The sequence below is a fragment of the Agrobacterium sp. A3-95 genome (genome assembly GCF_053521785.1).
Genome location: NZ_JBNWDR010000005.1, coordinates 288,358 through 346,028 on the forward strand (window position 1 = coordinate 288,358; position 57,671 = coordinate 346,028).

General features: G+C 58.2%; 48 protein-coding genes (2 of these 48 only partly in view). 25 read left to right on the plus strand and 23 right to left on the minus strand.

Annotation, left to right across the window (positions count from 1 at the left end):
- The 8 genes from ACQZ5Y_RS15905 to fdhD all read left to right on the plus strand — a co-directional run.
- Window positions 1–373 carry the 3' end of a primosomal protein N' gene (locus ACQZ5Y_RS15905; protein WP_113556190.1) on the plus strand. The gene continues 1,844 nt to the left of window position 1, outside the view, so 373 of the gene's 2,217 nt are visible here — the last part of the coding sequence; its start codon lies off the left edge, out of view; its stop codon occupies window positions 371–373.
- A gap of 77 nt (window positions 374–450) precedes the next feature.
- Window positions 451–837 (plus strand): AGROH133_08824 family phage infection protein, encoded by a 387-nt coding sequence (locus ACQZ5Y_RS15910; RefSeq protein WP_019566060.1) that lies wholly within the window; start codon window positions 451–453, stop codon window positions 835–837.
- A 261-nt stretch (window positions 838–1,098) separates the two neighbouring features.
- Window positions 1,099–1,665: a F0F1 ATP synthase subunit delta gene (locus tag ACQZ5Y_RS15915; RefSeq protein WP_173739219.1), complete on the plus strand. Its 567-nt coding sequence runs from the start codon at window positions 1,099–1,101 to the stop codon at window positions 1,663–1,665.
- Entirely contained in the window at window positions 1,665–3,194 is a 1,530-nt protein-coding gene (atpA, locus tag ACQZ5Y_RS15920; RefSeq protein ID WP_003516747.1) for a F0F1 ATP synthase subunit alpha, read from the plus strand. Before ACQZ5Y_RS15915 ends, atpA begins: the two co-directional genes overlap by 1 nt.
- 30 nt (window positions 3,195–3,224) lie before the next feature.
- The gene (locus tag ACQZ5Y_RS15925; protein ID WP_003516748.1) at window positions 3,225–4,103 is read left to right on the plus strand and encodes a F0F1 ATP synthase subunit gamma; all 879 of its coding nucleotides are present in this window, start codon (window positions 3,225–3,227) and stop codon (window positions 4,101–4,103) included.
- Between the two features lie 23 nt (window positions 4,104–4,126).
- Window positions 4,127–5,581 carry a F0F1 ATP synthase subunit beta gene (gene atpD / locus ACQZ5Y_RS15930; RefSeq protein WP_003516750.1) on the plus strand — a complete coding sequence of 485 codons (1,455 nt, stop codon included), beginning with the start codon at window positions 4,127–4,129 and terminating at the stop codon, window positions 5,579–5,581.
- A 129-nt stretch (window positions 5,582–5,710) separates the two neighbouring features.
- Window positions 5,711–6,121, plus strand: coding sequence for a F0F1 ATP synthase subunit epsilon (locus ACQZ5Y_RS15935; protein WP_003516751.1), 411 nt, complete (start codon window positions 5,711–5,713; stop codon window positions 6,119–6,121).
- 275 nt (window positions 6,122–6,396) lie between these two features.
- Window positions 6,397–7,212: a formate dehydrogenase accessory sulfurtransferase FdhD gene (fdhD, locus tag ACQZ5Y_RS15940; RefSeq protein WP_174050089.1), complete on the plus strand. Its 816-nt coding sequence runs from the start codon at window positions 6,397–6,399 to the stop codon at window positions 7,210–7,212.
- Window positions 7,213–7,255: 43 nt separating this feature from the next.
- On the opposite strand, the gene ACQZ5Y_RS15945 is transcribed toward fdhD, so the two are convergent.
- The 5 genes from ACQZ5Y_RS15945 to ACQZ5Y_RS15965 form a co-directional block, all read right to left on the minus strand.
- Entirely contained in the window at window positions 7,256–9,028 is a 1,773-nt protein-coding gene (locus ACQZ5Y_RS15945) for a methyl-accepting chemotaxis protein (protein ID WP_419457024.1), read from the minus strand.
- A gap of 372 nt (window positions 9,029–9,400) precedes the next feature.
- The gene (locus ACQZ5Y_RS15950) at window positions 9,401–9,877 is read right to left on the minus strand and encodes a chemotaxis protein CheW (RefSeq protein ID WP_003504949.1); all 477 of its coding nucleotides are present in this window, start codon (window positions 9,875–9,877) and stop codon (window positions 9,401–9,403) included.
- 167 nt (window positions 9,878–10,044) lie between these two features.
- Window positions 10,045–14,205: a translocation/assembly module TamB domain-containing protein gene (locus ACQZ5Y_RS15955; protein ID WP_174050082.1), complete on the minus strand. Its 4,161-nt coding sequence runs from the start codon at window positions 14,203–14,205 to the stop codon at window positions 10,045–10,047.
- Window positions 14,206–14,250: 45 nt separating this feature from the next.
- The gene (locus ACQZ5Y_RS15960; RefSeq protein WP_019566066.1) at window positions 14,251–16,176 is read right to left on the minus strand and encodes an autotransporter assembly complex protein TamA; all 1,926 of its coding nucleotides are present in this window, start codon (window positions 16,174–16,176) and stop codon (window positions 14,251–14,253) included.
- A 175-nt stretch (window positions 16,177–16,351) separates the two neighbouring features.
- Window positions 16,352–16,603: a YMGG-like glycine zipper-containing protein gene (locus ACQZ5Y_RS15965; RefSeq protein WP_003492347.1), complete on the minus strand. Its 252-nt coding sequence runs from the start codon at window positions 16,601–16,603 to the stop codon at window positions 16,352–16,354.
- A 371-nt stretch (window positions 16,604–16,974) separates the two neighbouring features.
- Here ACQZ5Y_RS15965 and hemA point away from each other — a divergent pair, with 371 nt between their 5' ends.
- A complete protein-coding gene (gene hemA, locus ACQZ5Y_RS15970) occupies window positions 16,975–18,192 on the plus strand; it encodes a 5-aminolevulinate synthase (RefSeq protein WP_174050079.1) in 1,218 nt (405 codons plus the stop codon).
- Between the two features lie 35 nt (window positions 18,193–18,227).
- Here the strand turns inward: hemA and dxr are convergent, their stop codons facing one another.
- Window positions 18,228–19,421, minus strand: a complete 1,194-nt coding sequence (dxr, locus tag ACQZ5Y_RS15975; RefSeq protein WP_112673185.1) for a 1-deoxy-D-xylulose-5-phosphate reductoisomerase — start codon at window positions 19,419–19,421, stop codon at window positions 18,228–18,230.
- Window positions 19,422–19,584: 163 nt separating this feature from the next.
- Between dxr and ACQZ5Y_RS15980 the strand changes: the two genes are divergently transcribed.
- Window positions 19,585–20,286, plus strand: a complete 702-nt coding sequence (locus ACQZ5Y_RS15980) for a phosphatase PAP2 family protein (protein WP_065662999.1) — start codon at window positions 19,585–19,587, stop codon at window positions 20,284–20,286.
- 27 nt (window positions 20,287–20,313) lie between these two features.
- The gene (locus ACQZ5Y_RS15985; RefSeq protein ID WP_019566070.1) at window positions 20,314–21,570 is read left to right on the plus strand and encodes an FAD-dependent oxidoreductase; all 1,257 of its coding nucleotides are present in this window, start codon (window positions 20,314–20,316) and stop codon (window positions 21,568–21,570) included.
- Window positions 21,571–21,576: 6 nt separating this feature from the next.
- On the opposite strand, the gene ACQZ5Y_RS15990 is transcribed toward ACQZ5Y_RS15985, so the two are convergent.
- The 4 genes from ACQZ5Y_RS15990 to ACQZ5Y_RS16005 are packed head-to-tail and all read right to left on the minus strand — an operon-like array spanning window position 21,577 to window position 25,474.
- The gene (locus ACQZ5Y_RS15990) at window positions 21,577–22,503 is read right to left on the minus strand and encodes an ROK family protein (RefSeq protein ID WP_019566071.1); all 927 of its coding nucleotides are present in this window, start codon (window positions 22,501–22,503) and stop codon (window positions 21,577–21,579) included.
- 3 nt (window positions 22,504–22,506) lie between these two features.
- Complete coding sequence (gene nagA / locus ACQZ5Y_RS15995; RefSeq protein ID WP_174050077.1) at window positions 22,507–23,673, minus strand: N-acetylglucosamine-6-phosphate deacetylase; 1,167 nt, start codon at window positions 23,671–23,673, stop codon at window positions 22,507–22,509.
- Complete coding sequence (locus ACQZ5Y_RS16000; RefSeq protein WP_003516766.1) at window positions 23,670–24,692, minus strand: SIS domain-containing protein; 1,023 nt, start codon at window positions 24,690–24,692, stop codon at window positions 23,670–23,672. The genes nagA and ACQZ5Y_RS16000 overlap by 4 nt, the downstream gene beginning before the upstream one ends.
- 26 nt (window positions 24,693–24,718) lie before the next feature.
- Window positions 24,719–25,474, minus strand: a complete 756-nt coding sequence (locus ACQZ5Y_RS16005) for a GntR family transcriptional regulator (RefSeq protein WP_013636867.1) — start codon at window positions 25,472–25,474, stop codon at window positions 24,719–24,721.
- 439 nt (window positions 25,475–25,913) lie between these two features.
- Here ACQZ5Y_RS16005 and ACQZ5Y_RS16010 point away from each other — a divergent pair, with 439 nt between their 5' ends.
- The 5 genes from ACQZ5Y_RS16010 to ACQZ5Y_RS16030 all read left to right on the plus strand — a co-directional run bounded on the left by ACQZ5Y_RS16010 (window position 25,914) and on the right by ACQZ5Y_RS16030 (window position 31,417).
- Window positions 25,914–27,095: a Gfo/Idh/MocA family protein gene (locus ACQZ5Y_RS16010; RefSeq protein WP_003516769.1), complete on the plus strand. Its 1,182-nt coding sequence runs from the start codon at window positions 25,914–25,916 to the stop codon at window positions 27,093–27,095.
- 12 nt (window positions 27,096–27,107) lie between these two features.
- Entirely contained in the window at window positions 27,108–27,992 is an 885-nt protein-coding gene (locus ACQZ5Y_RS16015) for a carbohydrate ABC transporter permease (protein WP_003516771.1), read from the plus strand.
- Complete coding sequence (locus tag ACQZ5Y_RS16020) at window positions 27,989–28,846, plus strand: carbohydrate ABC transporter permease (RefSeq protein WP_003516772.1); 858 nt, start codon at window positions 27,989–27,991, stop codon at window positions 28,844–28,846. The genes ACQZ5Y_RS16015 and ACQZ5Y_RS16020 overlap by 4 nt, the downstream gene beginning before the upstream one ends.
- A 40-nt stretch (window positions 28,847–28,886) precedes the next feature.
- Window positions 28,887–30,119: an extracellular solute-binding protein gene (locus ACQZ5Y_RS16025; protein ID WP_003516773.1), complete on the plus strand. Its 1,233-nt coding sequence runs from the start codon at window positions 28,887–28,889 to the stop codon at window positions 30,117–30,119.
- A 185-nt stretch (window positions 30,120–30,304) separates the two neighbouring features.
- Window positions 30,305–31,417: an ABC transporter ATP-binding protein gene (locus ACQZ5Y_RS16030; protein ID WP_003516776.1), complete on the plus strand. Its 1,113-nt coding sequence runs from the start codon at window positions 30,305–30,307 to the stop codon at window positions 31,415–31,417.
- Window positions 31,418–31,563: 146 nt separating this feature from the next.
- Here ACQZ5Y_RS16030 and ACQZ5Y_RS16035 read toward each other — a convergent pair whose 3' ends face one another.
- A complete protein-coding gene (locus ACQZ5Y_RS16035) occupies window positions 31,564–32,049 on the minus strand; it encodes a hypothetical protein (RefSeq protein WP_013636865.1) in 486 nt (161 codons plus the stop codon).
- Between the two features lie 243 nt (window positions 32,050–32,292).
- Between ACQZ5Y_RS16035 and ACQZ5Y_RS16040 the strand changes: the two genes are divergently transcribed.
- From ACQZ5Y_RS16040 to ACQZ5Y_RS16065, 6 genes are all read left to right on the plus strand, one after another.
- Complete coding sequence (locus ACQZ5Y_RS16040) at window positions 32,293–33,156, plus strand: MurR/RpiR family transcriptional regulator (RefSeq protein ID WP_174050075.1); 864 nt, start codon at window positions 32,293–32,295, stop codon at window positions 33,154–33,156.
- A 116-nt stretch (window positions 33,157–33,272) separates the two neighbouring features.
- Window positions 33,273–34,055, plus strand: a complete 783-nt coding sequence (locus tag ACQZ5Y_RS16045; protein ID WP_003516784.1) for an SDR family oxidoreductase — start codon at window positions 33,273–33,275, stop codon at window positions 34,053–34,055.
- Window positions 34,056–34,097: 42 nt separating this feature from the next.
- Window positions 34,098–36,017, plus strand: a complete 1,920-nt coding sequence (locus ACQZ5Y_RS16050; protein ID WP_111790507.1) for a beta-N-acetylhexosaminidase — start codon at window positions 34,098–34,100, stop codon at window positions 36,015–36,017.
- A 12-nt stretch (window positions 36,018–36,029) separates the two neighbouring features.
- Entirely contained in the window at window positions 36,030–37,463 is a 1,434-nt protein-coding gene (locus ACQZ5Y_RS16055) for a M81 family metallopeptidase (protein WP_174050073.1), read from the plus strand.
- A gap of 63 nt (window positions 37,464–37,526) precedes the next feature.
- Window positions 37,527–38,732 (plus strand): MFS transporter, encoded by a 1,206-nt coding sequence (locus ACQZ5Y_RS16060; protein WP_097100908.1) that lies wholly within the window; start codon window positions 37,527–37,529, stop codon window positions 38,730–38,732.
- A gap of 79 nt (window positions 38,733–38,811) precedes the next feature.
- Entirely contained in the window at window positions 38,812–39,552 is a 741-nt protein-coding gene (locus ACQZ5Y_RS16065) for a copper homeostasis protein CutC (protein WP_065663008.1), read from the plus strand.
- Here ACQZ5Y_RS16065 and ACQZ5Y_RS16070 read toward each other — a convergent pair.
- From ACQZ5Y_RS16070 to ACQZ5Y_RS16100, 7 genes are all read right to left on the minus strand, one after another.
- Window positions 39,518–40,669 (minus strand): glycosyltransferase family protein, encoded by a 1,152-nt coding sequence (locus tag ACQZ5Y_RS16070; RefSeq protein WP_019566078.1) that lies wholly within the window; start codon window positions 40,667–40,669, stop codon window positions 39,518–39,520. The genes ACQZ5Y_RS16065 and ACQZ5Y_RS16070 overlap by 35 nt on opposite strands.
- On the minus strand, window positions 40,666–41,913 hold the full coding sequence (locus tag ACQZ5Y_RS16075; protein WP_065663009.1) for a glycosyltransferase family 4 protein: 1,248 nt from the start codon (window positions 41,911–41,913) through the stop codon (window positions 40,666–40,668). Before ACQZ5Y_RS16075 ends, ACQZ5Y_RS16070 begins: the two co-directional genes overlap by 4 nt.
- Window positions 41,914–41,956: 43 nt before the next feature.
- Window positions 41,957–43,165: a glycosyltransferase family protein gene (locus ACQZ5Y_RS16080; protein ID WP_003516795.1), complete on the minus strand. Its 1,209-nt coding sequence runs from the start codon at window positions 43,163–43,165 to the stop codon at window positions 41,957–41,959.
- Between the two features lie 72 nt (window positions 43,166–43,237).
- The gene (locus ACQZ5Y_RS16085) at window positions 43,238–44,413 is read right to left on the minus strand and encodes an ABC transporter permease (protein WP_038492283.1); all 1,176 of its coding nucleotides are present in this window, start codon (window positions 44,411–44,413) and stop codon (window positions 43,238–43,240) included.
- A complete protein-coding gene (locus ACQZ5Y_RS16090; RefSeq protein WP_003516797.1) occupies window positions 44,410–45,408 on the minus strand; it encodes an ABC transporter permease in 999 nt (332 codons plus the stop codon). The genes ACQZ5Y_RS16085 and ACQZ5Y_RS16090 overlap by 4 nt, the downstream gene beginning before the upstream one ends.
- 1 nt (window position 45,409) lies before the next feature.
- Entirely contained in the window at window positions 45,410–47,311 is a 1,902-nt protein-coding gene (locus ACQZ5Y_RS16095; protein ID WP_174050071.1) for an ABC transporter substrate-binding protein, read from the minus strand.
- On the minus strand, window positions 47,308–49,200 hold the full coding sequence (locus tag ACQZ5Y_RS16100; RefSeq protein WP_025594512.1) for an ABC transporter ATP-binding protein: 1,893 nt from the start codon (window positions 49,198–49,200) through the stop codon (window positions 47,308–47,310). The genes ACQZ5Y_RS16095 and ACQZ5Y_RS16100 overlap by 4 nt, the downstream gene beginning before the upstream one ends.
- Window positions 49,201–49,413: 213 nt before the next feature.
- Here ACQZ5Y_RS16100 and ACQZ5Y_RS16105 point away from each other — a divergent pair, with 213 nt between their 5' ends.
- Window positions 49,414–50,376 carry a glycosyltransferase family 32 protein gene (locus ACQZ5Y_RS16105; RefSeq protein WP_013636855.1) on the plus strand — a complete coding sequence of 321 codons (963 nt, stop codon included), beginning with the start codon at window positions 49,414–49,416 and terminating at the stop codon, window positions 50,374–50,376.
- On the opposite strand, the gene ACQZ5Y_RS16110 is transcribed toward ACQZ5Y_RS16105, so the two are convergent.
- Window positions 50,368–51,111 carry a polysaccharide deacetylase family protein gene (locus ACQZ5Y_RS16110; RefSeq protein WP_112496314.1) on the minus strand — a complete coding sequence of 248 codons (744 nt, stop codon included), beginning with the start codon at window positions 51,109–51,111 and terminating at the stop codon, window positions 50,368–50,370. The two genes, ACQZ5Y_RS16105 and ACQZ5Y_RS16110, sit on opposite strands and share 9 nt — an antisense overlap.
- Window positions 51,108–52,205, minus strand: coding sequence for a glycosyltransferase family 4 protein (locus ACQZ5Y_RS16115; RefSeq protein WP_174050069.1), 1,098 nt, complete (start codon window positions 52,203–52,205; stop codon window positions 51,108–51,110). Before ACQZ5Y_RS16115 ends, ACQZ5Y_RS16110 begins: the two co-directional genes overlap by 4 nt.
- Window positions 52,206–52,332: 127 nt before the next feature.
- Here ACQZ5Y_RS16115 and ACQZ5Y_RS16120 point away from each other — a divergent pair, with 127 nt between their 5' ends.
- Together ACQZ5Y_RS16120 and ACQZ5Y_RS16125 are read left to right on the plus strand one after the other, a co-directional pair.
- Window positions 52,333–53,673: a nucleotide sugar dehydrogenase gene (locus tag ACQZ5Y_RS16120; protein ID WP_174050067.1), complete on the plus strand. Its 1,341-nt coding sequence runs from the start codon at window positions 52,333–52,335 to the stop codon at window positions 53,671–53,673.
- A 79-nt stretch (window positions 53,674–53,752) separates the two neighbouring features.
- The gene (locus ACQZ5Y_RS16125) at window positions 53,753–54,235 is read left to right on the plus strand and encodes a class I SAM-dependent methyltransferase (RefSeq protein ID WP_003516804.1); all 483 of its coding nucleotides are present in this window, start codon (window positions 53,753–53,755) and stop codon (window positions 54,233–54,235) included.
- 37 nt (window positions 54,236–54,272) lie between these two features.
- Here the strand turns inward: ACQZ5Y_RS16125 and ACQZ5Y_RS16130 are convergent, their stop codons facing one another.
- From ACQZ5Y_RS16130 to ACQZ5Y_RS16140, 3 genes are all read right to left on the minus strand, one after another.
- Entirely contained in the window at window positions 54,273–55,967 is a 1,695-nt protein-coding gene (locus tag ACQZ5Y_RS16130; RefSeq protein ID WP_003516805.1) for an adenylate/guanylate cyclase domain-containing protein, read from the minus strand.
- A gap of 209 nt (window positions 55,968–56,176) precedes the next feature.
- Window positions 56,177–57,037: an MBL fold metallo-hydrolase gene (locus ACQZ5Y_RS16135; protein ID WP_019566087.1), complete on the minus strand. Its 861-nt coding sequence runs from the start codon at window positions 57,035–57,037 to the stop codon at window positions 56,177–56,179.
- A gap of 188 nt (window positions 57,038–57,225) precedes the next feature.
- Window positions 57,226–57,671 carry the 3' portion of a cyclic nucleotide-binding domain-containing protein gene (locus tag ACQZ5Y_RS16140; RefSeq protein ID WP_003516807.1) on the minus strand. The gene runs 10 nt beyond the window's last position, so only the last 446 of its 456 coding nucleotides appear in the window; its start codon lies beyond the right edge, outside the window — the gene reads right to left on this strand; the stop codon is at window positions 57,226–57,228.

Consider the following 57,671-nt stretch of genomic DNA (forward strand, 5'->3'; position numbering starts at 1 on the left):
TGTCATGCAGGCAATCGTGTCCGGTGATGCATCTGCCTTTTACGAAAGGGAGATCGTGGAGCGGGAAAAAGCCGTTCTTCCGCCTTTCGGACGGCTTGCCTCAATCATCGTTTCCGCCGATACGCGTGCGGAGGCCGAAACCCATGCGCGGGGTTTAAGGGCGGCAGCACCGCAGGTTACGGGCATCATGCTGCTCGGCCCGGCGGAAGCGCCGCTGGCGCTTATCCGTGGCCGGCACCGTTTTCGCCTGCTGGTGCATGGGCGGCGCAATTCCGACATGCAATCCTTCCTTCGAACGCTTCTGGCCAATGGCCCGAAGGAACGGGGCAGCGTGCATGTGCAGCTCGATATCGATCCGCAAAGTTTCCTTTGAACTTTATCAATGGGGACGTTTTCCCGCTGTCATGACCGTGTCATAACGCAGCAGGCAAAAATGATTTGGGGAACGAGATGGAGTTTTATTTTCCCGCCGAATTCGGCGAGCAGCTGGCCTTCGGCGCTGCGGTGGTGTCGGTCGTGATCGGCCTCTTTTTCATGTTTGCACCAGGCGTTACTCTGCGTGCCTTCGGTCTGCAGGCGATCGGCGAGCGCCGGGATGGTTACGCGCTTGTGCGCTCGTCGCTTGCCGGTTTTTATCTCGGCCTCGGTGCTTCCGCCCTGCTTCTGGCGCAGCCCATGGTCTATCTCGCCTTCGGTGCGGCTTTCGGTCTAAGCGTGTTCGGCGGCATTCTCTCCATTCTCTCGGATGGAGGCGCAACAGTGCGGAATTTCATACTTCTGGTTGTACACCTTCTGTTGTCTGCACTGTCGTTGAGCTACGTGTTCGGACTAGTCTGAGACGGGCTTTTTGGCTTTTGTGCCGCACCTGCGGCGCATCCTGGGCGGAATCGGAAAATTTAAACGCATTCCCCCTTGCCCAAACGGCGCTTTCCGCTATTACGCGTGTTGCGAGTCCCGGCGTCCTATGCTAGACGGACCGCGAAATTGGGAAAAGGCAGGGGGGAATTCCGGTCTTTTTCGGGGAAATTGAAACGATTTCAAGAATTTGATGCGGAGGATCCCCCTCGCTGATGTTCTTGGACGATTAGCAGGGAAAAAGTGCCCGTGGCAGATACCTCCCATGGAACATCCGGTGTAGCCGAAAGGTATGCATCGTCGCTTTTCGAGCTTGCTTTGGAAGCGGGTGCGGTCGAGGCAGTTGGAGCCGATCTGGACAGGTTCGGCGCACTTCTCGATGGAAGTGACGATTTGAAGCGTCTGGTTGCGAGCCCGGTGTTTTCCGCCGAGGATCAGTTCAAGGCAATCACCGCAATCTGCGAGAAGGCCGGTCTTGCCGGTCTTGCTGTCAATTTCCTCAAGGTCGTTGCGAATAACCGCCGTCTGTTTGCCGTTCCCGGCATGATCCGCGCCTATCGCTCCATTGCTGCTGCCCATCGCGGCGAAATTACCGCCGAGGTCACCTCGGCACATGCGCTCGACGAAGCGCAAGAAACTGAACTGAAGGCGGCGCTGAAGAGCGTTACCGGCAAGGATGTGACGGTTTCCGTTACTGTTGATCCTTCGATCCTCGGTGGCCTGATCGTCAAGGTTGGTTCTCGCCAGATCGATACGTCTCTTCGCACCAAACTTTCCACCCTTAAGCTTGCACTGAAAGAGGTTGGCTGATGGATATCCGCGCCGCGGAAATTTCCGCAATTCTGAAAGATCAAATCAAAAATTTCGGCAACGAGGCGGAAGTCTCGGAAGTCGGTCAGGTGCTTTCCGTCGGTGACGGTATCGCCCGCGTCTATGGTCTCGACAATGTTCAGGCCGGCGAAATGGTCGAGTTTCCTGGCGGCGTTCGCGGCATGGCGCTCAACCTCGAAGCCGACAACGTCGGTGTGGTTATCTTCGGTTCCGACCGTGCCATCAAGGAAGGCGACACCGTAAAGCGGACTGGCGCTATCGTTGACGTTCCGGTCGGCCCGGAGCTGCTCGGCCGCGTCGTTGACGCCCTTGGCAACCCGATCGACGGCAAAGGCCCGATCAACGCCGCCAAGCGTTCGCGCGTTGACGTCAAGGCTCCCGGCATCATTCCGCGTAAGTCGGTTCATGAGCCGATGTCGACCGGCCTCAAGGCTATCGACGCCCTCATCCCGGTTGGCCGCGGCCAGCGCGAGCTCGTCATCGGCGACCGCCAGACCGGCAAGACCGCGATCATTCTCGACGCGATCCTGAACCAGAAGGCCATTCACGACAATGGTCCGGAAGGCGACAAGCTTTATTGCGTCTACGTTGCTATCGGCCAGAAGCGTTCGACCGTTGCCCAGTTCGTAAAGGTTCTGGAAGAGCGCGGCGCCCTGCAGTATTCGATCATCATTGCTGCCACGGCTTCCGACCCGGCTCCGATGCAGTACCTTGCACCGTTTGCAGGTTGCGCCATGGGCGAATACTTCCGTGATAACGGCAAGCACGCCCTCATCGGTTATGACGACCTTTCCAAGCAGGCCGTTGCTTACCGTCAGATGTCGCTTCTGCTGCGCCGTCCTCCGGGCCGCGAAGCTTATCCGGGCGACGTCTTCTACCTTCACTCCCGTCTTCTGGAGCGCGCTGCAAAGCTCTCCGACGAAATGGGTGCTGGCTCTCTGACGGCTCTGCCTGTCATCGAAACCCAGGGCAACGACGTTTCGGCCTTCATTCCGACCAACGTGATCTCGATCACCGACGGCCAGATCTTCCTTGAAACTGACCTGTTCTACCAGGGTATCCGTCCGGCCGTTAACGTCGGCCTGTCGGTTTCGCGCGTTGGCTCTGCCGCCCAGATCAAGGCGATGAAGCAGGTCGCCGGTTCGATCAAGGGTGAACTTGCCCAGTATCGCGAAATGGCCGCCTTCGCCCAGTTCGGCTCGGACCTTGACGCTTCCACGCAGCGCCTGCTTAACCGCGGTGCCCGCCTGACCGAGCTTCTGAAGCAGCCGCAGTTCTCTCCGCTCAAGACGGAAGAGCAGGTCGCGGTGATCTTCGCCGGTGTCAACGGTTATCTCGACAAGATCCCGGTCGCGCAGGTCGGCAAGTTCGAGCAGGGTCTGCTCTCCTACCTCCGCTCGGAAGGCAAGGCGATCCTCGACACCATCCGCACGGAAAAGGCAATCAGCGACGATACCAAGAGCAAGCTCAAGGGCGCTCTTGATAGCTTCGCGAAGTCTTTCTCGTAATTAGGGCTCTTTTACTCGGACGGATAACGGATGCCTTCACTAAAGGATCTGAAAAACCGCATTGCCTCCGTAAAGGCGACGCAGAAGATTACCAAGGCGATGAAAATGGTCGCCGCGGCGAAGCTTCGGCGCGCCCAGGAAGCTGCGGAGGCCGCCCGGCCTTATTCGCAGCGCATGGGCGCCGTTCTTGCCAACATCGCCAAGGCGGTCGAGGCGGACGTCGCTCCGGCGCTGATGACCGGCACCGGCAAGGACAACGTGCATCTGCTCGTTGTCTGCACGGCTGAACGTGGTCTTTGCGGCGGTTTCAACTCGCAGATTTCCCGTTTTGCCCGCGATCAAGCCCGCAAGCTGATTTCCGAAGGCAAAACGGTCAAGATCATCACGGTCGGCAAGAAGGGTTACGACAGCCTTCGTCGCGAATTCGCAGCTAATATCATCGAGCGCATCGAACTGCGCGAAGTGAAGAAGGTCGGTTTCGAAAACGCCGACCAGATCGCCAAGAAGGTGATCTCCCTGTTCAATGCGGGTGAATTTGACGTCTGCACGCTGATCTACTCGGAATTCAAGTCCGTCATCAGCCAGATCCCGACCGGTCTGCAGCTTATTCCTGCCGCAGTCCCTGTTGTGGAAGAGGTTGAGGCAACGCAGAGCGCCGTCTACGAATATGAGCCTGATGCGGCTTCTATTCTGGAAGACCTTATTCCGCGCAACATTTCGGTTCAGGTTTTCCGGGCTCTGCTCGAAAACGTTGCCGGTGAAATGGGCGCCAAGATGAGCGCGATGGACAACGCAACGCGCAATGCCGGTGATATGATCAACAAGCTGACGCTTTCCTACAACCGTCAGCGTCAGGCTCAGATCACCAAGGAACTCATTGAAATCATTTCGGGCGCGGAAGCGCTCTGAGGTAAGGAAAGAGGGTAAGGATAATGGCTAAGGCAGCTACCCCCAAGAAAACCGCAGCGGTGAACGGCGCGGGCAAGGTTACCCAGGTTATCGGCGCTGTTGTCGACGTGGCGTTCGAAGGCGAACTGCCTCCGATCCTCAACGCGCTCGAAACCGATAACAACGGCAACCGCCTGGTTCTGGAAGTCGCTCAGCATCTCGGCGAAAACGTCGTACGCACGATCGCAATGGACTCGACCGAAGGTCTCGTCCGTGGTCAGGTCGTCGCTGATACGGGCGCTCCGATCGAGGTTCCGGTAGGTCTGGAAACGCTCGGCCGCATCATGAACGTCATCGGTGAGCCGGTTGACGAAGCAGGTCCGATCGTAACGGCCAAGAAGCGCGCCATCCACCAGGACGCACCGTCTTACGTCGAGCAGTCGACTGAAGGCCAGATCCTCGTTACCGGCATCAAGGTCGTTGACCTTCTGGCTCCTTACGCCAAGGGCGGCAAGATCGGCCTGTTCGGCGGCGCTGGCGTTGGCAAGACGGTTCTCATCATGGAACTGATCAACAACGTCGCCAAGGCGCACGGTGGTTACTCGGTATTCGCCGGCGTGGGTGAGCGTACCCGCGAAGGTAACGACCTCTATCACGAAATGATCGAGTCGAACGTCAACAAGCTTGGCGGCGGCGAAGGTTCCAAGGCAGCTCTCGTTTACGGCCAGATGAATGAACCGCCGGGCGCCCGCGCTCGCGTCGCTCTGACCGGTCTGACGATCGCTGAGAACTTCCGCGACGAAGGCCAGGACGTTCTGTTCTTCGTGGACAACATCTTCCGCTTCACGCAGGCTGGTTCGGAAGTTTCGGCTCTTCTCGGCCGTATCCCTTCGGCTGTGGGCTATCAGCCAACGCTCGCAACCGACATGGGCCAGATGCAGGAACGCATCACCACCACGAACAAGGGTTCGATCACCTCGGTTCAGGCGATTTACGTTCCCGCCGACGACTTGACCGACCCTGCGCCGGCCACTTCGTTCGCGCACCTTGACGCAACGACGGTTCTGTCGCGTTCGATCGCAGAAAAGGGTATTTACCCGGCTGTTGACCCGCTCGACTCCACCTCGCGCATGCTCGACCCGATGATCGTCGGTGAAGAACACTACGAGGTTGCCCGTAAGGTTCAGTCGACCCTGCAGCGCTACAAGTCCCTTCAGGACATCATCGCCATCCTCGGCATGGACGAACTGTCGGAAGAAGACAAGCTGACGGTTGCCCGCGCCCGCAAGATCGAGCGCTTCCTGTCGCAGCCGTTCTTCGTTGCCGAAGTCTTCACCGGTTCTCCGGGCAAGCTCGTCGCACTCGAAGACACGATCAAGGGCTTCAAGGGCCTGGTCAACGGCGAATACGACAGCCTGCCGGAAGCAGCTTTCTACATGGTCGGTTCGATGGAAGAAGCCATCGAAAAGGCAAAGAAGCTGACTGCTGAAGCTGCCTGATTATGAATTGGCGGGCGCGTGGTTCGACCACGCGCCTTGCACACGATGACGGTGAAACCGGAACGGCTTTGCCGGCGTTTTAATAAACAAGTCCGTGACGCCCGCGTAATTGAAAAGAAGTGAATAGCCATGGCTGACAGTTTCAAATTCGATCTCGTTTCCCCGGAACGTCTGCTCGTTTCCGAAACGGTTACGGAAGTCGTCATTCCGGCTACGCTGGGTGAGATGACGGTTCTGGCCAATCACGCGCCCACCATGACGACGATCAAGCCGGGCCTGGTGACGGTGAAATTCGCCTCTGGCGAAACCCATAAATACGTCGTTTTCGGTGGTTTTGCCGATATTCTTCCGACAGGTTGCACGCTTCTCGCCGAATCCGCTGTTTCGGCTGACGATATGTCCCCTGACACGCTGCAGAAGCGCATCGATTTGGCCAAGGCCGAAATCCAGGAAGGCAATCATCACCACGAACATCTGACCAAGCTTGAAAAGCATCTCTACGAACTGACGAACCTGCATGAGGTTCTCGTCGCCGCTTGAAAGCACCGGGCGGGTTCGAAAGAATGACTGTCCACACAATATCCAAAACAAAAAAGCGGCCGTTTCGGTCGCTTTTTTGTTTTTGGCCACTGCCTGTTTTCTTAAGCAGGCAGAAAATCTGAGTTCTCGTTCCAGTAAAGCGTCTCGGTCTGCTCATTACGTTTGCGGAAATCGATTCCGAATTTCAGGGCGATAGGCTAGACATGAGGGTGAGAAGTAGCATCGCTGTTGTCGATCGAGAGCAGACGAGAAGTCATGTTTCTTGTCATGGAGGGATGATCGCCGTGTCGATAGAAGCCAGTTATCGAAGGGTCGCAAGATCCGCGCTGCGACAGGGCGCCCTCAGAACGGGTGAGCGCGCCGTGCCGGAGGAGGTGCCGGTTGCCTTTTCTTACGGCGGCAGCACCCATGCCGTGATGATGGCTAGTCCCGCTGATCTTGTCGATTTCGCCGTCGGCTTCAGCCTGACAGAGGGCATCATATCGGCACGCAGCGAAATCCGGGCGATAGAGGTCATTGAAGCCGGGCAGGGCTATGATGTCCAGGTGGATCTGATGGATGCCAAGGCTGATGCCCTGCGGGCGAGACGGCGGCATGTGGCAGGTCCGGTTGGTTGCGGTCTGTGCGGGATCGAATCCATAGAACAGGCGGTTCGCGTGGTCCCCGATCTCAGCGGCGTGAGAATGTCGATCCACGGTGATGACATCGTTGCCGCGGTGAAAGCACTGAGCGACGCACAAAGCCTCAACCGCGAAACGAGGGCCGTTCACGGTGCGGGTTTTTATAGTCCGCAAGATGGTTTGCTTGCGGTGCGCGAAGATGTCGGTCGCCACAATGCGCTCGACAAGTTAGCCGGTGCTGTCGTGAATGCCGGTATTTCCGCCAAGACAGGCATTGTTGCCGTCACCAGTCGCCTGTCCGTGGAGATGGTTCAGAAGACAGCGATCCTTGGTAGTCCGGTTATGGCAGCAATTTCGGCTCCTACCGCGCTTGCCATCGAAACCGCCGAGAGTGCGGGCATCACGCTTGTTGCGCTGGTGCGGGGTGAAGACTTCGAAATCTTCACCCGTGCGGACCGCGTCATTTTATAATGCCAGTTGCCGGCCGGCATTGGCATCCGGGCTTCGAAGCATACTAAAACTCCGCCCATTCGGGCGCAGCATTTCCGTGAGACCTTGCCGTTGTGTATCGCGGCTGTGGTGCTGTCAGCCTCGTTATTGCAGCGGGTCTTTTATTGATCGGCTGGGCGGATGATACCTGTCCTTCGCGCGATATTCTGAACTGCCGCAGCAATTCGTGCAGGTTGTCCGCTTCATTGGCGAGGCCGTGGCTGGCGGCAGTGGTTTCTTCCACCATGGCGGCGTTTTTCTGGGTCGCCTGATCCATAACGTTGACGGCCTGGTTGATTTCTCTCAGACCGTTGGCCTGTTCGCGCGAGGCCTCGACGATGGCCGAGACGTTGGCATCGATTTCGCCCATTTGCGATTGAATATCCCGCAGCGCACCGCCGGTTTTGCCAACCAGATCGACGCCATTGGCGACCTGTTCGCGGGAGGTGTTGATGAGGGACTTGATTTCCTTGGCAGCAACGGCGGATCGTTGCGCGAGTTCCCGCACCTCTTGGGCGACCACCGCGAAACCCTTGCCCGCTTCACCGGCACGAGCAGCTTCCACGCCCGCATTCAGCGCCAGTAGATTGGTCTGGAATGCGATGTCGTCAATGACGCCGATGATGTTGGTGATTTCACCGGAGGAGCGCGAAATCGCGTCCATGGCGGAAATTGCCTGCTGAACGACTTCACCGGAATGTTCGGCATGTTCTCTCGTGCGCAACACCAGTTTCCCGGCCTCGCCGGCGCGCTGGCTGGCATCGGTCACGGTGGTGGTAATTTGCTCCAGCGCCGCTGCGGTTTCTTCCAGCGAGGCGGCCTGCTGTTCGGTTCGCTGCGAGAGTTGATCGGCGGCTATGCGGATTTCACCCGAGCCGGATGCGATTGTCGAGGCATTGTGAGCGATCGTCTGCATGGTGGACTGAAGTTTGCCGACCACGTCGTTGAAGTCCTGGCGCAATTTCTCCATGCTGGGCACGAAGCTGCTATCGAGGCGCTGCACCAGGTCACCCTCGGCCAGTGCCTGCAAGGCATCGGCGAGAAGGGTGATGGCGCTCATACGCGGCGTCACGTCGGTTGCGAATTTCACAACCTTCACGACTTTGCCCGTCTCATCCAATACCGGGTTGTAAGCGGCCTGGATCCATATCTCCTTGCCATTCTTTCCATAGCGAACAAATTCGTCCGAGATGAATTCTCCGGATGCCAGCCGCGGCCAGAAATTGGCATAGGCTGGCGATGCTGCATAGGCCGGATCGCAGAACATACGGTGGTGCCGGCCTTCGATTTCCTTGAGGTCGTAGCTGACAGTGGCGCAGAAATTCGGATTGGCGGTAATGATCGTGCCATCCGGCAAAAATTCGATGGTGGCCTGGGAGCGTGAAAGCGCTTCGAGTTTGCCAGCATCTTCTAAAGCCTTGATCTTCTTGGCTGTGATGTCGGTCGCTATCTTGACAACCTTATAGGGTTTGCCTGACCTGAAGACGGGGTTGTAGGAGGCCTCGATCCATATGGTCGATCCATCCTTGCGTATGCGGCGATATTCCTTGCCCTGAAATTCGCCGCGCGCAAGAGATTCCCAGAATTCCTGGTATGCGTGCGATGCGACAAATTCCCGGTCGCAGAAGATACGATGATGCTTGCCGACGATCTCTGCGAGATCATAGCCCAGCGTCACACAGAAATTGCTGTTTGCCGTAAGAATATTGCCTTTAAGATCGAATTCTATGACTGCCTGCGATCTGGATATCGCATCGAGCATATTTCGATTGTCTGCGCTTTTCCCTAACCCCAGCATTAACGTCCCCCAAATAGCGGCCTCGGCGCGCGCTGCCGCACAGGAGGTGTGGTCGGCGCCGTATCATGTTGAACAACGAACAGGTTCTGCCGCCAAAGGCAGCAATGCAGGCACTTGCGACTTGTCAGCCTCGGTCAGGTATCGGAACCCGCGTGATGTGATGTAGGCGCGATACTGTTCGTCGGCTTTTAATATTAGATATCTATAATATTAAAATGTTCTTATTTAATAAAAGAGATGGTCATGAAAACAAAAACCGCCGGGCAGGTGCTCCGGCGGTTTGGTTCAATGGTCAATAGTCTCGTATTTGAGCCTTTGTTCTTAGGTTGCCTAAGAACGCGAACTGGCCGTCATGCAAAGGAATTGCAACGATCAGGCGGCGAGATCTTCCGCTTCGGTTCCCTTGAACATCTTTGCAAGGTTCAGGAAGCAGATCATGCCATGTTCGTTGGCAATGATGCCTTCGGAGTAGGACTTGTCGAAAGAGGCCGAGATTTCCGGAACCGGCTGGACCTGATTTGCCGGGATCGTCAGAATGTCCGAAACGCGATCGACGAGCATGCCGATGACCATGTTGTGCACTTCGGCCACCACGATGGCGCTTCTTTCATTTGCGACGGTGCTTTTCATTCCGAGTTTGTGTGCGAGATCGATGATCGGAATAACCGAACCGCGCAGGTTCATGACGCCGATGACGTCTTTCGGCGCGTGGGGAATGGGCGTTGAAGGCGCCCAGCCGCGAATTTCGCGGATAGTCGTCGTCTTCACGCAGAATTCCTGATCATGCAGGCGGAATGCGATGATTTCGAGCGTCTCGCCGCCAAAGTTGGTAGAGTTTATCATTGCCATCAGAATTCTTCCCAATGCTCGCTGTGGAGGCCAGCGCAAGTGCACCGACACTTGCATATGCGAATTTGGCGTTCTGCCTGGTGCCTGAACAGCCGGAAACAATATTTTCCGCCTTCAATGGAAGATTCGTAGCATGAGATGGTTTCGCAAACCTAAATGCGAAGACTTCAATATTCTTTCTCGTAAAATATACCGGCTGCACCTTCGCCATTACCGCCCGCTTCACCGCGCAGCTTCACGCCGCGCCCGACATCGAGGTTGATGATGGCCTTTGCGCCGGAATCGCCGCTTTGCTGCAGTTCGAGATAGGTTCGCTCGTTGAGATATTTGCCGGCGGAAACGCGGGCCTGGCCTTCCGAATCCGTCGAGATGTCGAGATCGTCGACACCGAGATTGCTTCGCAGCTTGTCGAACAACGAGGTGGAGCGCCCACCGGCAAGCTGGGCTGCCGCATCCGCCAGCCGCGCGATCTGCAAGGCCGAGAGCTTGGACATGGATTGGCCGAAGATCAGCTGTGCCATAACCTCATCCTGCGGCAGAGCCGGGGTTGAGGAGAAGGCGAATGTCGGGTCGTTGGCATTGCCGGAAACCGCAACGGTGATGGTGGCGGAACCAGCGGTGGACTGCGCCTCCATATCCAGAACCGGCACGAGGCCGCCGCCGAAGGTTATCTTGCCCGTATTGAAATCGAGACGGCGGGTGAGAATTTCGAGCCGTCCACGGCGCATTTCAAAACCGCCGGAGATGACGGGAATAGCTGCCGTACCGCGAATGGTCAGATTGCCGGTCAGTTCTGCGTCGATGCCGCGTCCGCGCACGAAGATGCCGCTCGGTGCGTTTACCTGAAGATCAAGATTGATAGTGGATGAACTGCCACTGCCACCCTGATCGTTACCGAGTGCCTTTACCTGCGCCCGCACCTGCGGCGGGGCGTTCTTGTGCTTGACGTCGATTTCCGTCAGCGAGGCTGGAAGTTTCTCCGGGATGGTGATGGCGCTTCTGTCCAGCGTCAGCTTGCCGCCAAGCACGGGCGAATTCAGAAGCGGACCCTTCAGCGTCAGCGTGCCGCTCACGATGGTCGTCACCAGCGTGCCATCATTGTAACCGGCGCGGTCCAACGTGATCGTGATGTCGGCTGGAAAGCCCGAACCGCCCGTTATACCGACGCTACCCGTTCCCGAGATCGTTCCGCCGCCAGCAAGCTTTCCCGTCAGCCGGGAGATGATGGCGCGATCACGATCGAAGGTGACCGTTGCAGCCAGCCCGTTGACCGTGAGGTTACGGCGCACATCGGTCAGTCGTGTACCATCGGTGGTGATGCTGCCGGTAACGACAGGCGCGGAAGCGCTGCCGGAAATCTTCACATCGATGGCGGCGGTGCCGTCCACATCGAGGCCCTGTGCTGCGGTTTGTGCGGCAACGGCGGAGAAGGGCAACCTCCCAGAAAAGGCCATGGAAAGCGGACGGTTACCGGCAATGCCGAGAGAGCCGCCGCCCGAAAGCGACATGCCGCCCTGACCGGTTACATTCGTATCGATCTGCAGGGTGCCGCCGGCGAAACGGCCGTTTGCCTTGATGCCGAGCGCTGCAAGCCCTGCCGCACGCGTCTGGGCAACCTCGGCATTCGTCCAGTTCAGATTATAATCGACCGCCGGGTCTGAAGCCGTGCCCTTGGCGCTGACTGTCCCGGATATACTCCCCGCCGCATCCAGCCCGGTGGCGAAGGCATTTGCGAGGTTCGCGGGAAGCGAGCGGATATTGGCGTTGATGTCGAGTGTCGAACCCGCCGTGCCGTTTACCTCGACGCGCCCGTCGCCGGTGATGATAGTCAGACCGGAGATGCGGGCCGTGCCGTTTTCGATCGCAATTGTACTCGGCTTTTCAAGCCGTACGGCAACGCCCTTGGGGGCGGCCGAGAAGGCATCGAGCCGCACGGTCATCGGCGATCCTGCGGTATTGGCACTGCCCTTTACCACGAGCGGCGCATTGTCGTAGCGTCCGTTGACATCGAAGTTGGTGGTCGTGCCGGAATGGCCAATGGTTGCATTCAGCGCCGAAATCGCCGCGGTGCCAGCATTGACGCTGTCGGCGCTGACCTTGCCGTTGATGGCGAGCGCCTGAAGGTCATCAATGGAGATATCGGCAGCGAGCTTCGAAATAACCGTTGTGCCCTGGCGGATAATGCCGCCATTCGCCTTTATCGTCGCGGCAATCCGGCCGTTATCGTTACTGAGTACGATGTCGCCGGCAATATCGCCATCTGCCTGTTGCGCGGCAAGTGCCGCCAGCAGGGCCAAGTCCGGGAAATTGAACGAAAGATTGCCAGATGGCAGGAATTGTTGCGAGAATTGCAGCTTCCCGTTCAAGATGTTGCGACCCACTGCCACATGAAGCTCGGGTATTGCCGTGCCGTTTTCTGTCTGCACCACATTGGCGTTGGCGTCGATCTTCTGCCGGTCGAGGCTGCCGCTGGCGGTCAGTTTTGCCTGCGGTGCGGCCGGATCGGCCTTGCCTGCGGCATTGACCTTCAGGGCTTCAAGCTTCCGTCCGGCAAGAGTGGCACTTTCGGAGCTTAAGGTGACATTGAAGTCGGGCGCGGCAAGCGCGCCGCTGGCTTCAATTGCAAAATCGGCAACGCCCTTTGCCTGTGGCGTCAGTTTTTCGAGAGCGGGAAACTTGCCCGTCAGATTGGCGCTCAACGCGTCGTCTTCAAGACTGACATCACCTGTCGCTTCAATTGTTCCGGATTTGACCACGAGGTTTTGAACGCTTGTGCGCCCGCCAATGATCAGGTCGATATCGCCCTGCAAAGCTATGGTGGTATCGAATTTTTCCGCCAGCGCTGGCGGCAGGGTGGCGGGCAACGCGAAGAGCTGCACGCTGGATGTCAGGCGATTGTTGGCGAGGTCGAAACTGCCGTTCAGCGTTCCGCCGACACTGGCGCTCTCCAGCGTCGCGCCGTCAAAGCCGATGGTCGACGAGGTGAGGCTGACCGGCGCCTTGATGGTGACCGGCGCACGCACCAGCCGGTCGATATCCGGGCTGACGAATGACGATTGTGCCACGGAGAGAATGGTGTCGATGGTGCCGCTGCGATCGGCAATGTTGAGATTGCCGCTCCTGGCCGTCAGCTTGACATCATCAAGCCTACCCTGTGGCAGGGAAAGGCTGCGCAACGATGCCGTGGTGTTGAGATGAGCGGCGTCAGCGTTGCCTTTCAGGGAAAGATCAATGCCATTGATGAGGGCCTGGATCTCGCCATTGTTCAGCGGCCAGCGGAAATCCACTGGCCCGGCGGTGCCGATGAGATTGGCACTAAGATCGTTCTGGCCGTTCGGATCCACGGTGCCCGAGGCCGTCAGCAGCAATGTACCGGTTTCCAGCGTGCTGCTGCCGATTTCGATGCGCCCCTGTGGTGAGAGCGTGGCGTTTGCATCAAGTTTCGTCTCGCCGGCAAAAAGCTGCCGGAAAGCGGGGGGCAGAAGCAGATCGGGCTGGCCGCCGCCTGCGACCTCGATACGCCGCGTGCCGTCGTCTCCAAGTAGATGGTGGCCGGTGACGTTGAGCACGGGGTTGCCGGCGACGTTGCCGCGCAGAGTGCCGGTCCAGTCAGAAAGCGGACCTTCACCGTTCACATCGATCGCCACGGCGGGTGTGCCCGGAAGCGAGAGCAGCGTGGCCAGAAGCCCGCCCTCGGGCTCCTTCATCTCCGCTTTCAACTTCAAGACATTTTCATTCGGCAGAAACGCGATGTCCGCATTGATGGCAGCGTCCGGCGTGCTCTGCCGGTGGGCGGTGAGCGATAGCCTGATATCGTCCTGCGCGGCCTTGAGATTGCCCTCGGCGGTCAGCTCGAAGTCGCGGCCAAGAAGGGATTGTCCGAGGCTAATATCGGGGAAATCGAAACTGTCGATGTCGATTTCAATCGGCAGGGACGAACTGCCGGAGCTTTTGGTCGATGTTTGCTCAGCGGGAAGCGGTTTGCGATCGACATCAATCGATCCGGCCGACACCCGGTCGGCGTGGAAGGTTCCGGCAAGAAGCGAGAGCGGCGACCAGTCAACGGCGATCTGGTTCACGCGGGCGTAAGGTCCCTGCCGATCCGAAAGGGTGACATTATCGAGCCACAGGCGACCGGTCAAAAGACCGCTGGGTGGAGAGATTTCGATTGTCTGGTCGGGCGTGGAAACGAGCGATGAAATCTGCTTTGCGGCAATTCTTGCACCCATCGGGGTAAGACCGACGAACAGAACCGCAAGCAACACCAGCACCACGCCGCAAAGAGCAGCGTAGCCCAGCCATTTCAGCAATCGAATCAACGTTGTCATCAAGCGTAATCTACACTTTGTTGCTAGGGTGTTCGATGGCGGCGTTTAAAAAGACTGGCCGATGCCAGCATAAATGCCGAAATTGTTGCCACCATCATATTTTTCAAGCGGCATGGCGACATCAAGACGCAAAGGCCCAAAGGGCGTTGCGTAACGCAAACCAATACCGGCGCCAGCCCGGATATCGGAGAAATCAGGGGTCACGCTGTCGGATACCACACCCGCATCGATGAAGGGCACGATTCCGATCGTATCGGTGACCTTGATACGGGCTTCGATGGAGCCAACCACGTAAGAGCGGCCGCCAGTTGCATCACCGGCTGCATTATAGGGCGATATTTCCTGGTAGCTATAGCCGCGGACGGATCCACCGCCGCCGGCATAAAAGCGCCTTGTGGTCGGTATGTCCTGCAGATTGCTGCCGCCGACGAGCACGCCGCCGGAAAGCTTTCCGGCCATGATCAAGCGATCTTCGGCGCCGAGTCCCTTATAACCCGAAATAGAGCCTTCAAAGGAGGAAAAGAAAGTGCCGTTCAGCGCTTCGTAGCTGGGCTTGGCGGCCACCGATGCACGAAAGCCTTCAGTGGGGTTGAGCTTGTCGTCGCGCGTATCGCGAACGAATTCCAGCGGTATGGAGGTGGTCAGATATTTGTTCTTGCCGAATGCGTCTTCGGTATCTGCCCACTGCACCTCGAGACCGGCGGCTGCGGTATCGGTGTCGTTCAGCTCATAACTGAAACCGGCGGCTCCAGTTATGGTCTTGGCCTCATAGGTATCGGGATGTTCGGTCTTGGCGATCAGGCTGGTCTTGAATGTGGTGCGCGGGTTGAACATGCCGGGCTTTGTGAAGGTGATGCCCGCCGAATAGTCCATGCCTTCAACGCTCGATGCTTCGGCGATGCGTGAAACCGAACCCTCGATCCGCAGCGATTCCGCCTGCCCGAACAGGTTCCTGTGGCCCCAATACCCCTGGAGGCCAATGCCTTCCGTGGTGGAATATTGTGCGCCGACGCCGAAATAACGGTGCTTGCCCTCTGACACCTCGATGGTGAGCGGAATGGAGCCATCGCGCGACAGCGTTCCTGCTTCCTTGATTGTCAGGCTGGAAAAGACGCCGAGCTGGCGTAGCCGGTCTGCGGCCTTGCGCAGTTTTTCCGGCGAGTAGGGTTCGCCGCCATTGAGGCGCGAATAACGGCGGATGAAGTCGCCGTCGACGGTTTTTTCGCCGGTGACGGTAACCGCGCCGAGGGGTGCCACGGGGCCACCTTCGGCAGCCATGGTAATATCGACCGTGTTCGTCGCGTGGTTTGCGACGGCCTCGCGTTTCGTCAGCTTCGCAAGCGGGCGGCCTTCGGCTTTCAGATCATCGATCAGCTTGTTGCCGGCGCGGATGATTGCCAGAGATCCGGCATCGCCGCCGGTGACGAGACCGTATTCTTCAAGGTTGCGGCCCGTCACATCGCCCTCGAGCCTGATATTGCCGAGCGTGAAGACCGGGCCGGGGGTGACGGTTATGACCACGGGCACCGGAGCGGAGTGATCGAACACCGGATTGGGTGGCAGATCGTCCACATCCTTGCCGGCGACCGTGACCTTGACGATGCCGCCATATCGGGCGTTTTCGTAAAGCGCTGCGATCAGCCTGTCCCTGTCATCACGCGCCTTGATCAGAAGGCCGAGATCGCCGGAGGCCGGTTTGTCCTTGTCGGCCAGAAGAAGCGAGCTGTTTTCCAGGCTGCCTTTGAGAGATTTGTCTGCATCGGCAGCATTCAGCGTCACGGCATATTTGACCGGATTTATAACTTCGATCTCCGGTTCTTCCGAACCCCAGAGACGCACGCCGAACAGCTTGAAAGCAAAAGCATCGCGAGTAAACGCCGGGTACAGGGCGAACGTAACGGCAACCGCAAGAGCGGTGCCAGCTTTCCGATACGCAATACCTGTCTTCGGGTTAGTCCGTGTTCTTCGCATAAGCTGCTTTATGGTTGAGCATTTATTATGGCTCTGACCCGTTTCCTGTCCGTTAACAGTGCAGTTTAATCATAAATAAACGGCGTTGAGGACCCTTCGGACTGTGTTTTGCCCGCCTTAACGCAAAAAGCCCCGGATGACCGGGGCTTCTGTGCAACGGTATCTCGTGCAGCTATTAACGGCAACGCGCCGTGTAACGCTGACCGTACTGGTCGCGATAATAGCAATAGCCCGGTTCGGATGCATTGCCGATCAACGCGCCGCCAACGCCACCGATCGCCGCGCCCACTGCCGCGCCACGAACGTTGCCCGTGATAGCGCCGCCCAGGACCGCACCGGAAACGGCACCGATCGAAGCACCCTTTTCAGTCTGCGTGCAGCTTGCAAGCGACAGGCCGACCAGCGCAAATATGATTGCCTTTTTCATGAAACTCTCTCCAACGTTACAATGAGCTCTTCGGCTCGGTAGGCGTCCCATATTTATCTGCGGCGACTGCTACCTCCGACCGCCACAGATAACTAACAATTCGATACCGTTTAGGGAAGCCTCCTCTTTCAGGCGTTCTTCCGCGCGTAAATCGATTGCGTCCCAAACAACGGCGCCGTTTGAAAAAGGTTCCAAATTTCCGGGTTTTTTGATGTGAATCAATTTTGTACTTTTCATCGGCGTCTATAAACGGTTTATTGGAATGGTTCAAAACAACGGCGAATTGACGCAGACGTGGTTAAAGCAGCTCGCAAGGGTTGACGGTCCCGGTGTCGAGGCAGAAAACGATCTGGTCAATTCTGGAGCATGGCATGGACTTCGAGGCATTTTTTACGACGGAACTGCAGAGCCTGCATTCTGAGGGACGCTATCGCGTTTTTGCGGATATCGAACGCCAGCAGGGCAATTTTCCCCGCGCGACACGGTACAACGCCAATGGCGAGCGCAAAGACGTAACCGTCTGGTGTTCCAACGATTATCTGGGCATGGGCCAGAGCCCCAAAGTCATCGAAGCCATGAAAGCCGCCATCGATCACTGTGGCGCGGGTGCGGGAGGCACCCGCAACATTTCTGGGACCAACCATCATCACGTCCTGCTGGAACAGGAACTTGCCGATCTGCACGGCAAGGAATCGGCGCTGATCTTCACGTCGGGTTACGTTTCCAACTGGGCGACACTCGGCACACTTGGCCAGAAAATTCCGGGCCTCATCATTTTCTCCGATGCGCTCAACCATGCCTCGATGATCGAAGGCATCCGTTACGGCCGTTGCGAGCGGGTGATCTGGAAACACAATGATCTCGAAGATCTCGAGGCAAAGCTCAAGGCAGCCGATCCAAGCGCGCCGAAGCTCATCGCCTTTGAATCCGTCTATTCGATGGATGGCGATATCGCCCCGATCAAGGAAATCTGCGATCTTGCCGATCGTTATGGCGCCATGACCTATCTCGACGAAGTCCATGCCGTTGGCATGTACGGACCGCGCGGCGGCGGCATTGCCGAGCGCGAAGGCCTGATGGATCGCCTGACGATCATCGAGGGAACGCTCGGCAAGGCTTTCGGCGTGATGGGCGGTTATATTGCCGGGTCCACGGCGGTCTGTGATTTTATCCGTTCTTTCGCCTCCGGTTTCATCTTCACGACGGCCCTGCCGCCGTCGCTCGCTGCCGGCGCAATCGCCTCGATCCAGCATCTGAAGGCAAGCCCCTTTGAGCGCGCCCGCCATCAGGACCGGGTGCGCAAGCTGCGGGGGCTTCTGGATGCACGCGGCATTCCACATATGGACAATCCCAGCCATATCGTACCGGTCATGGTGGGCGATGCCGCCAAGTGCAAATGGATTTCGGATATCCTGCTCGACAATCACGGCGTCTATGTGCAGCCGATCAACTACCCGACCGTGCCGCGCAAGACCGAGCGCCTGCGCATCACACCGACACCGCTGCACACCGATGCCGACATCGAACAGTTGGTGGGCGCGTTGCACCAGCTCTGGTCGCATTGTGCGCTGGCGCGTGCCGTGGCTTAAGGCCGCAGTTCAAACAAGAGAAAATCTGGCCGCGTTTACGCGGCCTTTTCTTTGCTGGCGATCAGTTCCCGCGCGTGATTGCGGGCTTCCCCGTCCGCCGAAAATACGTCTTCAATGCTGTTGGCTGATCGGCCGTCATGCATGCGGTCCATGACCGTTTCGACGATTTCGGCCATATCGAGAAAACCGATGCCGCCTTCGACGAAGGCGTGAAAGGCGGTTTCTTCGGCGGCATTCAGGGCCGCGCCCTGCAAGCCTCCGCGCTCCAGCGCCGTGCGCGCCAGTCGGAGTGCTGGAAACCGGGTTTCATCAGGCGCTTCGAAATCGAGCCGCGCCAGTTTGGCAAAATCCAGGCGCTCGACATTGAGATTGCCGCGCTCAGGGTAGGTGAGGGCATAAGAGATGGCGGTGCGCATATCGGGCGAGCCGAGCTGGGCGATATAGGAGCCATCCGTATAACCCACCATCGAATGTATGATCGACTGCGGATGAACGATCACCTCCACCTGCTCGGGCTTGAGATCGAAGAGATATTTCGCCTCGATCATTTCCAGCCCCTTATTGAACATGGAGGCGCTGCCGATCGATACCTTCAACCCCATCGACCAGTTGGGATGTGCGCGGGCGATATCTGCCGTGACATTGGCCATCTGCTCACGCGACCAGGTGCGGAACGGTCCGCCGGACGCGGTGAGTACGATGCGCTCCACGGCCTGTTTGTGATCGCCCGTCAGGCACTGGAAGATCGCGCTGTGTTCGCTATCGACCGGGATCAACCTGCCGCCGCCCTGTTTGACCGTGCGCAGGAAAACGTCGCCTGCTGAAACGAGGCATTCCTTGTTGGCAAGCGCTATGTCTGCGCCGCGCCGTGCGGCTGTCAATGTCGGGGCAAGACCAGGTGTTCCGGCAATCGCTGCCATTACCCAGCCGGCCTCCATCGAGGCCGCTTCTTCGAGGCCGGATTTTCCCGCCGCAACCTCAATGCCGGTGCCGGCAAGGGCCGCTTTCAGCGCTTCGTATTTGCCATCCTCGGCGGTTACCGCAAGCTGCGCGCCGAATTCACGCGCCTGTTGCGCCAGAAGATCGATGTTTCCGGCGCCGGTGAGCGCCAAAACCTCGAATTGTCTGCGACCACCCAGCTGACGGACGACATCCAGTGTGTTCGTACCGATCGAACCCGTCGAACCCAATATCGTCAGCCTGCGTGGCATTTCACTGGTATCTGTCATCTTCCGTCCGTCGGTCGTTTCCGGTTGCCCGAAACCGATGCATAGTTTCTGGCGACATGCACTAGCCTCTACTCGTGAAAACCCGTCATAACAAGGACACAGCCGGGCTATTGTTTTTGCGGATGGCAAAGCCATATGCAAGAAAAACGATGAGAGAATATTGATGCGACGTTTTCTGGTTTCCAGCGGTTGGATTTTTGCGGCAAGCCTTGTGCTGGTTCTGGTCTTTATTCCTTTCGACCCACGCCTTTCGGAACATGCTCAAGCCCTGCCGGGAAGGATAGTTTCCTTCAATCGCTCCATTACCGATTTCGGTACTTTCAGCTGGATGCTTTATTCCACCGGCGCTCTTGCCATCCTCGCCTATGTCGGCGCGCGGGTCCTGCAGGCGCGGACCTACGCCGGGCGGCTGAGAACGGCATGGCGGCTTCTCGCTTACTTCTTCCTGACGATCGGAACGGCGAGCATATTGGTCCACACGCTGAAATTCCTGATCGGGCGGGCGCGGCCGGAGCTTTTTCTGGAAATGGGTGCCTATAGCCTCACGCCTTTTACCGGTGACAATCTTTATGAGAGCTTCCCGTCAGGCCATTCGACGGCTGCCGGAGCGTTTTTCGGTGTTTTCGCCATGCTGATGCCGCGCTTCCGCTGGGCGTTCCTGCTGCTTGCGCTTGTCATTGGTGTTTCACGCGTCATCGTCGGCGCGCATTATCCAAGCGATGTGGCCGCCGGACTGTTGCTTGGCATGTGGACGGCCATGGCCTTCGCCTTTATCTTTGCCCGGTCCGAAATGCTTTTCCGTTTCGATGCACATGGTTGGCCACAGCCGAAAAATGCAAACCTGCCGCCGGCGGATGCACGATAGAGACGTTTAACGGACAGGGGGGCGGTGATGGAAGAAGCGAAAGTCGTGCCGAAGAATGACGGCAGGGCCGTTCAGCACATCCGCACGTCCGTTGTCGTGGCCGGTGGCGGGCCGGCCGGCCTGATGCTTGGCCTTTTGCTTGCCCGCAGCGGTATAGACGTAACGGTTGTCGAGAAACATGGAGATTTTCTGCGCGATTTTCGCGGCGACACCATTCACCCCTCCACGCTTGAACTGATGGAGCAGCTGGGTTTCGCCGAGGAGTTCCTGAGCTTCCCGCATACGCGTGCGCCACGGCTGAACGCAGTCATCGGCGGCGAGCGTATCACGATCGCAGATTTTTCGCGGCTGCCGGTCCATCATCGTTTCATTGCCTTCATGCCGCAATGGGATTTTCTCAATTTTATCGTCGGCAAGGCCGGGCAATATGAGAATTTCCGGCTGCTGATGAATGCGCCGGTAACCGGCCTGATCGAGAGCGACGGGCGTGTTGGTGGCCTCATGGTCAATACGCCGGAAGGCCCAATCGAGATCGCCGCTGATCTGGTGGTGGGCGCGGATGGCCGCAACTCCATCGTCCGCGAGGCGGCGGGACTTGAAGTACAGCACTTCGGCATCCCGACCGAGGTGCTTTGGATGCGCCTTTCGAGACAGCCGGGTGATCCGGCCGACACCATGGGCCATGCGGGTTCGCGGCAGGGTTTCGTGATGATCAACCGCGGTGACTACTGGCAATGCGGGTACGTGGTGCGCAAGGGCTTTTTCGCTGACATGAAGATTGAGGGACTTGAAGCCTTCAGGAACCGGGTTGCGGAAATCTGCCCTTTCCCGCGCGAGAGGCTCGACGAAATTACGAGCTGGGATGACGTGCATCTGCTCACCGTCCGTATCGATCGGTTGAAGCGCTGGTGGAAGCCCGGCCTGATCTGCATCGGCGATGCGGCCCATGCCATGTCGCCCGTCGGCGGTGTCGGCATCAATCTTGCCATTCAGGATGCGGTTGCTGCGGCCAATGTTCTGGTGCCGGTATTCACATCCGGCCGGACCATTGCCGATGATGACCTCGCCGCCATAGAGAAACGGCGATCCTTTCCAACCAAGGCCACGCAATTCTTGCAGCGGATGATGCGTGTCGGTCGCAAGAAAGAGCAGACGGAAACGGCGGAAAAGCCGAAAGGCCCACCCGCCATCGTGCGGGCGATCATGCGGTTTCCACTTTTTGCCCATCTGACCGGCAGGCTGGTGGGGTTGGGCTTTCGTCGGGAAAAGATCGAGACGGTGTGACGCGGCTTAAACCGCGTTCACGATTTCCTTCGCATATTTCAGCCCGATAACGGCGGAACCAATCAGCCCCGGCTCGATCCGGCAAATGGCAGGCACGACGAGCGGCCTGTCGAAGCGCCTGAGAATGCGGCCCCTGACGGCTTCGTCCAGAGCTGTCACGAGTTCCCTTGAATTCGAAAGCCCGCCGCCGACGGGCACGATGGTTGCGCCGGTGACATTGATCACCATCGCCAGCGGCGAGGCGAGAATATCAATGAGTACATCGATGGTTCTTGCGGCTTGCGCATCGCCTGCCTGCCAGGCGGCAATAATATCCTCACTGGTCATATCCTGCCCGTGAAGATGCAGATGCAGCTTTTCCATGCCGCGCGCGCTGCCGATCGCGTCGACACAGCCGGTAAGGCCGCAACCGCATTCGAATCGCGGCAGCGATACCGGTGGATTGCCGGCCAATGTCGCGGCCACTGGCCCATGTCCCCACTCGCCAGCGAAGCCGCCGTCGCTGTTGATGAGCTTGCCGTCAATCACCAGCCCGCCGCCGACACCTGTTCCAAGGATAACGCCGAAGACGACGCGATGTCCTTGTCCGGAGCCGATTTCCGATTCGGCGATCACGAAACAATCCGCATCGTTCGAAACGATAACGGGAAGGTTCAGGGCTTTTTCCAGATCGTCTTTTAACGTTCTGCGGTGAATGCTGGGAATATTGGCGACTGTCGCCTTTCCCGTATCAAGATCGATGACGCCTGCGATCGACAGTGATACGCAGTCGGGTGTGCCGCCGCTGTTGTCGATGACGGATTTCAAGCCGGCAGCGAAGTCTTCGAAGCTGGTTTTGGGCGTTGGTATACGCGGTACGGGGCGAATATCGTCCGGGGCATGGGCAATCGCGCCCTTGATGGTCGTTCCGCCGATATCGAAACAAACGATCATGGTTCAGACTCCGGAACGTGTGGCATCGTAGATTTTTTCTCCGCCAATCCATGTTGAATGCATCTGGAGGTCTGGTGTCAGCATCACGAAATCAGCATCGAAACCGGCCAGGAGTTTTCCCTTGCCGGAGGCGCCGATTGCCTGCGCCGGATAGGCGGATGCCATTCGCAAAGCTTCTTCCAGCGGCATTTCCATCTTCTCACGCATGAAGCGGATGCAGGAGAGCATATCTATATCCGCTCCCGCCAGCGTGCCGTCGGCCAATGTTAGCCGTCCACCGTTGCGATAGACGCGCCGGCCGTTCAGTTCGAAACCGTCATCATCCGTGCCGATAGTGGACATGGCGTCGGTGACAAGGAAGATGCGGGCCGGGCCATTCTTGGCGCGCAGCGCAATGCCGATTGCGGCCGGATCGACATGGAATCCGTCGGCTATAAGCCCGCAATGCAACTTGCCGTTCGAAAGTGCGGCCCCGACCAGCCCCGGCTCGCGGTGGCCAAGCGGGCTCATGGCATTGAAGAGATGCGTTACCATGGATGCGCCTGCATCAGCATAGGCCGTCGCAACATCGAGACCGGTGTCGGTATGGCCGAGGCTGACGACGATGCCGGCGTCGCTGAGTGCTGCAACCTGCTCGACAGTAACATTTTCCGGCGCAATGGTTGTCAGCACGAAGGGGAGTTCCACCTTGCAGCCGGTTAGGACTGCGAGGTCGTCTGTCTCCATCTTGCGGATCAACGCCGGATCATGCGTGCCCTTGCGCGCGACGGAAAGATGCGGCCCCTCGAAATGCAGGCCGAGGAAACCGGGCACATGCTCCTTGCCCGCGGCAATCCCCGCCTGCGCCGCCCTGAAAGTCACGTCCGACCGGTCGGTGATGAGCGTAACCATCAAAGCCGTCGTGCCGAACTGGGCGTGGGCGGAGCAGATGCGGGCAATGCCAGCCACATCCGGCTGGTTGTTGAACATGACGCCGCCACCGCCATTGACCTGAAGGTCGATGAAGCCCGGCGCGATCAATAGTCCATCTGTATCGATCACTTCGGCGTCGGCAGGCACGCTGTCCAGGACAGCGGCAACGCGCCCTTCGCGGATCAGGAGCACCTTGTCATCATGCCATTCGGCGCCATCGAAAATGCGGGCGCCGACAAATGCCTTTATGCCGCTCATTGGGTCTCAGTCACCTTTTTCAATGCCACGGGAGCATCCGGGTTGAAGCCTCTTGCGCGCGACAATTGCTCGATGAAGCCGTAAAACGGTGCGATAAGCAGCAATGCATCGGTCAGGGGATGGTTGGTTTCCACGAATGGCAAGGGCTTGGCCGGGCTACCCTTGGCAGATGTGACGAAAACATTGGCGCCTTTATGGGCAAGGCTTGCGGCAATATCCGTAACGGAGGTCTCGGCGCGGTCGCGCGCGGCAAAGGCGATTACCGGAAATTTCGGTGCGACCAGCGAAACCGGGCCGTGCATGACTTCTGCTGACGAATAGGCTTCCGCGTGCAGCTCGCAGGTTTCCTTGCATTTCAGCGCGGCTTCCGCGGCAATCGCAAGGGCGGGGCCGCGGCCCAGCATATAAAGTGAATCCTCACCCTTTACAGCCTCGCCAATATGGCTCCAGTCAAGCGCGATCGCCTTGGCGAAATTCTGCGGCAGGGTGCTGACGGCCTTCGCGAGCAGGCTGTCTTCCGTCCATTCGGCAAGGATGGCCAGACCGGCGACAATGGAGTTGACGAAGGACTTGGTTGCGGCAACTGCCTTTTCCGGTCCCGCCTGGATGTCGATGGCGTGATTGGCTGCGTCTCCAAGGGGGGAGGGCAGGGTGTTCACGAGGGAGAAGGTAAGCGCTCCGCCCTTGCGGGCACTTTCCGCCAAAGCGACGATGTCAGGGCTTTTGCCCGATTGCGATACGGCGAAGGCTGCCGCCCGTTCCAGCCGCAGTTTCGTCTGGTAGATCGAGGCGAGCGAAGGGCCGAGCGAGGCGACTGGAAGCCCTGTCTGTAACTCGATCGCATATTTCAGGAAATGCGCGGCGTGATCGGACGATCCGCGGGCAATGGTGACGATAACGGCCGGGTCACGGGCTTTCAGCTTGTCTCCGGCCTGCCGGAAGTCGGCACTGGTATTGTCCAGCAGACGGGCGACGGCATCGGGAATCTCGTTGATTTCCTGGCGCATCAGGGTTGTCATCGTTTTCTGTCCTTGGTCGATGTGTTTCAGTCGGAGGTCATCGTCAGTTCGGCGACGAGGTCGTAGGCGTCGCTGCGATAAAGGGCGCGCGATATTTCCATGAGGCGGCCGCTTTCGAGATAGGCCATGCGCTGGACGGAAAGTGCAGCAGACCCGGGGGGAACTCCAAGCAGCATCGTTTCCTCATCCGTAAGGTTGCGCGCAGAGATGCGCTGGATGGCGCGGACGGGGCGAATATCGCTTTTCGCAAGCTCCTGATAAAGCGAGTTTTCCACCAGCTGTGGGTCCGGCAGAATATCGCCCGGCAGGCTCGTGACTTCGAGCGCGATCGGCTGGTCGTTGGCAAGGCGCAGTCGCGTCAACCGGGCAACCATGGCGGATTGGGAAAGGCCGAGAGCCATCATCTCGTCACCGGTCGGGTAAAACAGGCCTCTTTCAAGCCAGCGCGTGCTCGCCACCATTCCCCGGCGGCGCATATCCTCTGTAAACGAGGTAAGCTTGGTCAACGGCTGCTGCATACGGGTGATGGGTTTGACGACAAAGGTGCCCGACCCATGCCTGCGGACGAGAAGTCCGTCGCGAACGAGATCGTCCACAGCCTTGCGCACCGTGACGCGGCTGACGCAGGCGCTTTCGGCAATGTCGCGCTCGGGCGGCAGGGCATCGCCATGTTTGAGGCGGCCGCCATTGATGGCGTCTTCAATCGTCTGACGCAGTTTCAGGTAAAGCGGGCCGCCGCCTCCTGATTGCAGGTCGTCCAGATTAAGCACTGCCCCGTTCATCCATAACCTCTGTCACAATCGATGTGGCGAATTCCGGCTATACCATATGCGTCACAATCGGCAATACCAAAATAGAACCATTAGTGGATTTGTACGATTAATCGGTGGTTTTTTCGATCATTTGCTGAATAATGTGGCCTGTTGCTTGAAATTTCCGCATTAACCAAAAAAAATTTCCGGCAATTGGAATTGCTATAGACGATTGGCATTTTTTTGGTATTGTTTTTGTATCAGTGGCTGACGGCGCTCTATCTTGCGCCTGTCTCCGCTGGGGAAATCGGTCTCCGGTCCTCACTAGGATTTGCGAGATCGAATTTAACTTGACCGTTATGAAAATTAATTTCATCGTGGCGGAAAATTATCGCAGATATCAGAATAACCAGCACAGAAATGGTTGCCTCTGCGAAAATGAATTACGAGTGAACAGGGAACAAAGTTCATGAAGGTGGGAATTATCGGACTCGGATTCCGTCTCGGTTATCTGGGCTACGTTTTTCACGAGATCGACAAGGATTTCGAGATCGTCGGTTATGTCGATCCTGCCCCGGCCGGTCTGCCGGGTCTTGAGGAAAAGGGCATTTCGGCTGGCAAGGCCTATGACAGCCCCGAGGCGCTGATTGCCGGCGAGACATTCGACCTTTTGATGATCGGCTCACCGAACCATATGCATCTGGAGCATATCCGCATCGGGCTTGAAGCCGGTTGCACCATCTTCTCGGAAAAACCCATCGTCGTCAGCATCGAGGAAAGCCTCGAACTCGCCCGGTTGCTCAACAAGCATGGACATGAGCGGCTGCTGGTCGGTCTGGTCCTGCGTTACTCGCCGCTTTACCGCGATCTGCGCGCCGCGCAGGCCGAAGGCAAGCTGGGTGACGTCGTATCCATTGAGGCTTCGGAACATATCCCGCCCTATCATGGCGCGTTCTTCATGCGCGACTGGCGGCGTTACGAGAACTATTCCGGCTCCTTCATGCTGGAAAAATGCTGCCACGACCTCGATCTCTATAATGGCGTGGTGGGTGCCCGGCCGCGTTTCGTGTCGAGCTTTGGCGGGCGCAAGAGCTTCACGCCTGCAAATGCTCCGCAAAATGACGGCATCAACGACATGGAAGTCTACCATCGCAAGCCGAGCGGCTGGATGGGTTCCGACAAGGTTTTCGACAGCGACGGCGATATCATCGACTACCAGACCGCGATCGTCGAATATGAAAATGGCGCATCGCTCGCCTTCCATACCAATCTGAACGTTCCCGACGATTTCCGCCGTTTCTGTGTCATCGGCGCCAAGGGCATGGCCGAGGGCGATTTCGTGCGCGGCTTCCTGAACGTGCACAATGCCCGCACCAACGAAAAGACCGTTGCCAAGACCTATTCGGCGGCAACCGTGCTCTCCCAGCATTATGGCGCGGATGAGCAGATGGCCGAGGACGTGATCAACCATGTCGTCAAGGGGACGCCCCTGCCGGTTTCCGCGCTCGACGCGATCGAGGCCGGTATTCTGGCGCTCGCCATGGACGAGGCGCGCCATGGCCGCAAGGTGGTCGATCTCAAGCCGGTGTGGGAGGAATATGATCTGGCACTCCACGGGCAGTTGAAGTCGCCCGCCGTGAAATCGGCTTAAGGGGGCGCTGCGATGGATGCGAAACGCAGCGCGGTCATCTTTGCCTGGCTTCTTCTTTTGCCGGCGCTTTTATACATCACTGTTATTGTTGCTTATCCGCTCGTCGATACCTTCATCCTGTCCTTCACGGACGCGTCGTTGAAAAAGACGACGAACTGGGTGGGTTTCATCAATTACGAGAAGATCTTCAACGAGACTTTCGCCGGGGTCATCACGCGGACCTTTATCTGGACCTTCTTTTCCGTCTCGATAAAGATGATCATCGGCACCTTCGGTGCGGTGTTGCTGAATTCGGCCGTTCCCGGTCGGGCCCTGTTTCGCATCCTGACGATGCCGCCATGGATCGTGCCGATGGCTATCGGCATCTTCATGTGGGGCTGGATGTATAACGGCCAGTTCGGCATGATTTCCGGTGTTCTCCAGAACCTTGGCCTGGTGGACGGTCCAGTCGCCTTCCTCGCCTATGGCAGCACGGCTTTCTGGGCGACCATCATCACCGACGTATGGATCGGCGTGCCGATGGTGACGCTTTATCTGCTGGCGGCAATTCAGGCCATTCCGCAGGATCTTTACGAGGCAGCCTGGACCGACGGCGCCAGCCGCACCTACCGCTTCCGCCGCATCACGTTGCCGCTGATGCTGCCGGCCATGATTACCATGTCGATGATCTCGCTGATTTCGACCTTCAATTCCTTCGACATCATCTGGATCCTGACACAGGGCGGACCGACGGGCCAGACGACGACCATGATCATCGACACCTACAAGACGGCGATCGGTTCCTACAAATACGGTGAGGGCGCGGCGCGTGCAGTGCTGATCTGCATCTTCCTGTCCATATTCACCTACTTCTACTTCCGCATCACCAGCCGTATCTCGCAGGAGACCAGCCGATGACCGACAAAAATGCGATGATCAACCGTTACAGATGGTATGAGATCGTCGGGATTTATTGCGGCATCGCCGTATTCCTGACCTTCGTGCTGGCGCCGTTTGTCGAAGGGTTTCTGGTTTCGCTGAAACCGCTCAGCCTGCTTTTTTCGTCACCGTATAAGTTTTGGCCGGAAAACGGCTCCTTCGAAGCTTATCGGACCATGTGGGTTAGCGTTCCCGGCTTTGCCCGCTACGTCTTCAACTCCTTCTTCATCTCGACAATATCGACCATCATCGTTCTGCTTCTGGTGGTGCCGGCGTCCTATGCTTTCGCGCGGTTCCAGTTTCGCGGTCGCGGGCAATTGCTCGGCGCGTTTCTGGCGATCAACATGTTCTCCGGTGCGGTGCTTTTGATCCCGCTTTACCGGCTGATGCGCAATATGGGCGTCCTGAACACCTATCTGGCGATGATAATTCCCGGCGCCGCCTTTTTGATCCCCACTGCCATCTGGCTTTTGCGAACCTACATGCTGCGCATTCCGCGCGAACTGGAAGAGGCGGCCTATGTGGACGGCGCGAGCTATTTCTATACCTTCCGCCGGGTGATCCTGCCGCTTGCGATGCCTGGCATCGCCGTCGTGTCCATCACCACCTTCATCGGTGCTTATGCGCAGCAGTTCATCTTCGCGCTCACCTTCAATTCCAAGACCGAATATATGCCGCTGCCCATCGGCCTGTTTGCCTATTTCGGTCGTCAGGAAGTCGTCTGGAATGAGTTGATGGCGGCCAGTTTCGTCGGCATTGCGCCGGCCATGGTCGTCATCTTCTTCATGCAACGCTATCTCGTCAGCGGGCTTACCGCAGGCGCGGTGAAATAATCAACAATAGGAACGACCACCAGAAAACGGGAGACTATCTATGGCACTGAAACATTACGGATTGGCGCTTTGCGCCTTCGCATTTGCCGGTTCCACTGCCCTTGGCACGGTGGCGGCACACGCCGCCGACAAGGAGATCAGCTGGATCTATTGCGGCGACAAGATGGACCCCATCCATGAAAAATACATCAAGGAATGGGAAGGCAAGAATGCCGGCTGGAAGGTCGTTCCGGAAGTCGTCGGCTGGGCGCAGTGCCAGGACAAGGCAACCACGCTCGCAGCCGCCGGCACTCCGGTCGCCATGGCCTATGTCGGTTCGCGCACGCTGAAGCAGTTCGCACAGAACGACCTCATCGTTCCGGTGCCGATGACCGAAGACGAAAAGAAGACCTATTATCCTAACATCGTCGACACGGTTACCTTCGAGGATACGCAGTGGGGCGTGCCCGTCGCCTTCTCGACCAAGGCGCTCTATTGGAACAAGGACCTCTTCAAGCAGGCCGGTCTCGATCCGGAAGTGCCGCCGAAGACCTGGGCTGAAGAGATCGCCTTTGCCAAGCAGATCAAGGAAAAGACCGGTGTCGCCGGTTATGGTCTGCCCGCCAAGACCTTCGACAACACCATGCACCAGTTCATGCACTGGGTTTACACCAATAACGGCAAGGTTATCGACGGCGACAAGATCACCGTCGACAGCCCGCAGGTTCTTGCAGCTCTGAAGGCCTACAAGGACATCACGCCTTACTCCGTCGAAGGTCCGACGGCCTACGAGCAGAACGAAATCCGCGCCATCTTCCTCGATGGCAAGGTTGGCATGATCCAGGCGGGATCGGGTGCCGCAACTCGCCTGCAGGAAACCAAGATCAACTGGGGTATCGCAACCCTGCCGCTCGGCCCTGAAGCCAAGGGTCCCGGCACGCTGCTCATCACCGACAGCCTCGCGATCTTCAAGGGAACCGGTGTCGAAGAAAAGGCGACCGAATTCGCCAAGTTCATCACTTCTCCCGGCCCGCAGGGCGAATACGAACTGCAGGGCGGCGCTGGCCTGACCCCGCTTCGTCCGTCGCCGAAGGTTGATGAGTTCATCGCCAAGGACCCCTTCTGGAAGCCGCTGATCGACGGTATCGCCTATGGCGGTCCCGAGCCGCTCTTCACTGACTACAAGGGCTTCCAGGACACGATGATTGAGATGGTGCAGTCTGTCGTTACCGGCAAGGCGACACCGGAAGATGCCGCAAAGAAGGCATCTGCCGCTCTCGAGCAGTACAAGTAATCCACATTTATACGGTTGCGGGCGCACGTCGCCCGCAACCTCATAATTCGTTGCGAGAATACCCGCCGCTATGACGGCAGGAGCTTCTCGTGTGTTTTAACGGTTCCGATAAGGCGCGATTTTTCCGTGTCGCGGAACGTCTCTGAACGCAGCCTGATGTCGGCTGGTGACGGGAGAGGCAAGTTTTGGGTCAGCTTTATCTCAACAACGTCCGCAAGAACTATGGACATTTCGAAGTCATCAAGGGCGTTCAGCTCGACATCAGGGATGGCGAGTTCGTCGTTTTTGTCGGTCCCTCGGGATGCGGTAAATCCACATTGCTGCGCATGATCGCCGGCCTTGAGGATATTTCCGCCGGCGACATCGTCATCAACGGCGTGAAGGTCAATGACTTGCCGCCGGTTAGACGCGGTATCGCCATGGTGTTCCAGTCCTATGCGCTCTATCCGCATATGACAGTTTTTGAAAACATCGCTTTTCCCCTCCGCGTCGAAAAGATGGAAGAGGGCAAGATCAAGGAAAAGGTCGAGGCCGTCGCCAAGATCCTGCAACTCGACCAGCGCCTGCAGCAGCGTCCCGGCATGTTGTCCGGCGGCCAGCGCCAGCGTGTAGCGATCGGCCGCGCCATCGTTCGCGAGCCGAAGATATTCCTGTTCGACGAGCCGCTTTCCAACCTTGACGCCGCACTTCGCGCCGACATGCGTATCGAGCTCACCAATCTGCATCGGACGCTGAAGGCGACGATGATCTACGTGACGCATGACCAGGTGGAAGCCATGACCATGGCCGACCGCATCGTGGTGCTGAATGCGGGCGAAATCTCTCAGGTCGGCGCGCCGCTGGAACTTTACCACAAGCCCGCAAACCTGTTCGTCGCCGGTTTCATCGGCAATCCGAAAATGAATTTCCTGAAGGTCACCTGCAAATCCGTCAGCGCCGATGGTGTGACCGTGGAGTATGAGGGCCAGACAATCACCGTGCCGGTGGAGCCGCGCGCCGGTCTTGAAGGCACGCAACTGACGCTCGGCATTCGCCCGGAACACACCGGTCTCGAAACGGCCGACCTGAATATCAAGGTCGCGCCCAGCGTTATCGAGCGGCTGGGTGTGAATACGATCGCTTATGGCGTCGCGCCCACGGGTGAAAATTATTGCGCGCTTCTTTCCGGTTCTGCGCCTGTTGTCGTCGATGAAACCATCGTCACCGGTATCAAGGCGTCGGATTGCCATCTGTTTGATGAAAGCGGCACATCGCTCGAACGGCGTGTCGATCTTTCTGTCCTCAAACTGATACAATAAAGGGCGGGAACCGGGCCATGAAATCTGTCTCGCCATGCCCGGTTTTCTGCGACGCTATCGTTTTTGAGCGGCCTTCGTCCTCCAGACGAAAAAGCAACGCCGGGCTTTCGGCCCGGCGTTCAAATCGGTCTGGCAGGTCCGCTGGATCACGGCATGGGATTGGGCATGTATCCGGTGAAACCGCTGATTTTCCAGCGGCCCTCATGCAGTCGGCAATAATAGAGCGTCTGCCATTTCATGACGTCGAAGCTGCCGTCGGCCTTGCGAAGCCCGCCGTCGAACTTCTTGCGAACCAGCGCGGTCTCACCTTCCACTTCGATTTCTTCCAGCGTGGTGGTGGTGAAGATCGCGTTGCGCGGGTCTTCAGCGAATTGCTGGGTCTGGAAATCCTGCGCCTGTCGCAGCCATTCGTCGCGATAGGCGTCAAGCGAGGGGAAGGACAGGCGCCAGTTGTCCGGGTTTGCATCCCGGTTGGCGTTGATGCCGAGAAAGCCGTCCTTTACGAAATCATCCGCGACTTTCGACCAGTCGGCAGTGAGGAAGGCGTCGATATCCCGCGTTACCAGCATGTCCCAGATGGAGTGGCGGGCGACGTCTGTTTCGGGAAAAGGGTTTTTGAATGGGTCGCGCATGATTCAGGTCCGTTGTTGAAATTATTTTCAAGATTTGGATATTTCTCTGGCGAAGATTGTTGGCATATGCTCATCTCGCAATCAACAGAGAAAATAATTTTCAAATCAAAGGTGTCCGGCGTGTCGTCAACGGGGCGAAACATGGTCGATTCATGGGTGTGTACGGTTGACGGGCGTCTCGGATTAGGGTGCATCGGAAACGGGGCCAAGCCTTAAGTTTTGGCGGAACGGAGACCGGTGAGCATGGATATTTTCGCAAAGATTCAAGACGACAGGGGACAGTTCTCGCAATCGGAGCGGCGGATCGCCCATATTCTGGTTTCGGACTTCGAGTTTGCGGTCAATGCATCGATCATCGAGCTTGCCGCCCGCGCCGAGGTTTCCCCGCCAACTGTGACGCGGTTCTGCCGCCGTCTGGGGTGCCAGAGCTTTTCGGATTTCAAGGTCAGCCTTGCCAAGACCGCTTATGTCGGCATCCGCTACCTCACCTCGGAACCGACAAGCACGGGCCCGTCGGACGTCGCCGAGGAAGTGCTTGCCAAGGCGCAGGAGGCGCTTTTCCTGCTGCACAAGACGCTCGATCCCGCCCTGGCCGACGAAGCGGCCGTCCGGATTGCCAATAGCGGCATGATCTACGCGTTTGGAGCCGGTGGTAATTCCTCGATGATCGCCTCGGAAATTCAGAACCGGCTGTTTCGCCTTGGCCTGCGCGTTTCGACCAGCGCCGATCACAGCATGCAATTGATGATGACTGCCGCTGCGCGGAAGGAAGACGTTATCATCGGATCCTCCTTTTCCGGCCGCAACATGGAATTGGTGAAGTGCTTCAGGCTGGCGCGGGAAATGGGGGTCACCACCATCGCGCTGACCCAGAGCGATACGCCCGTCGCCTTGGCCGCCGATATGGTGGTGGCCGTCAACGTGCCTGAGGGAAACAATATCTTCCGCCCAACATCATCGCGTTATGCCTATCTGGCGGCGGTTGATGTTCTGGCGACGCTAGCTGCCTATCACCACCGGCAGCGGTCGATGGTGACCCTGCGGCACATCAAGCAGCAGCTTGTGGAGCATCGTGATCCGGACGACCGGCAATTGCTGGGTGACTAGAGCATTTACAGTGAGCCCGCGTAGCGGTTTCACGCCCGGAAAATGCGTAAAAACAAAGATGTAGAGCGGCTTGACCCCAAAACCCGCTCTGGAAAGCTTCGAAGGAGTAGCATGACATGCAGGACAGGAAAGACCAGGTCGCCGTCGTAACGGGCGCGGCGGGCGACATCGGCCGGGCGATTGCCGCGGCGCTTTCTGAAAGCCACGCGAAGGTGGTGTTGGTCGATATCGATCCCGACGCCCTTTCCAATGCGCTTTCCCTGCTTTCCGGTTCCGCCTTCGTTTCGAAAACCTGCGACGTCACCGATCCGCAGGATCTTGCAAGGCTGGCCTTGGAGGTTGCGGAGCTAGGTGATGTCGCGACCCTCGTCAACAATGCCGGTGCTGCAAGGGCCGTCAGCCTGCACGACACGACCGCAGAGATATGGCGCAAGGACAATGCCCTTAACTTGGAAGCACCGTTTCTCTGCTTCAGGGCTTTCGAGGACGCGCTTAAGCGCACGCAAGGGTCTGTCATCAATATCACCTCCGTCAACGGCATGGCTGTGTTCGGCCATCCCGCCTATAGCGCGGCAAAGGCAGGCTTGATCCATCTGACGAAGCTGATCGCTGTCGAATACGGAAAATTCGGCATTCGTTCCAATGCTGTTGCTCCAGGAACCGTGCGCACGCAGGCTTGGGAAGCGCGGGCGGCAGTCAATCCTCAGGTCTTCGAGGAAGCGAAGCACTGGTATCCGTTGCAGCGCATCGTGAGGCCTGAGGATGTCGCCAACGCCGTCGCTTTTCTAGCCGGGCCACAGGCAGCGGCCATCAGCGGCGTGTGCCTGCCGGTGGATTGCGGCCTGACGGCAGGGCAGGCGCCGCTCGCCCGCACTTTCTCACAATCCGAACACTACTGACCGAAGTCCTCTCGGGCTTGAAGCACAATAAAGGGGAGCATCATGGCGCTCGCACAATTTCGTCTCGAAAACTCATGGCATCCGCTCGAAGATTCCGCATCGGGTGGCTTCACCTTCACCCTGTTCAATCTTTCCAGCGAGCCGGTGAAGGATTTCCGGATCGTCTATACGTCGCTGACGCGGACCATCGACAAGCCCGTTTGCGGCAATGCCGTCTATCTGCGCCGCAATGCCAATTTCCATGAATTTGCGCCGCCAACGGGTTTCGTGCTCGAAGCCGGGAAATCGTGGCGTTTCACCGTTGACGGCCTGCTCAGGCCTGCCCGCCATCGCACAGACGGTGCGAAATCCGCCTATATCAGCCTTGCCGACGGCACACATCGCGCGGTTGATGTCGCTGACCTGATGCTTGACGGGCGCCATAGCGAGCCGGCGCCAGCCCTGCTTCCTGAAGGAAAGCTCGATCTGCCCTTCGCCATCCAGCCCTGGCCTGCGGAAATCGATGCCGCGCCGGGCGAAGACTTTCCCGTCGCACTCTTCCCGACGGAAGAGGCAGGCAAGGAAGAAGTGCTTGCGGTGGAAACTGTTTCGTCGCTGTTCCGCAGGCTTTTTGCCGTTGGTCACGTGCCTTTCAGCCTCGCGCCTGTTCATGAGGGCAAACCGCTTCGTTTCAAGCAACATAGCGGTCTGGAAGCTGAAGGTTATCGCCTGTCTTTCTCTGATGACGCCGTCGTCGTGGAATATTCGGCCGCTGCAGGTCTGCAATACGGCCTGACTGTGCTCGCGCAATTGCTGCACGGCGCGCGCACCGATACCAAATTCCGTTTCCCGGTTTCCGGCACCATCGCCGATGCGCCGCGTTACAGCTGGCGCGGTTGCCATCTGGATGTCTCGCGACAATTCTATCCGACCGGTGATGTCGTGCGGCTGATCGACATTCTTGCATGGCTGCGCATGAACCGGTTCCATTGGCACCTGACGGATGACGAAGCTTGGCGTCTCGAAATCAAGGCTTACCCGCTGCTGACGACAGTCGGCGCGACGCGCGGCCCGGATGCGCCGCTTCTGCCGCAGCTCGGCAATGGGGCTGAGCCGGTTTCCGGTTATTACACGCAGGATGATGTTCGCATGGTCGTCGCGCATGCGGCGGCACTGAACATCGAAATCGTGCCGGAGGTCGATATTCCCGGCCACAGCACGGCGGCTCTCGTTGCCTATCCGGAGCTGACGGATGGGCAGGAAGCGCCGGACAGCTATCGCTCCGTACAGGGCTATCCCAACAATGCGCTCAATCCCGCCATCGAGCCGACCTATGAATTCCTTGGCAAGATATTCGACGAGATGGTGGAGCTTTTCCCCTCGCGGCTGATCCATATCGGCGGCGACGAGGTAGCAGATGGCTCCTGGCTTGCCTCGCCGCTTGCCAAGTCGTTGATGGAAAAGGAAGGCCTCGACGGCACCTTCGGCATTCAGTCCTATTTCATGAAACGTATTCAGGGGATGCTGCATGAGCGCGGCCGCCAGCTTGCCGGCTGGGACGAAGTTTCGCACGGCGGCGGCGTCGATCCCTCGGGAACATTGCTGATGGCCTGGCAGAAGCCGGAAGTTGGCCTGGAGCTTGCAAAGCAGGGCTATGACGTCGTGATGACGCCGGGACAGGCCTATTATCTTGACATGGTGCAGGATGAAGCCTGGCAGGAGCCGGGCGCAAGCTGGGCCGGCACCGTTCCGCCGTCGCATACATATGCTTACGAGGCAGTCGGTGAGTTCCCCGAGGAATTGAAGGAGCGAATGAAAGGCGTTCAGGCCTGCATCTGGTCCGAACATTTCCTCAATCGCGCCTATTTCAACCATCTGGTTTTCCCGAGACTGCCCGCCATTGCCGAGGCGGCGTGGACGCCGAAAGCGCAGAAGGACTGGCTGCGTTTCTCCGCCATCGTCCGCTTGAGCCCGGTCTATTGAGAGGAAGGCGAGATGCGTATTGCCGTTGGTGGAATTCATACCGAATGCAGCACCTATTCGCCGGTGCTGATGCGTCAGGAAGATTTTCGCGTCTTTCGCGGGGCGGAGTTGCTGGAAGCCGAATATTTCAATTTCCTCGGTGAAGGCGGGGCGGAGGTGTTGCCGCTTCTGCATGCGCGGGCGGTGCCGGGTGGTCCCGTGTCGCGCGCGGCCTATGATGTGTTCAAGCAGGAATTCTTGGAGCGTCTCAAGGCTTGCCTGCCGCTCGACGGGCTTTATCTCGCCATGCATGGCGCGATGAATGTCGAGGGAATGGACGATGCGGAAGGGGACTGGATTTCCAGCGCCCGCGCCGTAGTCGGACCGGATGTGATCATTTCCGCCAGCTACGACCTGCACGGCAATGTCAGCCAGTCGATCATCGACCAATTGGATATTTTCGCCGGCTACCGAACTGCGCCGCATATCGATGTGCGCGAGACGATGGTGCGGGCGTGGACTATGCTCATCAAGGCTCTGAAAACGGGCGAGAAGCCCGGTGTGGCATGGGCGAAAATCCCCGTTCTCCTGCCGGGTGAAAAAACCTCCACGGAAGATGAACCGGCCAAAAGCCTCTATGCCGTCTTGCCGGACTACGACGCGCGGCCCGGCATTTGGGATGCGAATTTCATGATCGGCTACGTCTGGGCCGATGAACCAAGGGCGACGGCCTGCGCTGTCGTGACCGGGACGGACAGAGAGGCCGCGCAGGCGGTCGCCTCGGAGATTGCGCAATCCTACTGGAATGCCCGACAGGATTTCCGTTTCGGTCCCGTGACCGAACCGCTCGAGGTCATCATGGATATTGCGGAAAAAACAACAACCGGGCCGATCATTCTGGCGGATTCCGGCGACAATCCGACCGGCGGCGGGGTGGGCGATTGCGCCGATGTTCTGGCGGCGTTGATTTCGCGCAATTGGCAGGGCGCGTTGATCGGCGGCATCACCGACAGGCCGGCGGTCGAGGCCTGTTTTGCGGCGGGCGAGGGCGCGGCGCTTTCCCTGAAGATCGGCGGCAGTCTCGATCCCGAAAGCCCTTCCATCACCGTCGAAGCCAAGGTCCTGAAACTGGACGATCCAGGTGCTTCCGATCAGCGGCAGGCGGTCGTCGTCATCGATGGCATTACCGTCATTCTGGCTGCAAGGCGCAGGCCCTATCACATGATCGCGGATTTCACCCGTCTGGGCTTCGATCCGAAGGCGGTAAGGCTGCTGGTCGTCAAGTCAGGTTATCTTTCGCCGGAGCTTGCGCCCATCGCCAATCCCAATCTCATGGCGTTGACGGAGGGGGTTATCAATCAGGATATCGAAAACCTCCCCAATCGCCGCCGGGATGGCGATTTTTACCCATGGAAACCGCATTTCAACTATATCCCGAAACCCATCCTTTCGGCCCGCTGGCGATGACAGCGGTTCGATAGCATTTCATTCAGCGATCCGGCGGTGCCGGATCATCTCAGGCGAACCTTCATGCCGTCGGCTCTTTCCATCGTTTTCAACAATCCGTCGATCCGCATCGGGGCGCTCGCCATCCTGTTCTTCGGATTTTCGAATGCCGCCACCGCCCCCTATCAGGCGGTGATCGGCATTCGCGAAATCGGGCTCAGCAACACCGTCTATTCCCTGCTGATGCTGTTTGCCGCCATCATCAATGTCAGCGCCAGCGTGCTGATGGGCATCGTTGCAGACCGGCTCGGCGAATATCGCAAACCCATGTTGCTGATCGCGCTTTTCGGCGTCAGCGGCTATCTGCTGGTTTATCTCGTTGGTAATGCCACCGCCTTCGTGACCGCGAAGCTGCTGCTCCTGCCGATTTTCGGGGCAATGAACTCTCTGATTTTCGCGCATGTGCGCGCCGATGCCCGCAATCTTTCGACGGGCGACATGATCGCCGTGAATTCGATCATGCGGGCCACGATTTCGCTTTCATGGGTGCTGGTGCCGGGCATCGTCGGTATTTTTCTGGTAAACTCCGGCAATATGCTGATGGCTTTCCTGTTCTCAGGCATTTGCGCGCTTATCTGCTTTCTGCTTGTCGCTTTCTGCCTGCCGCGCACGGCGACGCCGGCATCGGTGAACACGCAGGCACGCTTCGGTGTCCGCGCTTCACTTGCGGAAATCGGGGAGCGACGGGTGCTGCTGCGGATCATCGCCATTGCGCTCATCTGCTCGATGCTGCATCTCAATGATTCCATCCGCTCGCTCATCATAACGGGTCAGGCAAAGGGAACGGTCGCGGATATCGGTATCGTCGCTGGCATCGTTGCCGCGCTGGAAATCGTCTTCATCCTGCTGTGGGGCTGGATCGAAAAAAAGGTGCCGCAAACGCTGACCCTTGCGGCGGGAGCGGGGCTTTATGCCATCTACCTCATCCTGCAGGGGCTCGCGACGGCACCTTGGCATATCTACGCGCAGACCTTGATCAGCGCGCTCGGCGCAGCCGCCATCATTAGTATCCCGATCACCTATCTGCAGGAACTGATTGCGGATCGGCCGGGGCTTGGAAGCTCGCTGATTGCCGTCAACATCTTCCTCGGCGCGGGTTTGGGTGCGCTGATTTTTGCCGTCGGCACGCTCGTCACGAGCTATTCAGGCACTTCAATCCTGGGAGCGGTTGTGGGTCTCGGCGGCGTTTACATGCTCTACGCTCTTGATGGGAAGGGCCGCCGCAGGTAGAGCGTCGGACCGAAAAGTGTGGGCGGTTTTCGGATAAGCCGGCGCGAAAACACGGCACATTCAAAAGAAAGAGGTTACGATGATTCTCGAGATTTGCGTGGACGACGTGGCCGGTCTGGAAGCGGCGGTCAGGGGTGGGGCCGACCGAATAGAACTTTGCGCGGCATTGTCCGGTGGCGGTGTGACGCCATCTGCGGGTTTCATGCACCGGGCGGCGGCCTACGCCCTGCCGGTGAGCGTGATGATCAGGCCGCGCGCCGGGGATTTTGTGTTCACGCGCGACGAAGCCGATGTGATGAAACGCGATATCGATGCGGCGCGCGCGGCGGGGCTTTCCGGCGTGGTGCTCGGTGCCTCGCTTGGCGATGGCTCGCTCGATATTCCCCTGCTCGAAGAGCTGTGCCGCCACGCCGACGGGCTCGATATGACGCTGCACCGGGCGATCGACGTTGTTCCCGACATGGATGAAGCCTTGGAGGCCGCTATCGCGCTGGGCTTCCCGAGAATTCTGACCTCCGGGGGCGCGCGTTCGGCGCTTGAGGGCATCGAGACCTTGGCCCGATTATCCGAGCTTGCCGCCGGGCGAATTGTCATCATGCCGGGGGCCGGGGTGCGTCCACCAGTCGTGCAGACATTGCTGGACCGCTTTCCCATTACGGAGATCCACGCATCCTGTTCCGCCATTCCGTTTTACGATCCGGAAAGCCGGGTGGCGAAACTCGGTTTCACCGGCGCGGGGCGCAAGGGCACCGATGAAGAGGCCGTTCGAGAGTTAAAGGCGATCCTCACCGCTCATCAAAAAGGCGGCGCAAAGCTCTAGCCGTTCCTGCGGCGCCATCGAGATCGAGGTGGATCACGTCCGGTCCCGGCAGGGCCAATGCCGCCCTGATGGCATCGGCCATGGATTGCGCAGAGATATCCTTCTCTTCCAGAACCTGTGCCAGTCCCAGCCGCGCCAGCCGTTCGGCGCGGGCGCTCTGTTCCGTTTCGCCATCGGCCGCAAACGGGATCAGAAGCGAGCGGCATTTTGCCTGTAGAATATCGCAGACGGTGTTGTAACCGGCCTGCGAAACCGAAAGCCGCGCGCCGGCAAGCAGGCTTGCGAAATCCTTGCGGAAGCGGAAGATGGACACATTTTCGGGCGCCTGCGCCGAGATCGCATCGAAATCTGCCTGCGGCATGTTGGGGCCGGTTATGAGACACCAGCTTTTGATCTCTTCCAGCAGAGGCGATGCCTCAAGTGCGGCCCGTATAAGGGCTGCACCAACGGCACCTCCGCCAGCGGAAACGACGATATCGAACTTTTCCGCCGGTTCCGGCGATGGCAGCGGCGCGACGAGGCCGGTATAGACAACGCGCTGGCTGATTTCGCCGGCAAGGGGAAAGGTCTCCTCCAGCCGGACGAAATCCGGATCTCCGTGGACCAGCACCGCGTCGAAATGTTTCTTCACCAGCGACACGGTTTCTTCGTCCCGGCCGGGTTTGGTTTTTTCCTGCAGAATATCGCGCAGCGACGTCATGACGAGCGGGCGTGGTTCACTGTCCTCGATCTCGTGCAGAAGCGGCAGCAATTCGAAACGCACCTGCCTGCGGCCGAAGGGGAAGGCCTCTATGATGACGATATCTGGCTTTGCACCGTGATAGGCGCCGATCAGCATATCCGTTCGAAGCTTCTTGAAGTCGTCATCGACCGGTTTGCCGGAACTATCGACAAGGCCGGAAAAGCTGCCGTCGCTAACGGCGATCGGCGGCAATTCGACATGGCGGATGCCTTCGCCCGGAAAGCCGGGAACCGGGGTGCCGCCTGTCACCAGAACGACATCGAAACCATCAGCCTGAAGGGCGTTGGCAACGCGGCTGGCGCGAGCGATGTGGCCGATGCCCAGAAGGTGCTGGACGTAGAAGAAAACGGAAGGGCGCTTTTCCGTATCGGTCATGGCGTTTTTTCCCACTCGGTTTCGAACAGCGTCTTCAACTCGGCAATGCTGGTGCGGTTGTCGAAGGCGGTTCGCACACGGTTTTCCGCCGCACTACCCAGACGCTCACGCAATTGCGGATCGGTAATCGCCGTGCGCAGAGCCTCGGCGAAGGCAACCGGATTTTCGGGCTCCGTCAGCAGGCCGTTTTCACCGTCCACGAAGAATTCCGGAATGCCTGATATATTGGTGGAAATGCAGGTCAGCGCCTGGCTGGCGGCCTCGACCAGCACATTGGGAAGACCGTCTCGGTCACCATCGCTGGTGATGCGGCAGGCAAGGGCGAAGAGGTCGGCCTCGCGGTAATTCTCCAGCACCTGTTTCTGGTCCATGGCGCCGGTCCAGACGATCCTGTCGGCGATGCCAAGCTCGTCGGCGAGTTTTTTCAACCCGGCAAGTTCGTCGCCGCCACCGATATGGGTGAAACGCCAATGGATGTCCTGTGGAAGCGAGGCCAAAGCCTGCAACAGAATATCGATGCCCTTTTTCTTGACGGCCCGTCCAACACTCAAAATCCTGACCGGATCATGAGCGTCCGATCCATCTCTTTGCGGACGCGGCGTGTCGAAATGCGGGAAGCGGGTGAGATCGAGACCGTGATAGCTCAAATGCACATTCTGTTTCACGCCGGAAAGGGTGCGAAGATGCTGAAAGCCGCTTGCGGTGCAGGTCACGGCCCACCGCGCGCTTTCCAGCTTTGCGGCAAGGTCCCGGTCGCTGGAGGTCCAGATATCCTTGGCGTGAGCCGAAATCGTCCAAGGCGTGCCGGTGATAAGATGGGTATAGGCGGCGACCGAGGCGGGTGTGTGAATGAAGTGGACATGCAGCCAACCGGCATCTACAGGCCATTCGTGCGCCAGCACGGCCGCCTGCCCGAAACGGCGGAAGCGGTTGCGGCTGAGATCATGCGGCAGATCGCTGAAAAACCGACGCAGCGCCTTGGTGAAGCCTGGCTTTTTGCGGCATGCCCACAGTGCCTTCAGCACGCGGATGGGCTCGTCATGCAGATATTCCGGCAGGTAGGTCACGGGTGCGCGGATTTCATCGTGAACGGGGTGGCGTTTTTTATCCGTCGGGCGGCGCATGGACATGAGTTCCAGCGTAAGGCCAGCCTTTTCAAGCCCCAGAAGTTCCTGGGCGATGAAAGTCTCGGACAGGCGCGGATAGCCCTTGAGGAGCACCACGATTTTTTTTGTGTCGGTCACGTTGCGCGTGTCTCTTTTGAAGCGGTGATTGTCGGGGAGCCGGTCACGCCGTCAGCGTTATTGGCACCTTGTCGCCCTCGGGCGGCAGCCATTCGGCTATCCGTTTCGAAATGTTTTCCAGACCATCGAGCTTCAGGTCCTGCGAATTGACAGAAGGCGGCGCGCGATTCGGCAGCGCTTTAAGAGCTGCCGCCATTTTTGCCGGATTCTCGGCATCCTCAGGTAAAAGCATGTCGAAAAGGCCGAGCTCCGACGCGCGGCTTGCGCGGATAAGCTGCTCCTCCCTCGGCACCGTGCGCGGCACGACGAGGGCAGGCTTGTCGAACGACAATATCTCGCAGACGGTGTTGTAGCCGCCCATCGACACGACGGCCTGAGCGCCGGCGACGAGGTCTTCCATGCGGTTGTCGAATTCGATGATCTCGATGTACGGAATATCGGCAACACTGCTCATGAATCGCTGGCGCTGGTCTGCCGGCATGTAAGGGCCGAGCACCACGAGCGCCTTGTGCGTCAGTTCGCTATCATGACGGTAGGCGTTGATGACGTCATCGATCAATTCGCTGCCGTCACCGCCGCCGCCAGTGGTGATGAGAAGATAGTCGCCCTCCGGCCGGTGCGCCACGGTTTCCGCCTGCGTTTTGGAGCGTTGCAGGAAGCCGACGAAATCCATCTTGTCGCGAACGGTCTGGGGAACGTCGAGCCCCGTCAAGGGGTCGTGGAAATCCGGGGGGCCATAAATCCAGACGTGGTCATAGAACTTGCCGATCTTGGTCATCACGTCATTGCGCTTCCACTCCGCTTCAAGCAGCTGCGGTGCGTCCATGACGTCACGGAGGCCGATGACAAGCTTGGTTCCCTGTCCCTTGAGATACGCAAGCGTTTCCTCCACCTCGCCACGAAGACCCATGGGCTCCTTGTCGACGATGAAGATATCCGGCTGGAAGCTTTCGGCAGTGTGATAGATGATGGAGCGGCGCATCTTCAGTGTTTCCTGAAGATCGATATGCCGGTCCATGGAGGTGTATTCGCCGTTGCGCAGCTTGATGACGCTCGGAATTTTCACGAAATCGACACGAGCGCGATAATCGAAGGCGCCGGCAATGGTCGCACCCGAAATGATAAGCACGTTGAGGCCGCGATAATCCTCCACCAGCGCGTGAGCGATCGTGCGACAGCGCCGCAGATGTCCGAGGCCGAAGGAATCGTGGCTGTACATGAGGATGCGTGCGTCGTTCAGACGGGAGGTCATCGGCCACACCTCTTTTTGCCTTTCCCAAAAAAGGCGATGGCGGAAGAGCAGTTTATCAAGGCGTGTTCCATTTTATCTGAAGGGATCCGCAGCATCACGTAGTCCGTCACCGAAGAAATTAAAGGCCAGAATGACGAGAACAACCGGAATCGTCGGGATGAGAAGCCACGGATATAGCGCAATGACGCTGACGCTGCGCGCCTCCGTGAGCAGAATTCCCCAACTTGTGATCGGCGGCCTGAGGCCGAGACCAAGGAAGCTCAGCGCGGTTTCGCCGAGAATCATGCCCGGTATTGTCAGCGTCGCCGAGGCGATCAGATGTGACATGAAGCCGGGGATAAGGTGCCTGCCGATGATGCGCGGTGTGCCGGCGCCCATCAGTTGTGCAGCCAAAACATAGTCTTCCTCGCGCAATGCCAGCAATTTGGAGCGCACGGCGCGCGCCAGTCCCGTCCAGTCCAGCATGCCGAGAATGATGGTGATGCCAAGATAGACGAGGATCGGACTCCAGGTCACCGGCATGATTGCTGCGAGTGCGAGCCACAGCGGAATGCTCGGAATGGATTGCAGGACTTCGATGATACGCTGGACGATGAGATCGAAAGTGCCGCCGCGATAACCTGCAAGACCGCCGATCACAATGCCGAGAACGAAGCTCATGGCGACACCGAGAAGGCCGATCGTCAGCGAGATGCGCGCGCCGTAGATGATTCGCGACAGCACGTCTCGTCCAAGCCGGTCGGTGCCGAGCAGGAACAATTCACCACCTTCGGCCGGACATACGAGGTGGGTTCTAGCCTCGATCATGCCCCAGAAATGATAGGTATCGCCCTTGCAGAAGAAACGCAGCGGCTGGATATCCGTCGGCACATCCCGGTAGACACGCCGCAGATTGTCCATGTCGAGCGTCATTTCCCGACCATAGACGAAAGGCCCGACAAATTTTCCGTCATTGAAAAGGTGAATGGCCTGGGGTGGGGCGTAGATATGCTCGATATTGCGGGTGTGAAGATTGTAAGGCGCGAGGAACTCGCTGATCAGGATCGAAAGATAAAGCACCACCAGAAAGGCGCCGGACCAGACGGCGATCTTGTGCTGGCGGAACTGCCACCACATGAGCCGCAGCTGCGACGCCTTGCTGAAGGCCGCCATTCCGGACGTATTGGGTTCGATGAGCGACGGGTCGAACGGCGCCGTCGAAACGTAGTGGGGCAGTGCTTCGCCGGATGTCGGGATGGATGAAGTCATTTGACGTTACCACCTCCGAAGCGGATTCTCGGGTCAAGTATGGCAAGGGCGATATCCGACACAAGAACGCCGATCACCGTGAGGAAAGCAAGGAACATCAGGAAGGAGCCGGCCAAGTACATGTCCTGGCTTTGCAGCGCCCGGATGAGCATCGGACCGGTTGTTTCGAGCGACAGCACGACGGCGGTGATTTCCGCGCCTGATATGATGGCGGGCAGGATCGAGCCGATGTCCGAGATGAAGAAATTCAGCGCCATGCGCAGCGGGTATTTGATCAGCACCTTGAAAGGGTGAAGCCCCTTGGCGCGGGCGGTTACGACATATTGTTTCTGCAACTCGTCCAAGAGGTTGGCGCGCAGGCGGCGGATCATGCCGGCCGTGCCCGCCGTTCCGATGATGAGGACGGGTATCCAGATATGTTCGAGAATCGATTTGAACTTTGGCCAGCTCATCGCCTGGTTCAGATATTCCCGATCCATCAGATGGCCGATGGAGATGCCGAACCAGATATTGGCGAAATACATCAGGATCAGCGCCAGCATGAAGTTGGGGATGGCGATGCCAAGCAGACCGAGGAAGGTCAGGCCGTAGTCGCCCCAGCTATATTTGTGCGTGGCGGAGTAGATGCCGATCGGGAAGGCAAGAATCCAGGTGACGATGATGGTGACGAAGGACACCAGAACGGTCAACCACAGACGGTCTCCCACGACCTCGTTTACCGGGAGCTGATATTCGAAAGAATAACCGAAATCGCCAACCAGCATGCCGGTTGCCCAGCGGAAGTAACGGATCGGCGCCGGCTGGTCGAAGCCATAGCGGACGCGCAACTCCTCGATTTCGGCAAGGTTTGCGGTCTCGCCCATGGCTCGCAGTTCGGCGACGTAGCTTTCGAAATAATCGCCCGGCGGCAATTCGATGATGGTGAAGACCAGCATCGAGATCAGGATCAGCGTGGGGATCATGACGAGGATGCGCTTGAGAATATACCGCAGCATATCAGGCGTCTCCGTCATACCAGAAGGCATCCGGCATGTAGATGCCGAGATACGATGTGGGTTCAAAGCCGAAAAGCGCCTTTTCCGGCACGTTTCGCATGCGTTTGACATGGACGACGGGTTGTAGCGCGCCGTTGACGATGCCGATGGAAAATACCTGCTGCGTGTAGATACCAAGCATTTCCAGCCAGATGGCCTCGCGTTCTTCCTCGGTGACGCTTCTGCGCCATTTTTTCAGGAGATCGAGCAGATGCGCTGCTTCCGGCAGGTCAGGCTCCTTGCCCTCGCGCCCGCCGGACAGATAGTGGATGCCCCAGACCGGCCATTGCAACTGGTCGTCGCCGGTGGGCGCAAGGCCCGAAGGCAGCATGTCGGGGGTCGGCACGCCATTGTCCATGCCCATCCACACCGACATCAGCACCTCGCCGCCCATGGCGCGCTTGCGGAAGACATCGCGCTGGGTCGGGCGGACCGAAACCGCAATGCCGATATGCCGCCAGTGGTCCGTGACCAGTTCCATCACGTCCGTTTCGAGCGTGCTTTCGCCTGTGGTCTCGACGATGATATAGGCTGGACGGCCGTCCGGCAGAAGCCGGTTACCGGCGCTGTCGCGCTTATCGAGACCCGCTTCGTCAAGCAGCCTGTTGGCCATCGCCCGGTCGAAGGCACTCCAGGCCTCGGCAAATTCCGGTCGATAAAGCGGGCTTTCCGGCAAGACGGTGTCGGCGCTTTCCTTGGCCAGCCCGTAAAAGCAGACCATGTTGATTTCGTGCCGGTTTATAGCGAGCGACATTGCGCGGCGCACGCGCACGTCCTGGAAACAGCTCCGCCATACAGGATCGGCGCAGTTCAGATTGGGCAGAAGCGCAATGCGCGAACCTTGAGAGCGTTTGTAGAGGTTCACCTTCAGAGGAAAGCGCTTTTCGGCATCCTTCAGGAAGGTGTAGTCGGCGAAATCGAGGCCGAAATATTGCAGATCGCTGTCACCCGACGCCGTCTTGGCCGAGATGATGTCGGAGGAGGTGACGTTTAGCAGGAATCGGTCGAGATAGGGCAGTTGCAGGCCGTTTTCGTCGACACGGTGATAATAGGGATTGCGCTCGAAAACGAACTGTTCGGCCGGTGGCGAAGTCGTATTGCGCCAGGCGTCCAGCGTCGGCAGAGCGGGATTTTCCGGACGGACCTGCCGCGACATCTTGATATGCAGCCCGCTCCAGTCATCCGCCTTGTTCTTCTTGATGAGCTTGGCGAGGTTTTCCGCGGTCTGATATTTGACGTGGAACTGCTTCATATAGGCGGCGGGCAGGAAAAGCCGCGCAGGCGATGCTGCTGCGAGCTTCGCCAGAAAATCGGGGTTAGGGCCTTCCCAGGTATAGCGCACCGTCAGCCGGTCGATGACTTCGATCTGGGGAGGATTGTTGTTGACCAGCAGTTCGATTGGCGGGCCGCCCTTGTGAATTTCCTTGTTGAGAGCAACATCCTCCCAGAAATACCGGAAATCCTCGGAGGTTAAATCGCTGCCGTCGGACCATTTGTGGCCTTCGCGTAGCTTGAAGGTGAAGATGCGTTCGTCCTGAACGTCGTAGCTTTCCAGAATGTCGGGATGAAGCTCGAATTTTTCGTCGTAACCAACCAGGCGGGCATAGTTGCTGATGGGCATAAGCCGGATATCGCGCTGGCCGCCGATCAGCATGCGCACGGAACCGCCGTGTTTTCCGGGCTCCCGGCCAAGCGCCTTCATATCGATGACGCGCGGGTTTTTCGGCAAGCGCTCGGTAATATCAGGCAGCTCACCTTTTTCCCGCTTTTCCTTGAAGTAGGCGGGGTCGGTATAGGCAGCGCGCGCATAGGTCGGCAAAAAGACGGAGGCCATCAAGGCAAGGGTGGTGCGGCGCGTAATCACGAGCGAAGCTCCCTGATGTCGGCATTGCCATTTGCGAGAACGAAATGGCCATCGCCAAGATCGGCAGAGATCATTTCGCCGTCACCCTCGTCGCGGAATTGCTTGCCCCAGTCGAACTTGCCCGTCGCGCTGATCTTGCCGATGGTGCGGAAATCGAGCGGACGGTCGAGATCGGGAAAAGGCACAGCCGCCAGCAACGATTTTGTATAGGGGTGAACCGGAGAGCGCATCATGATTTCCCGCGGCGCCAGCTCGACGATGCGGCCCTCGCACATCACCGCCACGCGGTCCGCCATGTAATCCACCACCGCCAGATTGTGCGAGATGAAGAGGTAGGTAAGTCCGAGGTCCTTCTGCAAATCCTTGAGCAGGTTGAGGATTTGCGCCTGCACCGAGACATCTAGGGCAGAAACGGGTTCGTCGCAGATCAGCAGTTCGGGACCCAACGCCAGGGCTCTGGCAATGCCGATACGCTGCCTCTGGCCGCCTGAGAAACTGTGCGGATAACGGTTCAGCGCGCTTTCTCCAAGGCCGATTGCCTTGACGAGATTACGGACTTTTTCCGCGCGGTATTTCGCATCGCCCCGTCCATGGATTTCAAGCGGCTCGCTCAAAATATTGCGCACGGTCATGCGCGGTGAAAGCGATGAGATCGGGTCCTGGAAGACCATCTGTATCTTCGACCGCAATTCCTTTAGATCGCCGTCCCTAGCATTGAGGACGTCGATATCGCCCTGCGGCCGGTGAAAGGTCACGGAGCCTTCATCCGGGCGAACAGCGCGCATGAGGATTTTGCTGACGGTTGTCTTGCCGCTGCCGCTTTCGCCGACGAGGCCAAGGCATTCTCCCCGGCGGATTTCAAAACTGACGCTGTTGACCGCCTTGGTGGCATTGGCATCGCGGCGGCTGAACCAGCTGGACTTCCGGGTAGTGAAGGTCTTGCTGATATTCTCCACGGTCAAGAGCGGGCCGGGGGTCTTGTTCACTGCGGCGGTCTTCTTGCCGACAAGGCTTTCGTGGTCAACGGTGATCTCACGAAGCGCCTTCAGCCTCTCACCCGGCTTCATGTCGAAATGCGGCACGGCGGCCATCAGGCCCTTGAGATAGGGGTGGCTCGGTGCTTTGAAAATATCGTCGACCGTTCCAGCTTCCATGATCTCGCCCTGATAGATCACGGCAACCTCGTCGGCGATGTTTGCCACCACGCCGAGATCGTGGGTGATGAGCAGCATGCTCATGTTCAGCCGGCTCTGGAGATCGCGCAGGAGTTTGAGGATTTGCGCCTGTATGGTTACATCAAGAGCCGTCGTCGGTTCGTCGGCGATCAGAAGGGCGGGGCGACAGATCAGTGCCATGGCAATCATGGCGCGCTGGCGCATGCCGCCCGACAATTCGAAGGGATACATGTTCACGACCTTCTTCGGGTTGGAAAACCCTACAAGGTCGAGCGTCTCATACATTTTTTCCGCGCGCTCGGCCGGCGACAGGATGCTGTGGATTCTCAGCGCTTCGTCAATCTGGTTGCCGATCGTGTGCAGCGGCGAAAAAGACGTCATGGGTTCCTGAAAAATCAGCCCGATGCGATTTCCGCGTATAGCGCGGATTTCCCGGCCGTCCTTCGGCAGTTGCAGCAGATCGACGGGGCCGGCTGCGGCATTTGCGGGATCGGTAAACAGCACGCGGCCGTTCACGCGCGCCGTCTTGGGGTGGATGCCCATGATCGTCTGGCCGATGACGGATTTTCCGGAGCCGGATTCTCCGACAAGCGCGGTCACTTTTCCCGGAAGAATGCGAAGGCTGGCACCCCTCACGGCGTCAATCGTGCCACCCATAAGAGAAAACGAGACCCGCAGATTTTCAATACGGAGCAAATCTGCGCCTGCGCTCATGCTAAAGGGTTCCTTGCCGTCTCTCTTTATCGTTGTCTTGTGACAATTTGCTCAGGAGGGCTTAAAGGCACGTTATCGTAGGGTTTGTTGTCTGTCTATGCCTCTGAAACATCGAATTGTTTAGCAAATTCAAAGCCGGCTTCCAAATTGCAATGGCTTGCCTGATGGCTTGTGTTTGGCGATATGTTAACGAACGTTCCCGGGTGAGGATCCATGTCCGACAAGAAATATTACGATGCCCAGCTGGATAGAGCCCGGCAGTTGCAAAACCAGGGACAATATGCGGAAGCGCATGCGCTTCTCTTATCGCTGGTTGCAGTAAAAGACGGGCACCTAATGGGTGAGCGAACAGTGCTCGGTCTGCCGCGCCGGCTGCATGCGGCACGGCTGCGTCTTGCCAAGGCTGAAGGCGATGTGGTCGCGAGGATCGGCTATCAATACACGCTGGTTCCGCCGCCGCAGGTGCTTGCAAAATATGCGCATTTTTCCCCGGAGGAGCACCGCGCTATCAATCTGAAAAGCAGGGAGGACGTGCCGAGGCGCATCCACCAGATTTGGATCGGAGACAAGGCCCCGCCCGTATCGGTCAAGGCTTGGGCCGCCCATGCCGCCTCGCATGGTTACGAATATCACCTCTGGCGGGAGGCCGATCTTGAGCGGGAAGGCGTGTTTTCGAATGACGTCTTCAGGACGATGCTGGAAGACGGCGATTATCCCGGCGCTGTCGATGTGGCCCGCTATGTCGTGCTGGAGCGTTTTGGTGGCATCTATCTTGATTGCGACTGGTATCCGGCGCGGGATGATGCGAGTTTCGATGCTTTCCTGCCACTGGTAGGGCTGACGGCGTTCGATGAAGAAACGCCGCGCGATACCGGGCAGGGCAGCATGCTTCTTGCCAACTCTTTCATTGCGACACCTGCCGGCCATCCGGTCTTCCGCAGGATGCTTGAGGCGTTTCCGAGGATTCTTGAGGAAATGCCGCGTTCGCCAGCCTGGTGGTCGACGGGTCCGCTGATCTTTACCGTCATCGCTCGGGCTGGGAGCATCAGCCTTGCGCCGGCGGGGTTTGTTGCCGCTTCTCTCGCCGATCGCGCCGCGTTGCAGGAGGTCGAAGCTGTCAGGCGCGAACTTGCCACCAAGACGGGTGGTTTGCTGATTGCCTGGAAGTCATGGTGATATCTGGTTGATGAGTTCCGCCGAGGAACGCCAGCGCGCGGCAGGATGTTTGCCGGTAATTTCGAACAGCCGTTTCAGAAAACGCCAGACTTTGTCATCATGCACGAGATGATGGGTGAGGATGCCGGTCGTGCCGCCGTGCTCCGCAGTCTGCAGGATGCGGGCGGCGGTCTCGGCGAAAAGGATGTCGTCTTCGCGCCCACTGCGGCTGCCGTGCCAGTCAATCACGTCGACATGGGTGTTCAGGCAAGGTGGCACGGCGTCTTTCTCCGGGCCGAAAACCGAAAGCGCTCGATATCCGAGGTCTGCCAGTCCCTGCACCACATTGGCATCTATGCGGTTCCACGGCGGAACGAGCATAGGCACGAAACGCCTGCCATGCAGATCGTGCAGTTTTTCCAGCCCGGATTGCAACTCGTCGAGAATGATGGACAGGTCACGGTGTGATCCGAGTTCCTGTTTCTTTTCTTTCTCGGTGGCATAGTTCGTATGGGACCAGCCATGCACGGCGACATGGGCAATGTCAGTCGTATCCAGGTGCCGCGCGAGCTTGTCCGTCGTCATCTCGGGGATAACCGCAAGCGTGACCGGCGCGGAAAAGCTGCTGCAAAGATCGAGCAGCGTGTCGAGCGCCGGTGTCGGTTCCACCGCATCGTCGTCCCTGAGCCAGAGATCGGCCGTTATGCCGCGTCGTCCACATTCATCCAGTGCCGCTACGAGTGTTTCCAGACTCATGATGTTCGTGCCTTTGCTCGCAACAGGATATCGTTCAGTTCTCTTGCGGCGTTTTCCAGAGATCGTTCATTTTTTACGAACTGGCGGGCTGCCCTTGCCAATTCCTCCCGCCGCTTGTCATCGCCGAGCAGAGTTTCGATTGCTCCAGCATAGGCGGCTGTATCATTTTCCGGTGTCAGTAATCCGGTGGTTCCGGATTTTACCACTTCGGGGACGCCGGCCACCGCTTCGGCGATAACGGGCAGGCCCGCAGCCTGTGCCTCGAGATAGGCGAGACCGTAGGCTTCGCCATGCCCCGGCCAGACGTAAACCGATGCTTTTGAAAGAAGTTCTGCGATTTCGTTTGAGTTTTTTTCTCCGTGCCAGACAAGACGGCGATCGGGGAAAGAGCTGAACATGGCTTGCACGGCAGCGCGTTCCGGCCCGTCGCCGATGATATCCAATGTCCAGTTCAAGTCCTGCGGCAACAGCGCAAGCGCTTCGCGAAGCGCGCGATAGCTGTCAAACTTGTCGCCCGCCCGCATCATGGCGACGGTGATGAGTTTTCCCGGTGTGGGGCGCGGAGCAATTTCAAGAAAATTACTGGCATCGATAAAGGGCGCCAACATCGCCGAGCGGAGTGCGGGAGAGGCGCGGACAAGCCCGTCGCGATCACGCGCGGTGAAGCAGATATTGATGGCGGCAGCGTTCAATGCGGCCAGTAACTCGTCCTGAACCGCCTGCCAGCCCATGCCATTGCGCTTTGGGGAATAGGAGGCCTCGGCGGTGACGTAGGGAATATCGAAACGTGTGCCCAGTTCCGGCCCGAGCACGTCCGGGGCCTTGTAATAGGGGTGATAACAAAACCACAGATCCGGCGCGCCTTCCCGCTGCCAGCGCTCCGTAATGGTCTCGATTTCATGCGTCGCCGCATCGGCAAGCAAGGACCTCGCCGGATCGTCAGCCTGTTTGAGAAAGCTGCGCAGCTCGGAAGCGACGGAAACATCGTGGCCGCCCATCGCCATCGCCTTCATCAGCAGGCGGGCCATCAGCCGGTCTCCGGAGGGAACGGGATGGTTGGGCGATTTGAGCGGTGAATAAAAAGCGATCCTCATCCGGATGGTTGTGCGTCGCCCATGGCTCTGGCGTCAACCGGAATTTGAGAGGGCCGAGCCTTGACAGCCTGACCATTCTTGCCCAACTGAAAGGCATCTTTTGCAAATGCGCGGAGCGTGACACGCTTTGACTTCCCCAGTCGTTTCCCAGAACCTGCTTTCCAGCATCGAAAACAAGAGCGCCAAAGCGGCGGTGATCGGCCTTGGCTATGTCGGCCTGCCGCTAGCCATCACGGTCGCCAAGGCCGGTTTCAAGGTCGTCGGTTTCGATATCGATCCCAGCAAAATGGTCGCGATCGATGCCGGCCGCAGCTATATCGAGGCGGTTTCGGACGAGGTGCTGGCAAGCGTCAGGCGCGATGATGGCTTCATCGCAACGTCTGATTTTTCCAGACTGGCTGAATGCGATGTGATTGCCATTTGCGTGCCGACGCCCCTGACGAAATATCGCGAGCCGGACCTCTCCTATGTCGAAAAGACCTGCCGGGACATTGCCGCGCATCTGCGCAGGGGGCAGCTTGTGGTGCTGGAATCGACCACCTATCCCGGCACGACCGACGGGGTTGTGAAGACCATTCTGGAAGCTACCGGACTTGTCTCCGGCGTCGACTTCTTCATCGGTTTTTCGCCCGAGCGGGAAGATCCCGGCAATCGCGACTTCGAGACCTCGACCATTCCAAAGGTCGTTGCAGGCGATGGCGAGACTGCCGGAAAACTGATGGCGGCATTCTACGGCTCAGTGGTCAAGAAGATCGTTCCGGTCTCGACAAACGCCACGGCCGAGGCGGTGAAAATCACCGAAAACGTCTTCCGCGCTGTCAATATCGCGCTCGTCAATGAACTCAAGGTCGTCTATGAGGCCATGGGCATCGACATCTGGGAAGTGATCGACGCGGCGAAAACCAAGCCGTTCGGTTTCATGCCGTTTTATCCCGGCCCGGGTCTTGGTGGCCACTGCATACCGATCGATCCTTTCTATCTCACTTGGAAATCGCGGGAATATGAGTTGCCGACGAGGTTCATCGAGCTCGCCGGCGAAATCAACACCGGCATGCCGCGTCATGTCATCGGACGGGTTGCGGAAGCCCTCGACATCCGTTCCGGCAAGGCGCTCAGCCGCTCCAAGGTGCTGGTGGTCGGTCTCGCCTACAAGAAGAATGTACCCGATATTCGTGAAAGTCCTTCGCTGAAACTCATAGAACTTATTCAGGAGCGCGGCGGCGAAGCGGCCTATTATGATCCGCACGTGGCAGAAATCCCGAAAACCCGGGAATATAGCCACCTGATGGGCATGAAATCCGTGGCTTGGGACAAGCAGACCGTCAGCGCCTTTGACGCTGTTCTGGTCGCGACCGATCACGACAATGTGGACTATGCCGCTCTTTGCGAATGGTCGCCGCTGATCATCGATACGCGAAACGTCTTCGCACGTCGGGATATCGCCGCAAAACACATCATCAAGGCCTGATCGCCTTCTCCCGGACATTTCCAGCAAAATCGCCATACGCTTTTACTGAAAATGCCCGGAATTCATGAACGGACGGACTATGAGCAGATTGGACAGTTTCATTCGCCGGTTGACCGCGCAGCGCGATATCCTCAACCACGTCAAGGCCGATCTCGATCTGCCTGACGAAGGTGCGATCATGGAAATAGGCCTTGGAAACGGGCGCACGTTCAATCATTTGCGGGAACTGTTTCCGCAACGTCGCATCGTTGCCTTCGACAGGGCCATGGGTGCACACGCCTCGTCTGTTCCGGCACAGGAAGATCTCGTCATCGGTGAAATATCGGAAACCGCTCCGGCCTTCATCGGTGTGGAGGCGGCCATGGTGCATGCCGATATCGGCACGGGCTACCCCGAAAAGGATGCCATTACCCTGACATGGTTGCCGGACCTTGCCGCGGGCATGCTGGCAAAAGGCGGCGTTGCGGTCAGCGGTCTGCCTCTGGATCATCCCATGCTGAAGCCTCTGCCGGTGCCGGAAAGCGTGCCGACCGACCGTTATTTTCTCTATCGCAAGATTTGAGGACGGATGGCCCGTCAGCGAGAGCGCCGGTATTGCCCTATAGGTAACGCTCGCTCTCTTCTTTCGAGAGCAGGAAAACTTTCATTTGCGAGTTTCTCCCGCGAATGGCGATTTTTTCGCTTCGCAGATCGGCAATCTCCTGTCCCGCCTGAATGATGGCGGGTTCGGAAACGACAATGGCGGCGCCGAATTCCTTGGCCTTGGATTCCAGCCTGCTCGCCACATTCACGGTGTCGCCGATGGCGGTCAGGGTTTTCGCTGCGCCATAGCCCATGACGCCGACTATCGTCGGGCCAGCGTGGATGCCTACCACCACTTCCAGCCGGACGGCAAATTGTTTTTCCAGTCCCTCATTCAGGATTGAAAGCTCCCGCAATATGATAGCGGCGGCCTTCATGGCGTTGCGGCAGGCATTTTCTGCATCGTCGCCAAGTCCGAAAAGAGCCATGGCGCCATCACCGATGAATTTGTCGAGATGTCCTCCGGCCTGTTCTACGGCCTGCCCGACGATGGTGAAGTAGCGGTTTAGAAGAAACACGACGTCATATGGCAGTTTCGCCTCGGAAAGCGCAGTGAAATTGCGGATATCACAAAAGAGGATGGCGATCTCCTCTTCCTTGCCCGGCCGTGCCGGTTGCGCATCCGCTGGCAGGTCGCTCTGTTGGGGCGGCGATACCAGAAGCGCTATTCCAATATCCTGGGTGGGCCGCAACTGGCAGCCGAGCCGCACATCTGAATCGGCGTGGATGCGCCTCAAAGTGGTTTGTTCGATATCTCCGGGAGGCGGAAGCGGGCCTTTGCTTTCGACAATCCTGACCCGGCAGGTCGAACAGCGTCCTTTGCCGCCGCATACGGAATAATGCGGTACGCCCGCGAGTCTGCTGGCCTCCAGAATGCTGAGCCCGGCAGGGACGCGCGCTTGCGCGCCATGCTCATAACGGATTTCGATAGCCGTCGATCTCTGTCGCCAGCTGCGCACGCCGCGCAAGACGAACACCAGCATGACCGCGCCGACAAAAATCGCTTCCGTTGCGTCGGTAACGAAACGGATACGCGTCTCCATCTCCCGTTGCAACGGTATGTCGTCTCTTTGAACGGTGGTATCTGCAAGCCCGGGAGGAAGTGAGTATTTTCTGTCCACCTCCTCCAGCCAGCGGCCGGCATCGCTGAAGCCCAGAAGCGCCAACAAAGGCAGCATCACCGCCACAGTCATGAATATCCCGGCAATTTTGGGATACCAGTCCCGGTAACGTAACCAGAAAAACAGGCCGATACACCCGTGGGTCCAGATCACGATCAATGCGAGGCTTTGCCACGCGCCGGCCATCGGGTTGTTGATCCAGAGCCGGCGAACGACCGAGTAATATCCCACGTCGATGTTGTAGATCATGTGCGACACGCGAATATTGACGGCGTGGCTGATGATCAAAAACGGGATCGACAGGCCAAGTATGGCTTGCAGCGCTTCGCGAAGCGGCATGCGCAATGTCCGGCGCTGATAAAGCGAGCGCAGGACAAGACAGACGTGCACCACAACCGACCCATAAAACAGCAGGCTGCTGACGGGATTGAGCCAGATCAGGCTGAACCATTTTCGCGCCCGCTCGGCGGTATCGATGGAGATGAGAGCGAGCGAATGGTTGAAAAGATGGGAAAATACAAAGGCAAAAATGATGAGGCCGGACAAGATCCGGGCGCGTCTCAAATTGGTCTCCGAAAAGAAACGGATCATGCAAATCCCATCATGCGGTCATTTGGCGCAGAATCATTATTAAGTGTGCTCTGGTGTCTTTAATGCAGGGTATCTCGTGGCAATATCGTGGAGCAATGGGCCGGCGATGGTCAATTGTGCGTGTTCGAACGTCGGTTCGCCGCATGATACAAATCAAGCTTCGAAAAAGCCTCAAACGCAGGCCAGCAACACGAGATTGGTGACCGCGATCAGAGGTCGATGATCTGGCCGTCCATTGTCGCGAATGCACCGCTGAACTGGGCTTTTGCCTGTTTTTCGATATCGTCCAGCTCATCGTCGCTGCGGCTTGGGGCGTGGTGGATGAAGCCGACATTTTTTGCGCCTGCCAGTTTGGCAAGGCGGATCGCCTCCTGCCAGGACGAATGGCCGTAACCGCGATAAAGGCCCATCTCCTCATCGGTAAACATGGCGTCGTAGAGGAAGAGATCGACGTCCTTGATCAGATCAAGCACGTTCTTGTCGATATTGCCCGGTTCATGTTCGGTATCTGTGATGATGGCGAATGACTTTCCCGCCCAGTCCAGGCGATACCCGATGGCGTTGCCCGGATGATTGAGCATTCCAGTTCGGATCGAGAGGCCCGGATGAACATCCAGGACGTCGCCCGGCATAAAGTCACGGGTTGCCATTTTTGCGCAGCAGACTTCCAGCGGTACGGGGAACCATGGCGGGCTCATGAAGTCCTTGAGCATTTCCCGCGTTGTCATGGTGCCGGCAAGATGACCCGACCAGATGGCGACATCGTTGGAGCTATTGTAGAACGGCTTGAAATAGGGAAAGCCGACGATGTGGTCGTAATGGCAGTGAGAGAAGAACAGGTTGACGTCGGTAATACCTTCCGCCCGCAACGCCAGACCAGCGGGATGTAACCCCGAACCCGCGTCGAACAAAAGAACATGATCTCCGCATCGTACCTCGATGCAGATGGTATTCCCGCCATATTTTCGGAAGTTTTCACCTGAAACAGGAAGCGTTCCCCGCGCACCCCAGATCTTTACCCGAAAATCTTTATTACCTTCCCGACTTACTATGTCGGAATCGAACGCCATGACACACCCCGATTACAACGGAATCTTGCACGCTTCCTCCCATGAAGCCCGTTGTCTCTACAGATTATTATATCCGCTCTCTTTTGGCGGACGCCCTTACCCTTATTCAGTCAGCATTTCATTTATATTGCAATGGTGCGACATTTATTTTTCCAACATCGCCATCCACGGTAGCAATAAATTGCGGCTCATGTTCTCGCGTTTGCACGCGCTTTGCTAAGCTCCGTCGTCGTCTGGGTGAGACGTTCGGCAAGAACGCGCATGACCTTGATGGTAATGTCAGGGAAATCGGACATGAGCTTGAAGAACTGTTCCTTGCCGATACGCAGGGCTTCCACGTTGGTGGAGGCGCGCACGGTTGCTGTTCTGACGCTGTCGCAGAGAATGGCGATTTCACCGACGATCGCATTACCGGTCATTTCGGCCACTTTTAACGTGCCCGACGGAGAATCGACCAGAACATCCACTTTGCCGGTCAAAAGGACGTAGGCCGCATCGCCGACATCTCCCTGCCGGAACAGCATGTCGCCGGTGTGATAGGACACGCGGTCGGATGCGAATGCGAGAAGTTTGAGCTTCGACGGTTCCATTTCCGAAAAAAACGGGACGCGTTTCAGCATTTGAATTTCGTCTT

Bases quoted from the DNA above. Each gene is read 5' to 3' on its own strand.
- ACQZ5Y_RS15980 (WP_065662999.1), top strand. From the start codon at position 19,585: ATGCGACGTTTTCTGGTTTCCAGCGGTTGGATTTTTGCGGCAAGCCTT.
- ACQZ5Y_RS15935 (WP_003516751.1), top strand. From the start codon at position 5,711: ATGGCTGACAGTTTCAAATTCGATCTCGTTTCCCCGGAACGTCTGCTC.
- ACQZ5Y_RS16110 (WP_112496314.1), bottom strand. From the start codon at position 51,111: ATGAGTCTGGAAACACTCGTAGCGGCACTGGATGAATGTGGACGACGC.
- fdhD (WP_174050089.1), top strand. From the start codon at position 6,397: ATGATCGCCGTGTCGATAGAAGCCAGTTATCGAAGGGTCGCAAGATCC.
- ACQZ5Y_RS16015 (WP_003516771.1), top strand. From the start codon at position 27,108: ATGGATGCGAAACGCAGCGCGGTCATCTTTGCCTGGCTTCTTCTTTTG.
- ACQZ5Y_RS15965 (WP_003492347.1), bottom strand. From the start codon at position 16,603: ATGAAAAAGGCAATCATATTTGCGCTGGTCGGCCTGTCGCTTGCAAGC.
- ACQZ5Y_RS16085 (WP_038492283.1), bottom strand. From the start codon at position 44,413: ATGACTTCATCCATCCCGACATCCGGCGAAGCACTGCCCCACTACGTT.
- ACQZ5Y_RS15985 (WP_019566070.1), top strand. From the start codon at position 20,314: ATGGAAGAAGCGAAAGTCGTGCCGAAGAATGACGGCAGGGCCGTTCAG.
- ACQZ5Y_RS15945 (WP_419457024.1), bottom strand. From the start codon at position 9,028: ATGCTGGGGTTAGGGAAAAGCGCAGACAATCGAAATATGCTCGATGCG.
- ACQZ5Y_RS15950 (WP_003504949.1), bottom strand. From the start codon at position 9,877: ATGGCAATGATAAACTCTACCAACTTTGGCGGCGAGACGCTCGAAATC.
- ACQZ5Y_RS16025 (WP_003516773.1), top strand. From the start codon at position 28,887: ATGGCACTGAAACATTACGGATTGGCGCTTTGCGCCTTCGCATTTGCC.
- ACQZ5Y_RS16060 (WP_097100908.1), top strand. From the start codon at position 37,527: ATGCCGTCGGCTCTTTCCATCGTTTTCAACAATCCGTCGATCCGCATC.
- ACQZ5Y_RS15910 (WP_019566060.1), top strand. From the start codon at position 451: ATGGAGTTTTATTTTCCCGCCGAATTCGGCGAGCAGCTGGCCTTCGGC.
- ACQZ5Y_RS16135 (WP_019566087.1), bottom strand. From the start codon at position 57,037: ATGGCGTTCGATTCCGACATAGTAAGTCGGGAAGGTAATAAAGATTTT.
- ACQZ5Y_RS16020 (WP_003516772.1), top strand. From the start codon at position 27,989: ATGACCGACAAAAATGCGATGATCAACCGTTACAGATGGTATGAGATC.
- ACQZ5Y_RS15990 (WP_019566071.1), bottom strand. From the start codon at position 22,503: ATGATCGTTTGTTTCGATATCGGCGGAACGACCATCAAGGGCGCGATT.
- nagA (WP_174050077.1), bottom strand. From the start codon at position 23,673: ATGAGCGGCATAAAGGCATTTGTCGGCGCCCGCATTTTCGATGGCGCC.
- ACQZ5Y_RS15955 (WP_174050082.1), bottom strand. From the start codon at position 14,205: ATGACAACGTTGATTCGATTGCTGAAATGGCTGGGCTACGCTGCTCTT.
- ACQZ5Y_RS16080 (WP_003516795.1), bottom strand. From the start codon at position 43,165: ATGACCTCCCGTCTGAACGACGCACGCATCCTCATGTACAGCCACGAT.
- ACQZ5Y_RS15925 (WP_003516748.1), top strand. From the start codon at position 3,225: ATGCCTTCACTAAAGGATCTGAAAAACCGCATTGCCTCCGTAAAGGCG.
- ACQZ5Y_RS16040 (WP_174050075.1), top strand. From the start codon at position 32,293: ATGGATATTTTCGCAAAGATTCAAGACGACAGGGGACAGTTCTCGCAA.
- ACQZ5Y_RS16045 (WP_003516784.1), top strand. From the start codon at position 33,273: ATGCAGGACAGGAAAGACCAGGTCGCCGTCGTAACGGGCGCGGCGGGC.
- dxr (WP_112673185.1), bottom strand. From the start codon at position 19,421: ATGACAGATACCAGTGAAATGCCACGCAGGCTGACGATATTGGGTTCG.
- ACQZ5Y_RS16105 (WP_013636855.1), top strand. From the start codon at position 49,414: ATGTCCGACAAGAAATATTACGATGCCCAGCTGGATAGAGCCCGGCAG.
- ACQZ5Y_RS16100 (WP_025594512.1), bottom strand. From the start codon at position 49,200: ATGAGCGCAGGCGCAGATTTGCTCCGTATTGAAAATCTGCGGGTCTCG.
- ACQZ5Y_RS16010 (WP_003516769.1), top strand. From the start codon at position 25,914: ATGAAGGTGGGAATTATCGGACTCGGATTCCGTCTCGGTTATCTGGGC.
- ACQZ5Y_RS16090 (WP_003516797.1), bottom strand. From the start codon at position 45,408: ATGCTGCGGTATATTCTCAAGCGCATCCTCGTCATGATCCCCACGCTG.
- ACQZ5Y_RS16055 (WP_174050073.1), top strand. From the start codon at position 36,030: ATGCGTATTGCCGTTGGTGGAATTCATACCGAATGCAGCACCTATTCG.
- ACQZ5Y_RS16000 (WP_003516766.1), bottom strand. From the start codon at position 24,692: ATGACAACCCTGATGCGCCAGGAAATCAACGAGATTCCCGATGCCGTC.
- hemA (WP_174050079.1), top strand. From the start codon at position 16,975: ATGGACTTCGAGGCATTTTTTACGACGGAACTGCAGAGCCTGCATTCT.
- ACQZ5Y_RS16115 (WP_174050069.1), bottom strand. From the start codon at position 52,205: ATGAGGATCGCTTTTTATTCACCGCTCAAATCGCCCAACCATCCCGTT.
- atpA (WP_003516747.1), top strand. From the start codon at position 1,665: ATGGATATCCGCGCCGCGGAAATTTCCGCAATTCTGAAAGATCAAATC.
- ACQZ5Y_RS16130 (WP_003516805.1), bottom strand. From the start codon at position 55,967: ATGATCCGTTTCTTTTCGGAGACCAATTTGAGACGCGCCCGGATCTTG.
- atpD (WP_003516750.1), top strand. From the start codon at position 4,127: ATGGCTAAGGCAGCTACCCCCAAGAAAACCGCAGCGGTGAACGGCGCG.
- ACQZ5Y_RS16070 (WP_019566078.1), bottom strand. From the start codon at position 40,669: ATGACCGATACGGAAAAGCGCCCTTCCGTTTTCTTCTACGTCCAGCAC.
- ACQZ5Y_RS16005 (WP_013636867.1), bottom strand. From the start codon at position 25,474: ATGAACGGGGCAGTGCTTAATCTGGACGACCTGCAATCAGGAGGCGGC.
- ACQZ5Y_RS16035 (WP_013636865.1), bottom strand. From the start codon at position 32,049: ATGCGCGACCCATTCAAAAACCCTTTTCCCGAAACAGACGTCGCCCGC.
- ACQZ5Y_RS16125 (WP_003516804.1), top strand. From the start codon at position 53,753: ATGAGCAGATTGGACAGTTTCATTCGCCGGTTGACCGCGCAGCGCGAT.
- ACQZ5Y_RS15960 (WP_019566066.1), bottom strand. From the start codon at position 16,176: ATGCGAAGAACACGGACTAACCCGAAGACAGGTATTGCGTATCGGAAA.
- ACQZ5Y_RS16065 (WP_065663008.1), top strand. From the start codon at position 38,812: ATGATTCTCGAGATTTGCGTGGACGACGTGGCCGGTCTGGAAGCGGCG.
- ACQZ5Y_RS16050 (WP_111790507.1), top strand. From the start codon at position 34,098: ATGGCGCTCGCACAATTTCGTCTCGAAAACTCATGGCATCCGCTCGAA.